The sequence below is a fragment of the Megasphaera elsdenii DSM 20460 genome (assembly GCF_003010495.1).
GTDB lineage: Bacteria > Bacillota > Negativicutes > Veillonellales > Megasphaeraceae > Megasphaera > Megasphaera elsdenii.
In genome coordinates this window covers 57,672-115,342 of sequence record NZ_CP027570.1, presented here as the reverse complement: position 1 = coordinate 115,342, position 57,671 = coordinate 57,672, and the positions used below count along the sequence as shown (strand labels likewise).

General features: G+C 53.9%; 50 protein-coding genes and 1 pseudogene (1 of these 51 only partly in view). 41 read left to right on the top strand and 10 right to left on the bottom strand.

The annotated features are described in order from the left end of the window. From infB to C6362_RS00500, 12 genes are all read left to right on the top strand, one after another. Positions 1-885: the final stretch of a translation initiation factor IF-2 gene (gene infB, locus C6362_RS00555; RefSeq protein WP_014016354.1), read on the top strand. Its footprint begins 1,536 nt before the window's first position; 885 of the gene's 2,421 nt are visible here — the last part of the coding sequence; its start codon lies off the left edge, out of view; its stop codon occupies positions 883-885. A gap of 15 nt (positions 886-900) precedes the next feature. Beyond that, complete coding sequence (rbfA, locus tag C6362_RS00550) at positions 901-1,248, top strand: 30S ribosome-binding factor RbfA (RefSeq protein ID WP_014016355.1); 348 nt, start codon at positions 901-903, stop codon at positions 1,246-1,248. 5 nt (positions 1,249-1,253) lie between these two features. After that, complete coding sequence (locus C6362_RS00545) at positions 1,254-2,198, top strand: DHH family phosphoesterase (protein WP_014016356.1); 945 nt, start codon at positions 1,254-1,256, stop codon at positions 2,196-2,198. After that, a complete protein-coding gene (gene truB / locus C6362_RS00540; protein WP_014016357.1) occupies positions 2,195-3,076 on the top strand; it encodes a tRNA pseudouridine(55) synthase TruB in 882 nt (293 codons plus the stop codon). Before C6362_RS00545 ends, truB begins: the two co-directional genes overlap by 4 nt. A gap of 11 nt (positions 3,077-3,087) precedes the next feature. Beyond that, a complete protein-coding gene (locus C6362_RS00535) occupies positions 3,088-4,017 on the top strand; it encodes a bifunctional riboflavin kinase/FAD synthetase (RefSeq protein ID WP_014016358.1) in 930 nt (309 codons plus the stop codon). Between the two features lie 185 nt (positions 4,018-4,202). Further along, positions 4,203-5,393, top strand: a complete 1,191-nt coding sequence (locus C6362_RS00530; protein ID WP_014016359.1) for an aminotransferase-like domain-containing protein — start codon at positions 4,203-4,205, stop codon at positions 5,391-5,393. A gap of 270 nt (positions 5,394-5,663) precedes the next feature. Continuing rightward, positions 5,664-6,851: an aminotransferase-like domain-containing protein gene (locus C6362_RS00525; RefSeq protein ID WP_014016360.1), complete on the top strand. Its 1,188-nt coding sequence runs from the start codon at positions 5,664-5,666 to the stop codon at positions 6,849-6,851. A 91-nt stretch (positions 6,852-6,942) separates the two neighbouring features. Then, on the top strand, positions 6,943-8,763 hold the full coding sequence (recQ, locus tag C6362_RS00520; protein WP_014016361.1) for a DNA helicase RecQ: 1,821 nt from the start codon (positions 6,943-6,945) through the stop codon (positions 8,761-8,763). Positions 8,764-8,779: 16 nt separating this feature from the next. Next, positions 8,780-9,571, top strand: a complete 792-nt coding sequence (locus C6362_RS00515) for a thymidylate synthase (RefSeq protein WP_014016362.1) — start codon at positions 8,780-8,782, stop codon at positions 9,569-9,571. After that, the gene (locus C6362_RS00510) at positions 9,571-10,068 is read left to right on the top strand and encodes a dihydrofolate reductase (RefSeq protein ID WP_014016363.1); all 498 of its coding nucleotides are present in this window, start codon (positions 9,571-9,573) and stop codon (positions 10,066-10,068) included. Before C6362_RS00515 ends, C6362_RS00510 begins: the two co-directional genes overlap by 1 nt. Positions 10,069-10,144: 76 nt before the next feature. Continuing rightward, complete coding sequence (locus C6362_RS00505) at positions 10,145-10,342, top strand: cold shock domain-containing protein (RefSeq protein WP_014016364.1); 198 nt, start codon at positions 10,145-10,147, stop codon at positions 10,340-10,342. 194 nt (positions 10,343-10,536) lie between these two features. Next, positions 10,537-11,478, top strand: coding sequence for a Rossmann-fold NAD(P)-binding domain-containing protein (locus C6362_RS00500; RefSeq protein WP_014016365.1), 942 nt, complete (start codon positions 10,537-10,539; stop codon positions 11,476-11,478). A gap of 90 nt (positions 11,479-11,568) precedes the next feature. Here the strand turns inward: C6362_RS00500 and C6362_RS00495 are convergent, their stop codons facing one another. Continuing rightward, positions 11,569-12,504: an AEC family transporter gene (locus C6362_RS00495; RefSeq protein ID WP_014016366.1), complete on the bottom strand. Its 936-nt coding sequence runs from the start codon at positions 12,502-12,504 to the stop codon at positions 11,569-11,571. Between the two features lie 109 nt (positions 12,505-12,613). Between C6362_RS00495 and C6362_RS00490 the strand changes: the two genes are divergently transcribed. Then, positions 12,614-13,549 (top strand): LysR family transcriptional regulator, encoded by a 936-nt coding sequence (locus C6362_RS00490; protein WP_014016367.1) that lies wholly within the window; start codon positions 12,614-12,616, stop codon positions 13,547-13,549. On the opposite strand, the gene C6362_RS00485 is transcribed toward C6362_RS00490, so the two are convergent. Continuing rightward, positions 13,439-14,305 (bottom strand): DMT family transporter, encoded by an 867-nt coding sequence (locus tag C6362_RS00485; protein WP_014016368.1) that lies wholly within the window; start codon positions 14,303-14,305, stop codon positions 13,439-13,441. The genes C6362_RS00490 and C6362_RS00485 overlap by 111 nt on opposite strands. 227 nt (positions 14,306-14,532) lie before the next feature. Between C6362_RS00485 and C6362_RS00480 the strand changes: the two genes are divergently transcribed. Genes C6362_RS00480 through C6362_RS00470 form a run of 3 tightly spaced genes read left to right on the top strand, consistent with a single transcriptional unit; the run spans position 14,533 to position 16,823 of the window. After that, a complete protein-coding gene (locus C6362_RS00480) occupies positions 14,533-15,204 on the top strand; it encodes a CpXC domain-containing protein (protein WP_255411301.1) in 672 nt (223 codons plus the stop codon). A gap of 13 nt (positions 15,205-15,217) precedes the next feature. Next, on the top strand, positions 15,218-15,619 hold the full coding sequence (locus tag C6362_RS00475) for a CGGC domain-containing protein (protein WP_014016370.1): 402 nt from the start codon (positions 15,218-15,220) through the stop codon (positions 15,617-15,619). Next, positions 15,609-16,823 carry a tetratricopeptide repeat protein gene (locus C6362_RS00470; RefSeq protein ID WP_014016371.1) on the top strand — a complete coding sequence of 405 codons (1,215 nt, stop codon included), beginning with the start codon at positions 15,609-15,611 and terminating at the stop codon, positions 16,821-16,823. Before C6362_RS00475 ends, C6362_RS00470 begins: the two co-directional genes overlap by 11 nt. Here the strand turns inward: C6362_RS00470 and C6362_RS00465 are convergent. From C6362_RS00465 to cbiM, 4 genes are all read right to left on the bottom strand, one after another. Then, complete coding sequence (locus C6362_RS00465) at positions 16,811-16,993, bottom strand: hypothetical protein (protein ID WP_014016372.1); 183 nt, start codon at positions 16,991-16,993, stop codon at positions 16,811-16,813. The two genes, C6362_RS00470 and C6362_RS00465, sit on opposite strands and share 13 nt — an antisense overlap. A 251-nt stretch (positions 16,994-17,244) precedes the next feature. Continuing rightward, a complete protein-coding gene (locus C6362_RS00460; RefSeq protein WP_014016373.1) occupies positions 17,245-17,895 on the bottom strand; it encodes an energy-coupling factor ABC transporter ATP-binding protein in 651 nt (216 codons plus the stop codon). Further along, the gene (locus C6362_RS00455; RefSeq protein ID WP_014016374.1) at positions 17,892-18,701 is read right to left on the bottom strand and encodes an energy-coupling factor transporter transmembrane component T family protein; all 810 of its coding nucleotides are present in this window, start codon (positions 18,699-18,701) and stop codon (positions 17,892-17,894) included. The genes C6362_RS00460 and C6362_RS00455 overlap by 4 nt, the downstream gene beginning before the upstream one ends. 12 nt (positions 18,702-18,713) lie before the next feature. After that, positions 18,714-19,718, bottom strand: coding sequence for a cobalt transporter CbiM (gene cbiM, locus C6362_RS00450; protein ID WP_014016375.1), 1,005 nt, complete (start codon positions 19,716-19,718; stop codon positions 18,714-18,716). Positions 19,719-19,899: 181 nt separating this feature from the next. Here cbiM and C6362_RS00445 point away from each other — a divergent pair, with 181 nt between their 5' ends. The 7 genes and pseudogenes from C6362_RS00445 to tnpB all read left to right on the top strand — a co-directional run bounded on the left by C6362_RS00445 (position 19,900) and on the right by tnpB (position 28,616). Beyond that, the gene (locus C6362_RS00445) at positions 19,900-20,619 is read left to right on the top strand and encodes an epoxyqueuosine reductase QueH (RefSeq protein ID WP_232501455.1); all 720 of its coding nucleotides are present in this window, start codon (positions 19,900-19,902) and stop codon (positions 20,617-20,619) included. 448 nt (positions 20,620-21,067) lie between these two features. Beyond that, on the top strand, positions 21,068-24,847 hold the full coding sequence (locus C6362_RS00440) for an ESPR-type extended signal peptide-containing protein (protein ID WP_014016377.1): 3,780 nt from the start codon (positions 21,068-21,070) through the stop codon (positions 24,845-24,847). A 135-nt stretch (positions 24,848-24,982) separates the two neighbouring features. Further along, on the top strand, positions 24,983-25,444 hold the full coding sequence (locus C6362_RS00435) for a YadA C-terminal domain-containing protein (protein WP_014016378.1): 462 nt from the start codon (positions 24,983-24,985) through the stop codon (positions 25,442-25,444). Positions 25,445-25,453: 9 nt separating this feature from the next. After that, entirely contained in the window at positions 25,454-25,633 is a 180-nt protein-coding gene (locus C6362_RS00430) for a type II toxin-antitoxin system RelB/DinJ family antitoxin (RefSeq protein ID WP_014016379.1), read from the top strand. 486 nt (positions 25,634-26,119) lie between these two features. Then, positions 26,120-27,103, top strand: coding sequence for a hypothetical protein (locus C6362_RS00425; RefSeq protein WP_014016380.1), 984 nt, complete (start codon positions 26,120-26,122; stop codon positions 27,101-27,103). A 127-nt stretch (positions 27,104-27,230) separates the two neighbouring features. After that, positions 27,231-27,498, top strand: a pseudogene (locus C6362_RS00420) (transposase). Then, complete coding sequence (gene tnpB / locus C6362_RS00415) at positions 27,495-28,616, top strand: IS200/IS605 family element RNA-guided endonuclease TnpB (protein WP_255411320.1); 1,122 nt, start codon at positions 27,495-27,497, stop codon at positions 28,614-28,616. The pseudogene C6362_RS00420 and the gene tnpB overlap by 4 nt, the downstream one beginning before the upstream one ends. 289 nt (positions 28,617-28,905) lie before the next feature. Here tnpB and C6362_RS00410 read toward each other — a convergent pair whose 3' ends face one another. Continuing rightward, positions 28,906-30,276 (bottom strand): amino acid permease, encoded by a 1,371-nt coding sequence (locus C6362_RS00410; RefSeq protein ID WP_014016382.1) that lies wholly within the window; start codon positions 30,274-30,276, stop codon positions 28,906-28,908. A gap of 323 nt (positions 30,277-30,599) precedes the next feature. Here C6362_RS00410 and C6362_RS11890 point away from each other — a divergent pair, with 323 nt between their 5' ends. Together C6362_RS11890 and C6362_RS00405 are read left to right on the top strand one after the other, a co-directional pair. Continuing rightward, entirely contained in the window at positions 30,600-30,764 is a 165-nt protein-coding gene (locus tag C6362_RS11890; RefSeq protein WP_014016383.1) for a hypothetical protein, read from the top strand. Between the two features lie 5 nt (positions 30,765-30,769). After that, on the top strand, positions 30,770-31,726 hold the full coding sequence (locus tag C6362_RS00405) for a D-2-hydroxyacid dehydrogenase (protein WP_014016384.1): 957 nt from the start codon (positions 30,770-30,772) through the stop codon (positions 31,724-31,726). Between the two features lie 102 nt (positions 31,727-31,828). Here C6362_RS00405 and C6362_RS00400 read toward each other — a convergent pair whose 3' ends face one another. From C6362_RS00400 to C6362_RS00390, 3 genes are all read right to left on the bottom strand, one after another. Then, positions 31,829-32,464 (bottom strand): YigZ family protein, encoded by a 636-nt coding sequence (locus tag C6362_RS00400; RefSeq protein WP_014016385.1) that lies wholly within the window; start codon positions 32,462-32,464, stop codon positions 31,829-31,831. Between the two features lie 165 nt (positions 32,465-32,629). Then, positions 32,630-32,983: a helix-turn-helix transcriptional regulator gene (locus tag C6362_RS00395; RefSeq protein WP_014016386.1), complete on the bottom strand. Its 354-nt coding sequence runs from the start codon at positions 32,981-32,983 to the stop codon at positions 32,630-32,632. Positions 32,984-33,169: 186 nt separating this feature from the next. Next, a complete protein-coding gene (locus tag C6362_RS00390; protein WP_014016387.1) occupies positions 33,170-34,456 on the bottom strand; it encodes a M18 family aminopeptidase in 1,287 nt (428 codons plus the stop codon). 154 nt (positions 34,457-34,610) lie between these two features. On the opposite strand from C6362_RS00390, the gene C6362_RS00385 reads away from it, so the two are divergent. From C6362_RS00385 to dnaK, 16 genes are all read left to right on the top strand, one after another. Continuing rightward, positions 34,611-36,062, top strand: coding sequence for a TrkH family potassium uptake protein (locus C6362_RS00385; protein ID WP_014016388.1), 1,452 nt, complete (start codon positions 34,611-34,613; stop codon positions 36,060-36,062). Positions 36,063-36,179: 117 nt separating this feature from the next. After that, positions 36,180-36,704, top strand: a complete 525-nt coding sequence (locus C6362_RS00380; protein ID WP_014016389.1) for a helix-hairpin-helix domain-containing protein — start codon at positions 36,180-36,182, stop codon at positions 36,702-36,704. Beyond that, entirely contained in the window at positions 36,701-38,812 is a 2,112-nt protein-coding gene (locus C6362_RS00375) for a ComEC/Rec2 family competence protein (RefSeq protein ID WP_014016390.1), read from the top strand. The genes C6362_RS00380 and C6362_RS00375 overlap by 4 nt, the downstream gene beginning before the upstream one ends. Then, positions 38,791-39,810 carry a DNA polymerase III subunit delta gene (gene holA, locus C6362_RS00370; protein WP_014016391.1) on the top strand — a complete coding sequence of 340 codons (1,020 nt, stop codon included), beginning with the start codon at positions 38,791-38,793 and terminating at the stop codon, positions 39,808-39,810. The genes C6362_RS00375 and holA overlap by 22 nt, the downstream gene beginning before the upstream one ends. Before the next feature lie 77 nt (positions 39,811-39,887). After that, a complete protein-coding gene (locus tag C6362_RS00365) occupies positions 39,888-41,432 on the top strand; it encodes a VanW family protein (RefSeq protein ID WP_014016392.1) in 1,545 nt (514 codons plus the stop codon). Between the two features lie 263 nt (positions 41,433-41,695). Then, complete coding sequence (locus C6362_RS00360; protein WP_106699276.1) at positions 41,696-42,922, top strand: RNA-guided endonuclease TnpB family protein; 1,227 nt, start codon at positions 41,696-41,698, stop codon at positions 42,920-42,922. A 146-nt stretch (positions 42,923-43,068) separates the two neighbouring features. Beyond that, complete coding sequence (locus C6362_RS00355; RefSeq protein WP_014016395.1) at positions 43,069-46,707, top strand: PolC-type DNA polymerase III; 3,639 nt, start codon at positions 43,069-43,071, stop codon at positions 46,705-46,707. Positions 46,708-46,911: 204 nt separating this feature from the next. After that, positions 46,912-47,235 carry a YerC/YecD family TrpR-related protein gene (locus C6362_RS00350; protein WP_014016396.1) on the top strand — a complete coding sequence of 108 codons (324 nt, stop codon included), beginning with the start codon at positions 46,912-46,914 and terminating at the stop codon, positions 47,233-47,235. Between the two features lie 16 nt (positions 47,236-47,251). Next, entirely contained in the window at positions 47,252-47,818 is a 567-nt protein-coding gene (locus C6362_RS00345) for a hypothetical protein (RefSeq protein ID WP_014016397.1), read from the top strand. 20 nt (positions 47,819-47,838) lie between these two features. Beyond that, positions 47,839-49,356 (top strand): FGGY-family carbohydrate kinase, encoded by a 1,518-nt coding sequence (locus C6362_RS00340; protein WP_014016398.1) that lies wholly within the window; start codon positions 47,839-47,841, stop codon positions 49,354-49,356. A gap of 911 nt (positions 49,357-50,267) precedes the next feature. After that, positions 50,268-51,122 (top strand): 3-hydroxybutyryl-CoA dehydrogenase, encoded by an 855-nt coding sequence (locus C6362_RS00335; protein ID WP_014016399.1) that lies wholly within the window; start codon positions 50,268-50,270, stop codon positions 51,120-51,122. A 192-nt stretch (positions 51,123-51,314) separates the two neighbouring features. Then, positions 51,315-52,097, top strand: a complete 783-nt coding sequence (locus C6362_RS00330; protein ID WP_014016400.1) for a short-chain-enoyl-CoA hydratase — start codon at positions 51,315-51,317, stop codon at positions 52,095-52,097. A 184-nt stretch (positions 52,098-52,281) separates the two neighbouring features. Further along, on the top strand, positions 52,282-53,895 hold the full coding sequence (locus tag C6362_RS00325; RefSeq protein ID WP_014016401.1) for a hypothetical protein: 1,614 nt from the start codon (positions 52,282-52,284) through the stop codon (positions 53,893-53,895). Positions 53,896-54,094: 199 nt separating this feature from the next. Further along, positions 54,095-55,129 carry a heat-inducible transcriptional repressor HrcA gene (gene hrcA, locus C6362_RS00320; RefSeq protein WP_014016402.1) on the top strand — a complete coding sequence of 345 codons (1,035 nt, stop codon included), beginning with the start codon at positions 54,095-54,097 and terminating at the stop codon, positions 55,127-55,129. A 16-nt stretch (positions 55,130-55,145) separates the two neighbouring features. Continuing rightward, complete coding sequence (gene grpE / locus C6362_RS00315) at positions 55,146-55,757, top strand: nucleotide exchange factor GrpE (RefSeq protein ID WP_014016403.1); 612 nt, start codon at positions 55,146-55,148, stop codon at positions 55,755-55,757. A gap of 33 nt (positions 55,758-55,790) precedes the next feature. Beyond that, positions 55,791-57,650, top strand: coding sequence for a molecular chaperone DnaK (gene dnaK / locus C6362_RS00310; protein WP_014016404.1), 1,860 nt, complete (start codon positions 55,791-55,793; stop codon positions 57,648-57,650). Positions 57,651-57,671: the final 21 nt, after the last annotated feature.

The following is a 57,671-nucleotide window of genomic DNA, read 5'->3' as shown; positions in this document are numbered from 1 at the left end:
GTCGGCGATACGATCATCGTCGGCACCTGCTTCGGCAAGGTCCGCGCCATGAACAACGAACGGGGCGAACGCGTCAAGAAAGCCGAACCGTCCATCCCGGTCGAAATCCTCGGCCTCAACGATGTACCGGAAGCCGGTGACATCCTCAACGTCACCGACGAAAAGACGGCCCGTTCCGTTGCCGAAAAACGTCTGGAAAAGAAACGTTCGTCTGAACTCCACGTCAATGCCAAAGTCACCCTGGATGACCTGTTCAACCAGATCCAGCAGGGCGAACTGAAGGAACTGCCCCTCATCATCAAGGGCGACGTCCAGGGTTCTGTCGAAGCTCTGAGCCAGTCCCTCATGGGCATCAAGAGCGACGAAGTCCGCATTGCCATCGTCCATTCCGGCGTCGGCGCCATCAACGAATCGGATATCATGCTGGCTTCGGCTTCGAACGCCCTCATCATCGGCTTCAACGTCCGCCCCGATGCGGCAGCCCGCAAGATGGCGGAACATGAAAAAGTCGACATGCGCATGTACCGCGTCATTTACGATGCCATCAACGACGTCGAAGCGGCTATCAAAGGGATGCTGGAAAAGAAATATGAAGAAAAGATCGTCGGCCGTGCCGAAGTCCGCAAAGTCATTACGACGCCGAAAGTCATCGTCGGCGGTTCCTATGTCAAGGAAGGCAAGATCACCAGCACGTCCAAGATCCGCCTCATCCGCAACGGTATCGTCGTCCATGAAGGTGAAATCGACGGCCTGCGCCGTTTCAAAGATGATGTCAAGGAAGTCGCAGCCGGTTACGAATGTGGCATTACCCTGGAAAAATATCGCGACATCAAGGAAGGCGACGAAATCGAAGCCTACGAAATGGTCGAAGTCGAACCGGAATAAAGGAGAGTACGTACTATGGGAGAATTACGAGTACGCAAGATACAGGAATTTATCAAACAGGAAGTATCGAAGATGCTCCTGAATGAATTGAAGGATCCGCGCATCGGTTTCGTCACCGTCACCGATGCCCGCATCACCGGCGACCTGCGCGATGCCACGGTCTACGTCAGCCTCTTCGGCAGCGACGAAGCCAAGCAGGAAACGCTGAAGGCCCTGAAGCGCGCCACCGGCTATATCCGCACAGAAGTCGGCAAGCGCCTGGGCATCCGTTATTCGCCGACCATTGTGTTTAAAGAAGATACGTCCCTCGATTACGGGATGAAAATCGATAAAATTCTTCGCGACATTGAAAAGAAGGACTGATATCCATGAATTGTTCGGCTCAGGAAATCTATACCTTACTGCGCCATTATGATAAGATCCTGCTGACGGCCCATGTCAGTCCCGATGGCGACGCCATCGGCAGCCTCCTGGCCTTATGGCACTGGCTGCAGCTGCAGGGGAAGAAGGCCGTCATGGTCATCGACGACGATATCGACGACCGCTATGACTTCCTCGACGGCCTGCAGTACATCAACAAGCCGGACCAGGTCGAAACGGATGATTCCTGGCTGACCGTCGTCCTCGATGCGACGGGCCTCGGCCGCATCGGCCAGGTGGAAAGCCTGGTCCGCGGCAAGGTCCTCAACATCGACCACCATATTTCCAATGAGCACTTCGCCCAGTGGGAATACGTCCGGACCGACTGCGCGGCGACGGGGGAAATCCTGACCTATCTCTTCGACCTCTGGCACAGTGAATGGAACACGGCCATGGCCGATGCCCTCTATACGGCCATCGCCACGGACTGCGGCTTCTTCAAGTTCAACAATACGACAGGCCATACGCTGCGCATGGCCGCTATCCTCGTCGACCACGGCGCCCGGCCCGATTTCATTTCGGAACACCTCGACGCCCGGTCCCTGGAAAAGCTGAAGGCCCTGTCCAAGGTCCTGGAACACCTGGAACTCTTTGACGACGGCCGCATTTCCTGTCTGTCCTATACGCCGGAAGTCCTCAAAATCACTGGTGAACACACGGGGATGTACATGGATTACGCCCGCAACGTCAAAGGGTCGGAAGTGGCCTTTACGGTCAAATACGTCAGCGACAAGGAAACGCGGGTCAGCCTGCGCTCGAAAGGCATGGACGTCAATGCCGTAGCCGCTGTCTTCGGTGGTGGCGGCCATGTCCGCGCTGCCGGCTGCACCCTGGATAAGCCGCTGGATGAAGCGAAGAAACTCATCGTAAAGGAAATCGAAAAGCGCTTATGATACACGGAATCATCAATGTACTGAAACCGACGGGCATGTCCAGCCACGACGTCATCGGCTGCCTGCGCCGCATCTACGGCATGAAGAAGATGGGCCATGCCGGTACGCTGGATCCCCTGGCGGCCGGCGTCCTGCCCGTCTATGCCGGACAGGCGACGCGCCTCATCGAATACGGCGACAGCGACGTCAAGTCGTATCACGCCGAATTTGCCCTGGGCCTGGCGACGGATACCGAAGACAGTACGGGGACCGTCGTCGAAATGGCTGCCGTGCCGGATTTGTCGGCTGATGACGTGCGCCGTATCTTGGCGTCTTTTACAGGCGACATCGAACAGGCGCCGTCTAAATATTCCGCCATCAACGTCAACGGCGTCAAAGCCTATAAACTGGCCCGGCAGGATGTCGACTTCACCCTGCCCGTGCGGCACGTGACCATCCACGACCTGCGCCTGCTGTCCTTCGACGGCCGGCGGGGGACCTTTGCCGTGACCTGTTCCAAAGGGACTTATGTGCGGTCCCTCATCCGCGACCTGGGCCAGGCCCTGGGGACCTGCGCCTGCATGACCTATCTGGTCCGCACCCAGGCCGGGCTGTTCACCATCGACGAGGCCGCGACGCTGGAAGAACTGGAACGGGACCCCATGGCCTATGTCCGGCCGGCCGATATGGCCATCCAGGACCTGAAGAAGGCCAGCTGTTCGGCCAAACAGTGTGCGTTCCTGCTCCAGGGCCGTCCCGTGCCGTTTGCCGGGCCGCACCTGGCAGACGGCGATGTCCTTCGCGTCTATGGACCGGACCAGCGGCTCATGGGCATTGCCCGCTACGACGGGGAACACCATATCCTGCGGCCTCATAAGATGTTCGCAGAGGGATTGTGAGGTAACTAACGATGGAAATATTCCACTCCTTTCAGGAAATCACCGGCTTTACCGGAGCCGTCGTGGCCCTTGGGACCTTTGACGGCGTCCACCGGGGCCACCAGATGGTCATGAAGACGGCTATCAAACGGGCCGCTGCCTGCGGTGTGAAGACCATGGTCGTCACCTTTACGGCCCATCCGCTGTCGGTACTGTGCCCGGATAAGGAACCGCTGCGCCTGGCCACGATCGGCCAGAAGGCGGAATATATCGAAGCCGTCGGCATCGACGGCCTGGTCCTGCTGCCCATGAGCGAACACCTCTTGCAGGAATCGCCGGAAGAGTTCTGCCAGAACCTGTTGACCTATATCCATCCGTCGGCTATCGTCGTCGGTTCGAATTTCACTTATGGTGCCAAGGCGGCTGGCAATACGGAGACCATGAAGTTCTTCATGAGCCAGTATGACATCCCCGTCGTCGCCCTGACCCTGCTGGAACGGCCGGGCCGGACGACGCCTATCAGCAGCACCGTCATCCGCCGGCTCATCCAGATGGGCCACATGGAAACAGCAGAGAACCTCTTAGGCCGGCCTTTCGCCCTGACCGGTACCATCGTGCCCGGCGACCGGCGGGGGAGGACCATCGGCTTCGCTACGGCCAACATGCTCATCCCCATCAACATGGCCATCCCTCCGGATGGCGTCTACATTACGGAATTGTGGTGGGACGGCGAAGGCCACCCGGCCATGACCAATATCGGCGATAACCCGACCTTCGAGAACCAGTACCGCCGCATCGAGACTCACGTCCTCGACTGGGATGCCGACCTCTACGGCAAAGAAGTGAGCCTGCGCTTCCGAAAGCGCCTCCGCGGTGAAGAAACCTTTGCCAGCGCCGACGACCTCGTCGCCCAGATGAAGAAAGACGAAGCCGCCACGCGCCGGTTCTTTGCAAAGGTTTAACGTTAAACTTAAAACTTCAAACTTAAAAAGGCGCTGTCTTCATGAGACAGCACCTTTTTTTGCTATTTCCATAAAATTTGTAGATTAATGGGCCGTATCGTGGTATAATAATCATTACTACGACGAATGTTTGCTACGCCGTATAAAAGCCATAAAAGAAAGAGAACAGATAGGAGTGAAGTTTTATGGTAAAGTTTTCTGAAGAAGCAAAGAGTTTACATGCATCGGATATCCGTGAAATTTTGAAAGTAACGGAAAATCCGGAAATTATTTCCTTCGCCGGTGGCCTTCCTGCACCGGAACTCTTCCCGATTGACGAAATGATGAAAGTCGACGTGGAAATCTTGAAAAAAGAAGGTCGTCAGGCCGTGCAGTACAGCACGACGGAAGGTTATGTGCCCTTGCGTAAACAGATTGCCAAACGCATGAAAACCTCTTTCCATACGGACTGCACTTATGAAGATATCATCATCACCGCCGGTTCCCAGCAGGGCCTGTCCCTCTTGGGCCAGCTCTTCCTCAACGAAGGCGACATTGTCCTCGTCGAAAGCCCGACCTACATGGGCGCTACGACGGCTTTCGCTGTCAATTTCCCGCAGTTCGTCGAAGTCGAAACGGACGACAAAGGCATGGTTCCGGAAGCCTTGGAAGCCGCTATCGAAAAATACGGTGACCGCGTCCGCCTGATGTATGTCATCCCGGAATTCCAGAACCCGACGGGCATCACCTGGCCCTTGGAACGGCGCCAGGCTATTATGGACATCATGAATAAACATGATATCCCTATCATCGAAGACGACCCGTATGGCGAACTCCGCTATGAAGGCGAAACGATGCCGACGTTGAAATCCCTCGATACCCAGGGCAATGTCATCTTCCTCGGCTCGTTCTCGAAAATCTTCATGCCGGGCCTCCGTATCGGCTGGATGGTCGCTGCCCATGACATCCTGGAAAAGGCCGTCATGCTCAAGCAGACCGTCGACTTGCAGACGTCGTCCTTTGCCCAGCGCCAGGCTTCGTACTACATCGATATGTACGACCTCGATGCCCATGTTAAACAGATCCGCGACCTCTATGGGAAACGCCGCACCCTCATGTACGACTCCATGAAGAAATACTTCCCCGAAGGCGTTTCCTTCACCTATCCGGAAGGCGGCCTGTTCACGTGGGTAACCTTGCCGGAAGGCCTCGATGCCAAGGCTATGATGCCGGAAGTCATCGAAAAGAAAGTTGCTTACGTACCGGGCGGTGCTTTCTACCCGAACGGCGGCAACGCCAACCATTTCCGCCTGAACTACTCCAACATGCCGGAAGACCGCATCGTCGAAGGTATTAAACGCCTGGCTGAAGTTTTGAAAGAAAAAATCGGCAAATAATTTAAAATAAAAGGAAATGAGACGCTCTCTCGCGAGGGCGTCTTTTCTTTTGCAAATTTTTTTAAAAAATTTTTACAGTCATTCTTTAATTTTTTTTAAGTTGGATATTTATCATTATCAGTTATTCTCGTTATTTACATTTGATTTATAAGCTTGTACGAAATGTAACATAATGATAACGCAAACGTTTAATTGCATAAAAGTAATTTTGATGATACTATATAGACATAGATAAACGCGTGATTCATATAACTTGAAGGAGTGATTGATATGCAATTTTCCGATTTAGCCATGAATTTGAAAGCTTCTGAAATCCGTGAACTCTTGAAACTGACGACCATGCCGGAAGTTATTTCCTTTGCTGGCGGCCTGCCGGCACCGGAACTCTTCCCGACGGAACAACTGAAAAAGGTCGACGATGCCATCTTGACCAAAGATGGCCGTGCAGCCTTGCAATACGGCACGACCGAAGGCTACGATCCCTTGCGCAAGCAGATTGCAGCCCGCATGAAACAGGCTTTCATGGTCGACTGCAATATCGATAACATCACCATTACGTCTGGGTCCCAGCAGGGCCTGTCCATGCTGGCCCAGATCTTCATTAACCCGGGCGACGTCGTCCTCGTCGAAAGCCCGACCTACCTCGGCGCCATCAACGCCTTCAAACTCTGCAAACCGGAATTTGTCGAAGTGCCGACGGACGAAAAGGGCGTCATCCCGGAAGAATTGGAAAAAATCCTGGCAAAATACGGCGACCGCGTCCGCATGATGTACGTCATCCCGGAATTTCAGAACCCGACAGGTATTACCTGGCCCGTCGAACGGCGCAAGGCTTTCATGGACATCGTCAACCGCTATGACTTCCCGGTCCTCGAAGATGACCCGTATGGCGAACTGCGCTATGACGGCGACAAGGTCCCGTCCCTGAAATCGATGGATACGAAAGGTAACATCATCTTCCTCGGCTCGTTCTCGAAGATTCTCATGCCGGGCCTGCGAATTGCCTGGATGGTAGCCGATCCGGTCATCATCGACAAAGTCGTCAAGCTGAAACAAGCCGTCGACCTCCAGGCTTCGTCCTTCGGCCAGCGCCAGACGTCGTACTATATCGACATGTTCGACCTCGATGAACACGTCGCTAAGATCAAGGCCCTCTACAAGAAACGCCGCGACCTCATGTGCGAATCGATGAAGCAATATTTCCCTGAAGGCATCACCTTTACATACCCTGAAGGCGGTCTGTTCACGTGGGTAACGCTGCCAGAAGGCATGGACGCCAAAGAGCTCATGCCGAAAGTCCTGGCCAAGAACGTTGCCTACGTGCCAGGCGGGCCTTTCTACCCCCACGGCGGCCATGCCAACCACTTCCGCCTGAACTACTCCAACATGCCGGAAGACCGCATCGTCGAAGGCATCAAACGCCTGGCCGACGTCTTGAAAGAAGAATTGGCAAAATAAGGTAAAGATGATATGATATAAAGGAGCTGTCGCTTACGACAGCTCCTTTTTGAGCATTAAGTTTGCTTTCGTAAATGGGTTGATGATTTTGATGGAACTTGAATCTCTTTTAAAACAATATTTTGGCTATACGTCGTTCCGGCCGGGCCAGCACGAGGTCATCCAGACCCTCCTCGAAGGACGGGACTGCCTGGCCATCATGCCGACCGGGGCCGGGAAGTCGATCTGCTTCCAGCTGCCGGCCTTGATGATGCCCGGCGTGACCCTGGTCATTTCGCCGCTCATTTCCCTCATGAAGGACCAGGTCGACAGCCTGGTCAACCAGGAGATACCGGCGACGTATATCAACAGCCAGTGTACTTTTGAAGAAGCCAAGGCCCGTTTTGCCGCCATCCGCGCCGGCCGGGTCAAGCTCGTCTATATTTCACCGGAACGTCTGGAGAATGAATTTTTTACGTCGTTCATGCAGAGCCTGCCCATTTCCATGTTCATCATTGATGAAGCCCACTGCGTATCCCAGTGGGGCCATGATTTCCGGCCCAGCTACTGCGCCATCAAGGACTGGATAGTTGCCCTGCCCAGGCGGCCTGTCGTCGGGGCCTTCACGGCGACGGCGACGGAAAAGGTCAAAGAGGACATGATGACCCTCCTGGGCCTGGAAAAGGAACGCATCTTCATCGGCGGCTTCGACCGGCCGAACCTGTATTTCCGCGTCGTCCGGACGAACCGAAAGCTCGACTTTGCCCTGGCCTACGTCCAGCAGCATCAAGAAGACAGCGGCATCATCTATGCGGCGACGCGCAAGGAAGTGGACCGCGTCTATGAAGAACTGACGCGGCGGGGCATCCGGGCCGGCCGCTACCATGCCGGCCTGAGCGACGACGTGCGCCGGACCATGCAGGACGCCTTCACCTACGACCGGCTCCAGGTCATCGTCGCCACCAACGCCTTCGGCATGGGCATCGACAAGAGCAACGTCCGCTACGTCATCCACTACCAGATGCCCAAGAACATCGAAAGCTATTACCAGGAAGCGGGCCGGGCCGGCCGCGACGGCGCGCCGGGGGAATGTATCCTCCTCTTCAGCCGCCAGGACATCATGATCCAGAAGTTCCTCATCGAGCAGTCCGTCCACGACCCGCAGCAGCAGGCCGTCGAATTTCGCTTGCTCAACGCCATGGTCCGCTACTGCGAAGGCAATCACTGCCTGCGCCATTATATCCTGACTTATTTCGGCGAGCATCCGTCGTGGCAGCGCTGCGAGAAATGCGGCAACTGTGACCAGGAGACGGTCGAAGAAGACATGACCGAACAGGTCCGCAGCATCTGCCTCTGCGTCGACGAATTGAAGGGCCGCTTCGGCATGACCATGGTCTGCGACATCCTCAAGGGCAGCCAGAACGCCAAGGTCCGCCGTTATGGCTTCGAGAACAACTCGGCCTTCGGCATGCTCGGCGACTTCACGCTGTCCGAAGTCCGCGACATGGTCCGCCAGTGCATCGACGACGGCTATCTCGACCAGTCCGATGGCAAATACCCCGTCGTCTCCCTGACGGCGGACGGGCGGCAGGCCCTCAGCGGCAGCCGGCGCATTGTCCAGCAGAAAGTCGTCGCCGCCGATCCCGTGCCGGAACTGCCCAAGCGCCAGCAGAAGCGCCGCGCCGGGGCCATCGACGAAGACGCCTTGCGGCCCCTTTTCGATACGCTGCGGGCGGTCCGCCTGGAACTGGCCAAGGACGAACACATCCCGCCGTTCGTCATCTTTTCCGATGCGACCTTATGGGACATGGCCGCCCTCAAGCCGGACAGCCTGGACGCCATGAGCCAGATCAAGGGCGTAGGCAGCTTCAAGCTCCACAAATATGGCCGCCAGTTCGTCGGCGCCATCCAGTCTTACATAGATAACCATTGATTTTGAGGTGACATACATGAGTATTGCCGATACACAGTATCTGAATATCGTCGAAAATATCCTCGACCACGGCTATTTCGACAACAACCGCACGGGCGTGCGGACGTATAAACTGCCCCACCAGATCATGCAGTTCGATCTGGAACAGGAATTTCCCATCTTGACGACGAAGTTCGTCGCCTTCAAGACGGCCGTCAAGGAAATCCTCTGGATCTGGCAGCTCCAGAGCAACGACGTGCGGGAACTGCAGAAGATGAACTGCCACGTCTGGGACGAATGGATGCGGCCCGACGGCACCATTGGCAAGGCCTATGGCTATCAGATCCGCAAGTATAAACAGGTCGACAAGCTCCTGGATATGCTGAAGACGGACCCCCAGAACCGGCGCATGATCGTTTCCCTGTGGAACATCGAAGACCTGCCGGACATGGCCCTCCAGCCCTGCGCCTACCAGACCTTGTGGGACGTCACCGACGGGCGCCTGAACTGCATGCTCATCCAGCGCAGCGGCGACATGGGCCTGGGCGTGCCCTTCAACATGACCCAGTACGCCGTCCTCATCCATCTCATCGCCCAGTCCGTCGGCCTGCGTCCGGGCCTGTTCACGCATGTCATCAACAACGCCCACGTCTATGAGAACCACGTCCAGGCCATGAAGACCCAGCTGGCCCGCCGCGATCAGGCTTTCCCGGCGCCGAAACTGGTCCTCGATCCCGATGTCCATGATTTCTATGATTTCACCATCGACGACATCGCCCTCGATAACTACCAGCACCTGGGAAAATTGCCCATGGAGGTGGCCGTCTGATGCTCCATCTCATTGCAGCCGTCGACAAGCGCGGCGGGATCGGTAAGGATAACGACCTCTTGTGCCATATTTCGGCTGACTTAAAACGTTTTAAATCTCTCACTATGGGCCATACGATGATCATGGGACGCAAGACCTTTGAAAGCCTGCCCGGCGTCTTGCCCGGCCGGCCGCACTGGGTCCTGACCCATCAAAAAGATTATGACGTCCGCCATGAAGCGGTCACTGTCTTCCATAGCGTCGAAGCCCTGCAGCAGGCCATGAACGATGGGGAAGACTACTTCGTCATCGGCGGCGCTGCCATGTACCGGGAATTTCTGCCCCTGGCGGACAGCCTCTACCTGACGGAAATCGACGAAGCCTTCGACGGCGCCGACACCTTTTTCCCGGACTGGGATAGAAGCGCCTGGACGGAACAAACGCGGGAATTGCACCGTGCCGATGGACAGTGTCCCCATACTTTTTCTTTCGTCCACTATGTCCGCCGTTTCGATTGACATTGTCAATCCGTTATGTTACACTAACGGAAGAGCTACAAGATAGCTGGAATTGTTTTTTTAGGAGGATTTTGTTATGCACGGTAAAGTAAAATGGTTTAGCGCAGAAAAAGGTTATGGCTTCATCGAAAGAGAAGATGGCGGCGACGTTTTCGTTCACTTCTCCGCTATCCAGGAAGATGGCTTCAAATCCTTGACCGAAGGTCAGGAAGTTGAATTCGACATCGTTGAAGGTGCGCGCGGACCGCAGGCAGCTAACGTAGTTAAATGCTAATCGGAAAGTAAAATAGACCTTTTAAGGGGCTCACGGGACGGCTTCGGCCAGCCTGTGCGGCCCTTTTTTTTGCCCTCTATAGCTGTATAAAAACACGAAAAAGTTTGCATAAATACTTGCAATATTCATACGGCTGTGCTATGATATATCCATCGAACAAGTTCTGGTCTTAACTTATTGGAGGATGGATATACATGAAACATGCAAATAGCTTCGTAGATTATACAACAGATGAATTGAAAGGCATTTTATTACTGGCCGAAAAGATCAAACAGCATCCGGATGACTACAGCCATATCCTGGACGGCAAGAAATTGTATACGCTCTTTGAAAAGACGTCGAACCGGACGTACCTGTCCTTTTCCATCGGCATGGAAGAATTAGGCGGCAAAGCCTATAATCAGCTGTGGAAGGACAGCAATTTCACCATCGGCGACCTCATGAGCGAAGTCAAATACGTCTGCCGCAACGTCGACTGCATCATGGGCCGGTTCAAGAAAGCCGAAACGACGGAAGGCTTCATGAAGAACGCCACCGTCCCGGTCATCAACGGCTGCGACAATACGTTCCACCCGACGCAGGCCCTGGCCGACATGCTGACGCTCTACGAAAAGACGGGCCATTTCGAAGCCAAGGTCCTCTACATCGGCGCTAAGAACAATACGTACAATTCGCTCAGCGAAATCGTCACCAAGATGGGCGGCATGATGTACGGCCTGACACCGTTCAGCCAGGTCACCAATGTACCGGCCGACTTCTACGACAAACTGACGGCGACGGGTCATTATAAGGAATTGCCGACGGATATCTCCAAAGAAGAGCTGAAGAAAGTCGTCGCCGATGTGGACTGCGTCTATACCGACACCTGGGTCGACATGGAATTTTTCACCAACCCGGACTATGCCGAAAAGAAGAACCAGATCATCAACATGATGATGCCCTATCAGATCGACGCTGCCCTCATGGAAGGCACGGATACCATGGTCTTCCACGATATGCCAATCCATCCGGGCTATGAAATCACGCAGGACGTCATGGAAAAACACTTGGAAACCATCCTCGACGAAGCCGAAAACAGACGGCACGCCGAAAAAGGATTGTTAGTCTACCTCATTACAGGGAAATTGGATTGGTAATGGCTCTCATGCGGGCCGCCCTTTGGGACGGCCCCTACGAATAAAGGATTACAAAAAAAGGGATTGTCGCATGTGCGGCAATCCCTTTTTTCATCCCAATCCCAGGCAGACCAGGGGGATGGTGATGATGGAGCAGAGTGTCGTGACCAGGAGCATGCCGGCGGCGTAATTGCTGTCTGAGTGCTGGTTCTGGGCCAGCATGACGATGACGGCCATACTGGGCAGGGCCGGCAGGATACTCATGGTGAGGGTTATGTCATGAGGGACCTGCAGGAATCGGCAGATTTCATAGAAGACGAGCGGGAAGAGGCACATCTTGACGGCGACGGCGCCATAGATTTCTTTCTTTCGGATGTACTGGGGGATGTCGATGTAGCAGAACAGGCCGCCCAGGTAAATCAGGGCCATGGGGGGTGTCAGGAGTCCGGCTTTGGTCAGGGCCGCATTGATGGGTTCCGGCAGGTGGAGTCCGATGAAGAGGCCCAGGATGGACAGGATGATGGCGATTGTCGCCGGATTGATCATCTTCATTAGGCGGCTGATGACGGACATGGTATTTTCCTGGTCCACCGGCGCCGTCAGATTGACACCCAGCGTCCACAGCAGGAGCTGGTCGATGACCGTGAACAAGGCGATGTAGAGCATACCCTGTTCCGGGAAGAGGGCTGCAATGATGGGAATACCCATGAAGCCGATGTTGCCGAACATGGAGCAGGCCCGGTAGACGTGATTTTCATTGCCTTTCAAGCCAAAGAGGCGTGCCAAAAAGCGGCAGAGCAGGTATAATAGGAAGTACATCAACAGGGAAATGGCCAGGATCGGCAGGGCGCTGATGAACTGCTGACGCGTTGCCCCGTTGAGGGTATTGGTGAACAAGAGCAGGGGCATGGAGACCTTGGTGATGAATTGCGAGAACACGCCAAGGGAACGGCTGTCCAGGACGTGCATACGCACGGCAACCATGCCGATGAGGAGATAGATGACGAAACCGATGATTTGCGATAAGACAATGGAAAAATAGCTCATTAGCCGGACTCCTTTCTAAAACGCCCTTATTTTATCATGCTTGTCAGGGTCTGACTAATGAAACCTTTGGCCATTGACATGAAAAAAAGTGATGGATAGGAGCGATATCATGGACCTTGCGAAGATACAATACTTCCTGGAAGCGGCACGGCTGAACAATTTCACCGAAGCCGCCCGGAAGTGTCACATCGCCCAGACGACGATGACGAAATATATTTCCCAGCTGGAAAAAGAACTGGGCTGCCGTCTCTTTTGCCGGGAACACCGCGGCGTCTCGCTGACGGCAGAAGGGCGGCGCTTCTATGAAGGCATGAAAAAAATCTGTCAGGAATACCAGGACCTGCGCGGCTCGCTGCGGCTGAAACAGCGGAAGGGCCTCTACCTGGGCATTGCCATGCAGGAATACATCGAAGCCCGATGGCTGCGCCGCTTTGAAGAAGATTTTCCCGAATGTAAGATGTATTTCAGTTTCCATGACATAGAGGCCTTGGGAGAAAGCCTGGGGAACGGGGCCCTGGATGGCTTCCTCTTTTCCGATGCCCAGGCCATGGACCTGCCTTTTACATGCCAGCGCCTGTTCGCCATCCGCCAGTCCTTCATCTGCTCCCAGGCTTTGCTGGACCAGTATCGGACGGTGGGGGCAGTCATCGCCCATCTGCCCTTCCTGACCAAGTCCAACAGCCAGGACTATGTCGTCAAGATGCGCCGGACGTGCGGCCAGGTCTTCGGCCAGCCCTTTGAGGAATCCCGCCTGTGCTATAGTTTGTCCGAACAGTTCCTGCTGCTCAGCCTGTCCCAGGGCTTTGCCATCCTGCCCATGCCCGAAGGCGATGTCTATCCCGGCCTGAGCGTCATCTCCTTGGACGATGACTTTACCGAATATGCCGTCCTGGCTTATCGGCCGGACAGCATGACCGAAGAATTGCAGAAGTTTTTATCCCTTTTTTCCGGGATGCCAGAGTTCGCTGAGAGCGACGCCACCGAGGATGCAGGCCGCTCCCAGCCATTGCAGGGACGTCAGGTTTTCCCTGAGGATGAGGGCTGACAGGGCCAGGGCCGTGAAGGGTTCCAGATAGCCGCAGATGGAGACGCTCTGGGCCGACAGGCGCTGGACGCCGGAGAAATAGAGGTAGTAGCCGAGGCCCGTGTTGACGACGCCCAGGCAGATCATGCAGGCGATGTGGCTCATATTCAGGCTGACCGGTGCCGACGGCATGGACAGGGTGACGGCCGAGACGACGACGGCTGCGACCAGGAGCTGGCACGCCGGGGACAGGATGCCGCCGATGCCGCTGACCTTTTTCATGGCGATGATGAGCAGGGCGAAGCAAAGGGCGCTCAGGAAACCGCAGACCAGGCCCCACGACAGGCCGTGAGCCTGGACGTCGGCGCCGTTGATACAGACGATGCCGATGGTGACGATGACCATGGCACTTACCTTGGGGACCGTGAAGGGTTCATGGAAGACGAAGTACGACAGGATCATGATCAGGATGGGACCGCAGTAGCACATGAGGGTGGCCAGGCTGACGCCAATCTGCTGATACGCTTCATAGAGGAAGAGCCAGTTCCCGGCCAGGAAGAGGCCCGACAGGACCAGCCAGCCCAGGGAGGCCCGGGTCACGTGGCGCAGGCTACCCCATTCATGGCGGGCCGTCGCCAGGAGAAGCAGGAATAACCCGCCCAGGACCGTACGGGTCAGGACGATTTCGTAACTCGACAGGGGAAGTTGGCTGGCAATGATGCCGTTCGTGCCGAAAATGACAGCAGCCAGGATGAATTTGATGTACGCGTTTTTCATGAGCATCCCTCCTTTGAATCGATGATTCTAATATATCATATTTGCAGAGAGATGTCAGCCGACAAGGGCTGTTGCATGAAGGCTTCTGCCATGATTGGGGAAACCTCTCAGTCAGCTGCGCTGACAGCTCTCCTATCAGGAGAGCCTTTGCGAGCCACGAGCCACTAGCCACGAGCCACGAAATCTATGGTATAATAGGAAAAAACGAAAGGGGCACTGCCATGAGTATGCATCATGAAGTAGGCATTACCTGTCCGAAATGCCAGAAGGCCGGTATCTTTACCGTATGGGACAGTATCAATACGAAATTGGATCCGGATATGAAGGACCGCGTCAAGTCGCAGGAGGTTTTCTGCTATCACTGCCCGCACTGCGGGACGGACGTCCACGTCGATTACGGCTTTTTATATCACGACATGGACCACCATTTCATGGTCTTCTACGCGCCGACCGCCAAGGACCAGGAAAACGCCGACCGCGATATGGCCGACGGCCAGGCCCAGTTCAAGGCCATGGTGGACACGGCGGGGTATGTCATGCGCCTGGTTCGGACGAAAGCCGATTTGCTGGAAAAAATCGCCATCTTTGAAGCCGGCCTCGACGACCGCCTGATGGAACTGACCAAGGCAGCGGCCCTGGCCCAGGTCGGGGAAAAGGAAAAGGACTTCACCGTCACGGAAAGCCATTTCGTCACGGCTAAAGACGGGTCCCTGCGCCTGTCCCTGGTCGATGAAAAAAGTGGCCAGCAGGCCTATGTGGACTTTAATAATGGCCTGGCCCAGCTCTACGGGCAGTTCCAGCAGCACTTTGCCGACGACCTGCCGGCAGAAGACGCCGTCCTGGCCCGCATCGACGCGGACTGGACGCAGCGGTTCTTGAATAAATACTTATATAATTAAAGGAGGGACCTTTATGTCGAAACTCGTCGTCGTCATCCAGTGCGACATCGTCACCAAGCGCTGCAGCGGCTATGCCTGCATGAATACCTTTGTCAACCGAAAGGACACCTTTGCCGATTATCCGCCGGATACGCGCTTCCTCATGATGACCTGCGGCTGCTGCTGCGGAGCCGGGCTGTCGGCCAAGCTGGAGAACCTGGCCAAGAAGTTGAAGAAATACGGCGATGCCAAGGAAAATGTGACCATCCATTTTGCGTCGTGCATCGTGTCCGACAGCTACCATCGGCCGCCGTGTCCCTTCCGCAACTATATGGCCCAGATCATCGAACGCAAAGGCTATCCCCTGGTCCACGGGACCTATATTTCCAGGATGACCGAAGAAAAGCGGAAGCAGGGGACGTACCATGCCTTATAAGAAGGGAAAAGGCCTCGTTGCGGCAGCCCTGGTGGCCAGCCTCTGCCTGCTGCCGGGCCTCGTGCCGGCTCCGGTCCAGGCCGCCGGAGAGGCCCTGCGCGCCGATACCCGGGCCCTGAAGCAGGCAGACTGGCAGCTGGCCCGGCCCTATGGCCGGCCCATGCTCGACGTCGCCCAAGGGGCCGATACTATCCTGGGACCGGCAACGATACCGGCCCGCCAGATGGTCCATTTCATCCGTCAGCGCAATCCTCACCCCAAACTGAACGCGCCCCTGGAAGACGTCGTCCAGGCCTATTATGACGAAGCCGGCCGCGAAGGCATCCGGCCCGACGTGGCCCTTTGCCAGGCCCTGAAGGAGACGGGCTACTTTGCCTATGGCGGCGACGTATCGCCGGACCAGAACAATTTCTGCGGCCTCGGCGCGACGGGGAACCGGGTGGCCGGCGCCCGCTTCGCTACGCCCCAGCTCGGCGTGCGGGCCCATATCCAGCACCTCCTGGCCTATGCCAGTACGGAGCGGCCTAAGACGGCCATCATCGATCCCCGCTACGAACTCTTGGCTGAAAAGCATCCCGAACTCTACGGTAAGGTCGATTCCTGGACGGGCCTCAACGGCCGCTGGGCCGTGCCGGGCAAGCATTATGGCCAGGAAATCCTCTGGATGTGGACCGAAGCCCAGACACCGGACGGAACCCACGATAACCTGGTCACGGGTTTCCAGGAGGTCTTCGCCCATCCCGACGACGCCCAGGCCTATCTCTACCGGGGTATCCTCTTCTTCGACCGCCACGATTACTGGCTGGCCGAACGGGACTTCCGCCGTGCCCTGGCCTTGGACAAGACGTCGCCCGCCGCCTGGTATGACCTGGCTTTGACGCAACAAAAAAGAGGGGAGCTCGAAGCTTCCCTCGCTAGTTACGACCAGGCTGTCGCCTGCCGTCCCGAATATTTGCAGGCCTGGTATAACCGCGGCCTCGTGGCCATGGAATTGAAGCAGGACGATAAGGCCCGGCAGTCCTTCCAGGAAATCCTGCGCTTTTCGCCCCAGTCGGCGGATGCGGCCAATGCCATGGCCGTCCTCTACCTCCGTAAGGGGAACGCAGACAAAGCCGGATCCTGGCTGGAACGGGCCGGCCAGATCAACTCCGCCAATCCCCGCATCCAGGCCAATCGCCAGCAGTTCCAGACCTATCTGCGATAGCTGTATTTGAATTTCATCAACTTATCCATCAAGTATTCCAAGTGACTTTTTTCCGTCTTCATCGGTCCATCGGTCGTCTGTACCAGGTGGGCCGTTTCTTTTTTCTGATTAAATTCCACTTCATATCCATGGGTCACCATCAGGGCTTGTTCCAGTCCGTAGATTAACATAAGCACTGCCCCCTTTTTTGAGTCTGAAAACAACAAAAGATGCAACGGCGAAATAAGTGCTGCGTTGCATCTTCTGTCTTACTGTTCTGCTTGTACTTATATTATATAACTTTATAAACTAAAAATCAATAAAATATTTTGAATAATTGTTAAAAATCTTAAATAATGCGTGACACAGGCTCTCCTAATAGGAGAGCTGTCAGCGCAGCTGACTGAGAGGTTGCATTTGAACGCGAACTGCGGGACGCCTTTTAGGCGTCCCCTACAATTATTTCCTTATCCACAAGGGAGGCCAGGCGGTCGGCGTGGTGTGTGGCGATGATGAGGGTCTTGCCGGCTGCTTTCAGGCTGGGCAGGAAATCTGAAAGCCAAGCCAGGCCGTCGGCGTCGAGGTAGCTTTCCGGTTCGTCCATGGTCCAGACCTGGGGGTTCATGGTCAGGATGGAGGCGATGGCCGTCCGTTTCTTTTCGCCGCCGGACAGGGTGTAAGGCGGGCGGGAGGCCAGCCGGGTCAGGCCCAGCAGTTCCAGGGCATCGTCGACGCGCTGGTGGATTTCTTCAGGCTTCAATCCCATCTGGACCGGGCCGAAGGCCAGTTCCTCGCGGACGCTGCTGCAGAAGAGCTGGGAATCGGGATTCTGCCAGACGTAGCCCAGGCGCTGGTGGAACCATTTGGAATAGGCGTGGTCCCGCATCTTGCCGGCCGTGATGACCGTGCCGTCAAAGGTATACGTCCCCTGCTGGGGGAAAATCAGGCCGTTCAGCAGGCGCAGGAGCGTCGATTTCCCAGAGCCGTTGGGACCGCTGAGGAGGACGGCCTGGCCCGGTTCGATGGTTTCCGTGAGATGAGAGAGGATGGGCCTGTCGTCATAGGCGAAACAGACGTCGTCGAGTTGTATCATGAGAGGACTCCTTCCAGGCGGATGAAGAGATAGACATAGGCCAGCAGGGCAAGGACGAGCAGCCCCGTGGCGGGAGAGAAACGGCGCTTCCGGCCGTCCTCATAGGGCCGGTAATCGCCAGTGAAGCAGCGGCAGCACATGGCTTCGTACAGGTCCTGGGACAGGCGCTGGGACTTTTGCAGCAAAATGCCGGAAACGCCGCTCATGGCGGCCTTCTTGTCGGGATTATGACCGACAGAGCGCAGCTTGAGGGCCGTCAGCAGGTCGGACGCTTCCTGGCCTAAGATGACGATGTAGCGCAGCGTCGTGTCGAGGATGAAGATGACCAGCGACGGGACGCGGAACGTCCGCAGGGCGCCGGTCAGTTCATGCCAGGCCAGGTTTTCCTGCAGGAGCATCAGGGCCGTCACGGTGAGAAAGGTCTTGCAGGGCAGGAGAAAGGCGTAGCGGCCATTGCCCAGGAAAAAAGACGGGGCGACGAGGACGGCACAGAACAGGGACCCTGCCAGGGCGGCGCCGAGGGCCCGGCGCAGGGGCCGTCCCGGTTGGAAGCAGAGGAGGACCAGTTCACCGGCCAGGACGGCCCAGAGAAAGGCCGTCGTCCGGGCCATGACGATGAGGGCGATGAGGACCAGGGCAGCCAATAAGGCCGGTGCCGCGCCGATGGGCCGGGCCGGCCGCAGTCCCTGGCCGCGCAGGGCCGTCAGGATAGAGACGATCTTGAGCAGGGAGCGGGAAATGAAATAATCCCGGTCGCTGCCGGGATTATATATTTCTTCGCGGACTGCCCATTCAGGGAGCTTCATGGACAAGCCCCCTTAATGCTGAGCCGGCGTATCGAAAGTCGGCCGGGACGGCAAGAGGGACGCGATGATCTTAAAGATGATGATGAGCAAGGCCGTGCCTACGATGGCCGAAATGATGTAGCCGGCGGCGTCGGGCAGGCCGGCAATGGCGTAGTCCGGCATGAGGGCATCGAAGGAAAAGCCGTTTTCCATGCCTGCCGGCGTATACCCTAGGGCGGAACCGAAGAAGTCCGTGTCTGCCAGTTCTTCCGCATCCCATTCACCCCAGGCCGTACCGGCAGCCAGTAAGCCGAGGGGCGTGGCGACGATGAGGGCGGCCAGGAGACCGAAGAGGGACTTATTGGACGAAGCCGGGGCGGCCAGCTGGAACAGGTCCGGCGACGTCTTGCGAAGATAAGCCAGGACGCCCGTCGTGAAGACGACTTCTGCCAGGCCGAACAAGGTGAGGTGGCCGATCATCATGGCCGGAAGGGAAATCCACAGGGGATACGGGCAGTACAGGGCCTGACCGGCAGCATCGGTGAACAGCAGGGGCTGGATGCCAAATTCCACGGCGGCACAGAAGGCAGCTGCGTTGATGCCAACATAAGCGCTGATGCCGGCGGCGACCGTATCCGATGAGATGACCTTCTTCAGGCCGTGATAGATGAAATATCCCGTAAAGGGCAGGACGAAAGCCATGTTGAAGCAGTTGGCGCCGAAAGCCAGGATGCCGCCGTCACCGAAGAACAGGGCCTGGATGAGCAGGGCCACGCTGACGGCCAGACAGGCCGCGTACGGCCCGAAGAGGATGGCAATGAGCGTACCGCCGACAGCGTGTCCCGTCGTACCGCCGGGCAGGGGGATATTGAACATCATGGCCAGGAAGGAAAAGGCCGCAGCAATGCCGAGGAGGGGCAGCTTTTCACGGGGCACCGTTTCCTTGACCTTGCGGATGGACAGCAGCCAGATAGGGACCATGACGGCGCCGAGGACACCGCACGTCGAAGGGCTCAGGTAATTTTCAGGTATATGCATAATGAAACCTCTTTTCCTTAGAAATTTAACTATATTACTATTTTACTAAAAAAGCCTGGCCAATATAAGCCCATGGGGGGATAAAAAATAGGCCTTTACCTGACGCTCTGGCAGATACTCGATGGCGCTATCCATGCTATGGTATAATATAAAATAAATCTATATTAGAAAGAGAGTATAAATGATGATTGATTTTCATGAAATTCTGGACCGCATGAATCAAAACCAGCGGATCAACTTCGATAAAGTATTCCAGCGCATGGCCCGCCGTTGGCAGCAGGAAGGCGTCAAGCCGCGGGTCCTGCTCCATTCCTGCTGTGGCCCGTGCAGTACGGCCGTCCTGGATAGGTTGACCGGCGTGGCTGATGTGACGGTTTACTATTTCAACCCCAATATCCATCCGGAAGCCGAATACCGGCGGCGGGAACTCGTCCAGAAACAGTTCATCGAAGCCTATAACAAAGAGACTGGCCACGACGTCCATTTCCTGGCCGCGCCCTATGAACCGGAGACGTACTTTGAAGCCGTCAAGGGCCTGGAAGACGAACCGGAAGGCGGCGCCCGCTGCCGCGTCTGCTTCGTCCAGCGCATGAAGGCGACAGCTGAAAAGATGCAGGAACTGGGCTATGACTATTTCACGACGACCCTGACCGTCAGCCCCCATAAGAACTCGCAGGTCATCAACGAAGTCGGCCGGGATATCGAAGACCAGTACGGCTACGCCTACTTGCCGACGGACTTCAAGAAAAACAACGGCTTCCTCACATCGACGAAAATGACCGAAGCCTACCACCTCTACCGCCAGCCCTACTGCGGCTGCATCTTCGGCGCCCGCGACCAGGGCCTGGACCTGGAAAAAATCCGCCAAGATGCGGAAGCCTTTCTGGAAGACAATAAGTAGGGGACCGCAGTTCGCAGGCCGCAAAAAAACACGGTCTACGGCCTTGTGCGTAGTATGCGTAGGGGCTCGCACGTGGCGAGCCCGCTGTGAGATTCGACCACAGTCCATCCGAGTATAATGGCAGGCTTTTACGAGCCACGAGCCACAAACCACGAGTCACTGCCTTTCCTCGGACTCAGATGCGGCGTTTCGCCGCGACAGACTCATCAAAAAAATCACAGAAAAATTTTCTTTATTTTGTATATATAATTGCAAATAATTATATTAAAAATATATTAAAAAAGTTAATATAAAGTACAAGACGACGACTTGGCAACAACTTACGAATGTCTATATACTGCTTTATTTTGCGACTTTATATGCTATAATAAAATAACAGTTTTGTTACAGATATGCTTTTTATTAGTTATATAAAATGCATATAATAACGGAAAAGGAGATGCTTTTTATGAATCGAACGTATAAGGTCATTTGGAGTAAAGCCAGACATTGCTATGTCGTCGTATCGGAATTAACGAAAAGCCAACACAAATCGTCCAGTAAGAGTGAACTTATAAGCACAAATATACACCAGAAGAGGTATTTTGGTAAGGCGGCCGTAGCTGCCATCGTCGCCGGACTGCTGACTTTCGGTGGAGTGGCTTATTCGCCGGTATTGGCTGCGGATAATACGGCAGGAAGTGGTGATGGCGTTGCTATTGGGACAAACAGCAACGCACCTAAAAAAGAAAATGTAGCCATTGGCAAAGGGGCGACTATCAAATATTCAAATGGCGAAAGCAAGTCAACTGGTGATGTAGCAGTCGGTAGCGGCGCTGTCATTGACAACTATGCCAGTCAGGGCGGCAGCATTGCCATTGGGAATAATGTGTCCATTGAGAATATGGCCGGACAACAGGAAAAAGCGTTTGGTTTTGGACAGACTACATATACTCCTAAATATGATCCCGACTATTGGTGGGGATTGGTTCCTGTGGCACAAATTCCCGATGACCCAACCAGAGTTCCTGGATCAATCGCTATTGGTCAGAACTCATATGCCCGCACAGGTGGTTTAACCATTGGCATTCATAATTATCAAGGTAAGTTAGGCGATGTAACGATTAATACATCTAACGAAAAGGATGTAAATGTAAAGTCAAAAAATGTTTTTGAAACGACTCTGGGAACTAACAGTTTTAATGCAGGTGCATTTTCCACAGTTATGGGGGCATATTCCATTGCTTCGGGAAATTATGAAGGCGGTAATGATACATCTGCTGCAACCAAGAACTTTGGTGCTACCATTACCGGATCTCTGAACAGTATTGAATCGGCTACTTTTTCCAGTCCATATTCTGGAATTGCTAACAGTATCGTAGGCACCGCCAACAGAGCTTCTAACTCCAATGGTTCTCTGATTTTTGGGGCGGGTAATGAAATTCAAAATTCTATCACTGATATTTCTTCTGCGCCTTCAAGTGGGGGAGACTCAGCACAGGCTTTGCAGAATAATTTGATGAAGGCAGTGCAGGACAGCGAAAGCGGTGGAGCTACGCTTGCCATTGGTGGTGGAAATAAAGCGAATTATACCCAAAAAACATCTATTATTGGTGTGAATAATACAGTAGTAGGAGAAAAGAGCAGTATTAGCTCCTATAATTCTATTAATGGTTTTAAAAATACGGTAACAAATGCCAGCCATGTAAAGGTGCTGGGACAGGGTGTCACGATCAATAAGGGGGCTGATTCCAATACGGTCATCGGCGATTATCGCGCCGTAGCAGAAGACCAGACCCATAACGTGATTATCGGCAATGCCGACGAAACGGCGCCCATCACAACAGAGAAAAAAGACACAGTCATCCTCGGTCATAATGCTAATGCCACTATCGATGGCGGTGTAGCCATCGGTGCCGGTTCCGTAGCTGTTATCGATAAGGGTGCAGATGGTTATGACCCGGCAAATGGTGACCATCAGACTGATACCACTGGCACCTGGAAATCAAAGGCGGCTGCTGTTTCCGTCGGTGATGCTTCTAAGAACCTTACTCGTCAGATTACTAACGTCGCAGCCGGTAAGGAAGATACCGATGCGGTTAACGTAGCTCAGCTGAAAAGTGCCCAGATTCATTATTATAGTATGAATCCAAAAAGTGGTGCTGTTACAGGTACTGATAGTAATTATAACAATAATGGAGCTACAGGGGATGATGCTATTGCTATCGGACCCTTTGCTTCAGCCCGGGGAACTCATTCATTAGCGTTAGGATATAGTGCTAAAACAACCCATTCCGATGTTTTAGATGAAAATCATAAAATGGATGATAACACGGCGGTTGGTTATAATAGCCAGTCTGGTTATCGTTCGACCGCCCTGGGCTATAATAGCAAGGCAACAGGGCGGTATGCTGTTGCACTAGGTACCGATGCCCTGGCCAATCAAGATAACAGTACGGCTATTGGCATGAATGCACAGGCTGAAGGAACGCAGGCAACCGCACTGGGTTCGCTCGCCAGGGCTAGTGGGGAATCGGCTACTGCCGTAGGTGAAGGTGCAGAAGCTTTGGCCAATTACTCGTCAGCTGTTGGATTAGGAGCTATCGTAGACACAGGTGCGTCTAAGGGAACGGCATTGGGATATCAGGCAAAGGTTTTGGCCGGTGCAGAAAATAGTATGGCCTTAGGTGCAAGCAGTCAGGTAAGTGGAGCAAACAGTATGGCTATAGGTATGAATGCACAGGTTTCCGGTGCAAAATCTGTTGCCATTGGGAAAGATGCAAAGGTTTCAGTAGAAAATTCCGTTGCCCTGGGCCAAGGTTCGGAAGCTTCGGGAAACTTGAATGATTACAATGTCATGTCTCTTACGATTCCGAATCTTAACAGCAACTATAGTGTAAGCGGCGGGTGGCCAAGCGGAATCGTTAGTGTAGGTAATGATAAAGTGGTACGGACTATTACGAACGTAGCCGCCGGACGTGTTACGCCTACGAGTACGGATGCCGTCAATGGGAGCGAACTTTATGCCGTAGCTATAGAGGCTGCCAAGCATGCGACTGTCAAAGCGGCTGCAAACAGTCGTATTACAGTAGATAACACAGGCGTTAACAAAGGAAAGGGTATCGAATATACGATTGGCTTAAATACGGACGGATTGGCTAAAAGTACGGATGGTTTAACATTTGCTGGTGATGACGGAAAGTCAGATAATAGCAAAGTCATATCGAGAAAGTTGAATGAGCAACTTAATATTGTCGGAGGAGCGACCGAAACTGTTGACGCTGCTAACATTGGTGTTGTAAGAAAAGATGATGATACCTTGAATATTCGTCTTGCAAAAGACATTACAGGTCTCAACAGTCTGCAAGCCACAACTGTTACTTCTGGTAATGTGACTGTAGACGGTCAGCATAATGTGATTACAGGTTTGTCTAATACGACCTGGGATAAAACGAAAGATTATTCTCAGTCTACAAAGGCTGCTACGGAAGCTCAGCTCCACGAAGCGATGACACAGGCCACAGCCGATGCCAATGATACACATATCACGGCTGGAGATTATGCCGTTGGTACTATTACAGACAAGGATGGCCAGTCAGTGCAGGGCGTATCGATAGACGTTGTAGATAAGACGGGAAAAGTTGGTACCGTCCGGATTACGGATGTAGCCAAAGCCAGTGATGTAGGCAATGTAACGGATTTGAATGCAGATATTAAAAATGCTGAAGGTAAAACGACCGTAGTAGATGCTGTCAATCATGTAGATAACAAAGTGGGGAATCTTGACTACAGCAGCACGAAGTACGTTAAAAAAGGTGAAGACGTCACGACTTCCATTGGAAAACTTGACGAAGCCATTAAATATGCGTCAGAAGCTGCAGGCAAGCATACTATTGTATCAACGGAAGATGCTAATCTTTCTGTTGAAAATATTGCCAAAGAGGGAGAAGCAGCGAATTATCAGATTTCCCTGAATAAAGATCTGAATGTCGATTCAGTTACAGCAGCTAATAAGATTACAACAAAAGACCTCGAAGTGACAGGTTCCGCTGCCATTGGCAAGGTCACCATCAACAAGGATGACAAAGGCACGATTGGTGGATTGACTAACAAGACCTGGGACGCCAAGAACATTACGTCCGGTCAGGCTGCTACGGAAGACCAGTTGCAAGCTGCGACCAAGAACGCCGTCAACTATGACGGTGACGACAGCAAGACCGTTACGCTGCGGGAAGACACGACCATCTAGAATGTAGCCAACACCACGATTGAGGAAGGCTCTAAGAACGCCGTCAATGCCGGGACCGTCTACAAGGAAACGAGAGTCGAAAAGGACGGAATCTTCATCAGACAGGCTAACACAGCTGGCCAAAACATAACGGCTTTGGATCATCAGGTCGCTGCCAACACGGAATCCATTTACCACATCAACAACCGCGTTTCTGACCTCGATAACCGCGTCAACAAGGTCGGTGCTGGTGCGGCTGCTTTGGCAGCGCTTCATCCATTGGACTTCGACCCTAATGATAAGTGGGATTTCGCCGTTGGTTACGGCAATTACCGCAATGCCAACAGTGTCGCTTTGGGTGCCTTCTATCGTCCCAATGAAGATACCATGTTCAGTCTGGGTACGAATTTCGGCAACGGGGAAAATATGTTTAACGCCGGCTTGAGCTTCAAGATTGGTCAAGGTGGCAGCGGCATCACGACGTCGAAGACGGCCATGGCTAAGAAGATTGAAAGCCTGGAAAATACGGTGGATCAGCAGGATAAGAAGATTGCCGAACTGGAAGCTCTGGTCAAGGAACAGGGAGAAATGATCCGTCAGTACGTCGGCAAGAAATAGAGGGGTATCATGGCACAGACAACGATTTGTATTCGCGTCGACGCGGATCTGAAAAAAGACTTTGAGAAATTTTGTGACTCCATCGGCATGAGCATGTCGACGGCAATCAACATTTTCATCAAGAAATCCGTCGGGGAACAACGGATCCCCTTCGAGATTACGGCTAGAAGCAATATAAAGAAAGCGTAAAGTAAAAACGGCGCTGTCGCTTAAAGCCATCCGCCAACAACTAACTGCTAGCCACTAACAACTTTAACGGGCTTGTCGTCGTGCGACAAGCCCGTTTTTTATTTTTGTATTACGACCGTGTACCACTCGTCATAAATTCCGGCTATGCCCAGGATTCACGCGGCCTTTTTGGCCCGTCAGGTGCCGAACAGCGGGAGGTGCAGGACGGCTGCCAAAACGGACAGCCGTGGCTGGACGCCCTTTGGCCGTCCCCTACGAATGCGGCCTGCGGGGCCCTCAACTCTAAAATTCGATGAACGACTTTTCGCCCGGCCGATAGGCACTAATCTACATTAACGGTTCCTTAAATATTCGGGAATTCGATTAAAGGACGATTAGAATTTCTGGCGGGCCCTGTTTGGTAGTGTATGATAGAATCAGAAGCCGTTCTATTGCGGAGCGGAAATGATTATTATACAATAAAAGTGAATCTGGAGGTGTGACATCATGTCCGATTCGGCACAACAGGCCAAAGCGCAAAAGAAAGCGTATGACGAGGCGTGCAAGCGGGTCCTTTCGGAACGGGAAATCATGGCCCATATCCTCAAGTCCTGCACGGAAGAATTTAAGGATTGTAGTTTGCTGGATATTGCGTGGCGCTATATCCAGGGCGAACCGAGTATCAGCCGCATTGCCGTGGAACCGGAAACCATTTCACCACGCATCGAAAGTGAGCAGACGGAAGACAAATCTGGAGCGGAAGGAACGGTGTATTACGACATCCGGTTCCATGCCGTAGCTCCCGTGGATGGGAAAATGATTCAACTCATCATTAATCTGGAAGCGCAGAACGATTTTAACCCGGGCTATCCGCTGCTAAAGCGGGCCGTCTACTATTGCGGTCGCATGATTTCCAGTCAGTATGGCACGGTTTTCGTAAAATCCCATTATGAAAAAATTCAGAAGGTCTATTCCATCTGGATCTGCACGATGCCAACGAAAAAATGGGAGTACCATATTTCACGTTACCAACTGACTGAGAAACATCTAATCGGGCATACCCAGGCCGAGCGGAGTCATTACGATTTGATCAGTATCGTCTTGGTCTGTCTGGGAAGCAAAAGCCATAGGCAGTTAAAAGGTATTTTGCGGTTGCTAAACATGCTGCTCTTGGATAACATCAGTCCTCAAGAAAAGCAGAAAGTATTGGCGAAAGAATTTAACGTAACAATGACACCGCACTTAGAGAAAGGAGTGGCGACAATGTGTAACTTGAGCGAAGGTATTGAACGGCGCGGGGAACGGCGAGGAGAAAAACGCGGACGTAAACTGGGGGAAGAAGTAGGAGAAAAACGTGGTTGGGATTTAGGAAAACAAGACGACGTACTGGAAATGCTGAAAGATGGCGTACCTTTTGAAAAGATTGCTCAGTATACTAAGTTATCCTTAGAAGCTATTGCTGACATTGCCAAGCAAAATAAATTAACCTAATCCGCCAGAAGTCCTCCACCTCTTAGGTGGGGGATGAAGGCGGGTATGGCGAATTTACGTAAGTAATTGAGCCATACCATTGCTCTGTAGATAGTTCTGTAGTATAATCAGTCGTAGATGAGAAAGAATTGATTATACTAAGAAATTGGATAGTAATAACTATTCAGTATTCTTATTCTATTACCAGCTGGTTCTAGTGGTAAAATACCGCCGCAAAGTGTTTTCTGATCAGATGAGCCAATATGCAAAAGGTATATTTGTCCACATAGAAAAAAGATTTTCCGGAAGTCAGATGTAAGCTTTGAAAGGAAATGTTTTGGTCAAAAAGCTATTGCCTGCTGACAACAGGCGGCGCTCCCATAATACGAAAATACATAGAAAATCAAGGCAGGTGATTATAGTGAATAAGGCATACCGATACAGGCTCTATCCAACAACTGAACAAAAAATTATGTTTGCCAAGACTTTCGGCTGTGTCCGATTCATCTATAACAAGATGCTTGGAGACCGCCTTGATTACTATAAGGAAACCGGTAAGAAACTGAATAATACTCCTGCACAGTACAAGGAAGAATTCCCTTGGCTGAAAGAAGTCGACAGCCTTGCTCTTGCCAATGCACAGATGAACCTGAACAAAGCATACAATAACTTTTTTAGAAATCGAAAGCATTTTGGCAAGCCACGCTTCAAATCGAAAAAGACAGGTCATGCTTCGTATTCTACGAACAACCAACACGGTTCTGTAAGAATCGAGGGGAACAAGGTCAGGCTGCCAAAAATAGGTTTGGTGAAATTGTGCCTGCATCGTCCATTGATGGAAAACAGCACGATAAAGACTGTAACCATAAGCAAAACATCATCAGGAAAATATTACATCAGTATTTTGGTGGAGTACGAAAACCAAATACTCCCTATAATGCCGAAGAAATTTCTTGGACTTGATTTTGCCATGCACGGACTATATGTGGCTTCCGATGAAGAGGATGCGGACTATCCCCATTTCTTGAGGAAAGCCGAGAAAAGATTAGCCAAGGCACAAAGAAAACTTTCTAAGCGGCAAAACGGAAGTCATAACCGAGATAAACAAAGGTTACGGGTAGCTAAACTCCACGAAAAAATTGCCAATCAACGCCGCGATTTCCTGCACAAAAAAGCCCGCTACTTGGTAGACCACTATGATGCCATAGGTATTGAGGATATCAGCGTCAAAGCTATGGCGAAGCACAAGAAAGGTGGTAAGTTCAGTTTTGGTAAATCTGTAGCCGACAATGGCTGGAATATGTTCACAAACATGTTGGAATATAAGCTGGCTTGGCAAGGTAAACAGTTTATCAAGATAGACAAATGGTATCCTAGTAGTCAGCTATGCCATGTTTGCGGTTACCAGAACAATGAAACGAAAGATTTGTCTATACGAGAATGGGATTGCCCGAAATGTGGCAGTCATCATGACAGAGATAAGAACGCTGCTATAAATATTAGAGAGGAAGCTAGGCGCATATCCGCCGCCTAATGTAACGCATAGAGTACCGTGGGTCGCACGGAAACTTACGCCTGTGGAGAGAGTGTAAGTCGCCATAACTCTTCAGAGTCAGTGGTGCTGTTCTCGCTGAAGCAGGAAGCCCCCGCCTCTGTAGGCGAGGGTACGTTCACTTTAAGTATGTTTAGCCAATAGAGAAGGGGCTGTTGCGTGAAAGCATAGGCTATCATGCACAGCCCCTTTATAGTAAAAATATTATACGGATGAAAAGGAGATTTATGGAATAAGGGCAACCATTTTCAACAGACTGGGCAGCGTTGTGCTAAGGCTTTTGCATGGTGTGTGTCATCATTGGCGCAGGGGTCAGGCGGCGCCAGCAACACCAGAGGATAGCCAGCCAGACGGGCATGATGAGGACGGCTGTGAGCATGTCCGGCATCTGGGTCATCATGAGGACGATAAAGCAGAGGAAGGCCAGGCAGAAATAGTCCGCTGCCGGGTACCAGAGGGACGGGAATTTCGTCGTCTTGCCCGCCTTCCGGCAGTAGGCCTTGAATTTTAAGTGCGTCACGATGATGGTGATCCAGTTGACGATGGTCGCGCCGACCGTGAGGGACAGGAAATACATAAAGATTTTTCCCGGGAAGAAATAGGTCACGGCGACGACGAACAAGGTCAGGCCCGAGCAGAGGCAGAGCGTGTGGACCGGTACGCCCCGGGACGACAGCTTCTTGAACCATTGCGGCGCGTTGCCTTCTTCTGCCAGGCCGAAGGCGATGCGGGAATTGCCGTAAATGGCCGAGTTATAGACGGAAATGGCCGCAGCCAGGACGACGAAGTTGAGGAGATTGGCCGCTGCCGGGAAGCCGACGTTGGTGAAAATCTGGACGAAAGGACTGTTCTGGGTGCCAATCTGGTTCCACGGCCACAAAGTCATGATGACGACCATCGTGCCGATGTAAAAGACGAGGATACGCCAGATAATCTGGTTGATGGCCTTGGGCAGGGACCGTTCGGGATTTTCCGCTTCGCCTGCCGTGATGCCGATGAGTTCGACGCCGCCGAAGGAAAAGATGACTGTCACCATGGCCAGGCAGAAGCCCCAGATGCCCTTGGGCAGGATGCCGTCGTAGGCCCAGAGGTTGCTGAAATTCTGCGGGAACGGCCGGCTGTCCTGCAAGATGAGCCAGGCGCCGAGGGCAATCATGCCCAGGATAGCCGCCACCTTGATGAAGGACATCCAGAACTCCGTTTCGCCGTAGGCCCGGACATTGACCAGGTTGAGACAGGTGATGGCTATGAGGCAGACCAGGGCCGTTACCCATTGCGGCAGGTCCGGCAGCCAGTAATGGACGTAGATGCCGACGGCTGTCAATTCAGCCATGCTGATAATGACGTAAGAGAACCAGTAATTCCATCCCAGCATGAACCCCGGGAAGGGGCCCCAATATTTGTCGGCATAATAGCTGAAGGAGCCGGACACCGGTTCTTCGACGGCCATTTCCCCTAACATGCGCATGATGAGGAAAATGACGATGCCACAGATGAAATAGGCTGCGATGACTGACGGCCCGCCCAGGGAAATGGTCGACGCCGACCCGTAAAACAGCCCGGTACCAATAGCGCCGCCCAGGGCAATCATCTGGAGATGACGGTTTTTCAGGCCGCGCTGCATTTGTGATGCTTCTTTCACGATTAAGACCTCCTGACAAAAAAGACCGCACGAAAGTTTACACCCAAGGTGGTGTACCCCTTCGTGCGGTCGTTTTGCGATTACACTCTGTCTATTAGTATAGAACAAAAACAGCGCTTGTCAATCCAAGAAGATATAGCCGCCGAATATGGCCGGGCTGGCACAGTTCTGTCACAGCTGTGGCGGGATGCTATCTTTTTCGGCAGGGAGAAGCTATAATAAAATGGAAATAAAGAGCTATTCTCAGGAAAGAAGGCTGATTCTGGTTGCAAGATGTATGCAGGACTCTCGATTGTGTTATAATGGCAGAGGAGGCGGGAAAAATGGGCCCATTCGTCGATGCGGACGGAAACCGGTGCAGTATCGAACAGGTTGTGCGGAACCTCTTGAAAGAGGACGTGACCTATGAATTCATCGCACACGTTGCCCAATGCCCGCTGAAAACGGTAAAGGAAATTGCCGCGAAAGAAAAAAGCAATAGGGAGTGATTCATTTGAAAATCTTAGTTGTCATGGATGTCGATGCAAAACAGACACAGTGGCTGGAAATGGCCGCTCCGGAGGCGGATTTTTGCTATTGTCCCGGTGATGGGAGTCAGGCCGGCAAGGCCTTGGAAGAAGCAGATGTCATCATTGGCAATATAGCTCCTGACCTGGTGAAAGAAGCGTCGCAGTTGAAGTGGCTCCAGCTCAACAGTGCCGGTGCCAATGAATACTGCCGGCCCGGTATCCTGCAGGCTGGCGTCACCTTGACCAATGCGACCGGTGCCTACGGCCTGGCGTTGTCGGAACACATGCTGGCCCAGACACTGGCGATGATGAAGAAACTCTATCGCTACTATGATAATCAGCATCAAGCCCTGTGGCGCGATGAAGGGCCGGTGACGTCTCTCTATGGCGCGACCGTCGTCGTCGTCGGATTCGGCAACATCGGCCGTAACTTCGGCCAGCGCGTCAAGGCCATGGGGGCCCACGTCATCGGCCTGCGCCGCCGTCAGGGAGCCGTACCGCCCGAAGCCGATGAAATGGGGGATATGGCCCATTTCAACGATTACCTGGCCCAGGCCGACATTGTCGCTTCGTGCCTGCCCGATACGCCGGAAACGTATCACCTCTATGATGCGGTGCGCTTTGGCGCTATGAAGAAAGGGGCGTACTTCGTCAACGTCGGCCGCGGGACCAACGTCGACCAGAAAGCCCTCCGCCATGCCGTCGTGTCCGGCCATCTGGCCGGCGCTGCTTTGGATGTGACCGACCCGGAACCGCTGCCGTCGTCAGATCCCTTGTGGAAGACGCCAGGCATCTACATTACGCCGCACATTTCCGGCGGCTATCACCTCCAGGCGACGCACGACTATATCGTCCGCATCGCCGCAGATAATCTCAAACGCTACCTGGCCGGTGATCCCTTGGAAAACATCGTCGACCTCATGACCGGGTATAAGGCGTAGGATAAACGGGGCCTCGCATGATGGAAAAAACATCGTGCGACAGCCCCATTTGTATATCGCCAACTGTTCGCGGCGGGCCATTAGGTCGCCCATACGAAACACTTAACCACTAACCACCGGCTTGACGAGGGTGCCGGTTTTCTGGCAGGTGACGCGGCCGCTGGTCGTGTCGGTCAGGGCGGCGGCGAAGGGGGCGGCTTCGTCCTGGGGGACTTCCATGGTGAAGGTCACGTCAGCGGCGAACTGGCGGTCCGTGATGGTGCCGCCGTGGTCGGGGACGAAGCGTTCCATCGTGCTGACCAGGGGGTAGGCGACAGTCGCCTTGAGGATCGTGAACGGCGTATAGACGGCGATATCCGCGACTTCCAGGCCCAGGGCGGCCGTATGGCTGTAAGCCCGGATGAGACCACTGGCACCGAGCTTGATGCCGCCAAAGTAACGGGTGACGACGATAGCCGTATTGGTCAGGCCCTGCTTCTTGAGGACTTCCAGGATGGGCCGTCCTGCCGTGCCGGCCGGTTCGCCGTCATCGCTGGACCGCTGGAAACGGCCGCCCGGTCCGACCTGGTAGGCCGAGCAGTTGTGGCGGGCATCCCAGTATTTCTTTTTCACTTCGTCGATGAAGGCAGATGCTTCATCTTCGGACTTCACTTCGCAGACCGTCGCGATGAAGCGGGACTTCTTGATGACATATTCAGCGTCAGCCCGGCCATAGACCGAGCGGATAAGAGATTCCATAACACATCGTCCTTTACTTTTTTTATCATCATACCATGGATTCGTGGCTCGTGGCTAGTGATTCGTGGCTCGTAGGGGCTGTCGCACGAAGGCTTCTGCATCCCCTAACCACTAACCCCTAAAAAAAGGGCTGTCGCATGTGCGACAGCCTCTTTTTGTGATGCTTTATTTTTTCTCATTGATATTCAATAAGGTTTTGATGGCTTCCTGCTTTTCCGGCGGTAAGGCGTGGATAGCCCGGATGATGAGGCTGTCGTCTTCGGTGATGGAAGCGCAGAAGTCACAGTTATTGCCGTGTTCTTCACTGCCTTTGCAGTACATACCCGGTCGGCCGACGAGGATACAGATGGGAATCTGGAAGAAGTCTGCCATCTTCAGCAATACGGAAATATCCGGCGAATAGAGGCCCGTTTCCCAAGAATAGACGGCCTGTTTGGACATGCCGAAGAGGGCACCGAAAGCCGTCTGGGTTAAGCCCTTTTTTTTGCGATAATACCTGATTTCTTGTCCTAAAGTCATGCGCGTTCACTCTTTCTGTATACAAAATCTCTGTTTTATGCAAGGTTTTTGGGATATAGTATCATGTACCGTGTACAACGTAATGTACTATACATTAGTCATTATAATATGGATAGCCAAAAGCGTCAACCGTATAAAACCGCATTTTTAAAACAAATAGATTTATGAAGCATGGGGGATGGAAACCTATTTATGGCCGAAAAAAGCGCGGATCAGGCGGACCAGGCTTTCCTCGTCAGCAGCGCCCATCAGTTCCCGGCAGGAATGCATCGCCGTAATGGGGATGCCGATATCCATGGTCCGCAGGGGGAGATTGGCCGAGAGCAGCGAGCCCAGGGTCGAGCCGCCGGGGATGTCCGACCGGTTCATGAATACCTGATAGGGAATTTCATTTTCCCGGCACAAGGCCTTGACGACGGCCACGGCTGTGGCATCGCCGGCATAGCGCTGGCTGCTGGCAATCTTCAGGGCGACGCCATGGCCCATGACGGGCTGGTTGGTGACGTCGCATTTTTCCGGCACGTTGGGATGGATGGCGTGGGCCACGTCGACGGAGAGCATGAAGGCCCGGCCCAGGTCGGCCGAGAAGTCGTCGTCGGTGAAGCCGAAGGCGTGGTAGATGCGGCGCAGGATGCCCGGCAGGATCTGGGAGTCCGCACCCTGTTTCGTCTGGCTGCCGACTTCTTCATTGTCGAAGAGGGCCGTCACGTTGAGGCCGTCGGCCCTATCTTCCTTGACCAGCCCCATCAGGCAGGCCAGGACCGACGTCAGGTTGTCCAGCCGCGGCGACGAGATAAATTCATCGTGCCAGCCCAGGGAGCAGCCCGTTTCACAGGGATAGACCGTCAGGTCATACGATAAGATGGCTTCCGGCAGGCAGTGACATTTTTCCGACAGGAAATCCAGGAAGAAGTGGTTCGTCAAGGCCTGGTCATCGAGGCCCATGACGGGCAGGAGGTCCTTCTGGGGATTGAGGGCGACGCCGTCGTTGGCCTGGCGGTTCATGTGGATGGCCAGGCGGGGGATGGTCAGGACGGGCCGGCCGATGTCGATGAGGCGGACTTCCGGCCGGAAGGCATCCTTACTTTGCAGGGCCACGGTACCTGCCAGGGACAAGGGGCGGTCGAGCCACGATTCGCGCAGCAGGCCGCCGTAGACTTCGGCGTTCAGCTTGAGATAGCCGTGCTGGCGCAGTTCCGGCCGGTATTTCAGGCGCAGACAGGGGAAATCCGTATGGGCCGCGCTGAGGCGCAGGTGACGGCGCACATCGGAACCCGTGCGGAAGGCGACCAGGCCCGAATCATAGAGGGGTACATAATAGGCGCTGTTCGGGGCCAGGTGCCAGGTTTTGGACAGGGCCAGGGCCTGGAAGCCGGCCTGATCGAGATAGGTCCGGCTGGCCTGGACCGTATGGTATGGCGACGGGCTGCGCTGGATAAATTTCAACAAATCTTGGGTATAGTCATAAGTCATGGGCGTCATCCTTTCTGACAGGATAAGTCTTTAATTTCAATAGTAGTTCTTATTATAACATATATACAAGAATCTATGGAATGATTGTTTTTTTGCGGTTCTCTCGCCAGCCATGGTATAATAAAAAGGATTTTATTTTTTTGAAGGGAAGCTTATGGATTTACACGTAATCTGTCAATTTTTAGGAAGAATCGCCTGGGCCCAGTCCGGCGTCATGACCCTGCCCCTGGTGATGGCCCTGGTCTTTGCCGAAGATAGCTGGCTGGCCTTTTTGGGCACGATGGGGACCTGTGCCCTGGCGGGCTGGGGATTTCTGCGTTACGGCCACGTGCGGACGAAAAAACTGACCATGCGCGAAGGCATCGCCATTACCGGCCTGGGCTGGCTCCTGGCGACCTTCTTGGGGATGCTGCCTTATTGCCTGGGCGGCTACCTGAACTATTTCGACGGCCTGTTCGAGAGCATCTCCGGCTTTACCGGGACCGGGGCGACGGTCATCCCCGATTTGGAGATCCTGCCGCAGAGCCTCCTTTTCTGGCGCAGCCTGACCCACTGGCTCGGCGGACTGGGTATCGTCGTCATCTTTATCGCCCTGCTACCGGAAGCGGGCCAGTCGACGGTCTACATGTACAATGCCGAATCGACAGGGCCTACGCGGGAACGGGTCCTGCCCAGGCTCCATGACATGACCCAGGTCCTGTTTCGCATGTACATGGCCTTTACGGCGACGGCCTTCGTCATCTTCTTCCTCTGCGGCATGGACTTCCTCGGGGCTCTGAACCACGCCTTGTCGACGGTCTCGGCCGGCGGTTTTTCCACGTATAATGCCAGTGCGGCTCACTTCGAGAGCCCGGCCGTCGAAGCCTGGATGACCTTTTTCATGATCCTCACCGGCGGCAACTACGGCCTCTATTACCAAGCCTGGCAGAAAGGCGCGCACGTCCTCTGGCGCAATACGGAATTTAAGGCCTATTTGCTGATCATCGCTGTGGCGGCCGCCCTCATCGGTATCAATCTCATGGATGGCTTTGACGTATCGGCTGCTACAGCCTTGCGCTATTCGTCGTTCCAATCGGCGTCCATCGCGACGACGGGCTTCGTCTCGGCCGACTACGACCGCTGGCCATCCTTCTCCAAAGGCATCCTGCTCTTGCTCATGATCTCCGGCGGCTGTGCCGGATCAACAGCGGCAGGCCTCAAAGTCTCGCGCGTCGTCATTATGGTGCGCTACATCTGGCAGGCTGCCAAGGCCAAACTCCATCCGCGCCAGGTCGTCGCCCTGAACATGAACGGCCACCGCATCGGTGACGACACGGTCGTCCGCGTCGCCCAATTCTGCTTCCTCTACCTCATGTTCATCGCCCTCTGGGCCCTGCTGCTGACCTTCGACGGCATCGGTGCCTTCGACGCCATCGGCATCAGCGTCTCCACCATGGGCTGCATCGGACCGGCCTTCGGCATCACCGGCGCGACCTGTACCTATGCCGAACTCTCGGTCTTCTCCAAATCCATCCTCTGCCTGTCCATGCTCCTGGGACGACTGGAAATCTTCACCCTCCTGGTCATGCTGCGCAAGAGTTTCTGGAAATCCAAGAGCAGCTGGTAAATGAGAGAATGATTAAATTTTGCCCAATTCGATTAAAGGACGATTAAATTTTCCAAGAAGACCTGAAAAATGGGGCATACTATACATATATAAATTATATGTATAGGAGTGATAAGCATGAAGAAAATGGTAGTCCTGGCTTTGGTCTTATTGGGGGTAGCCCTGTTCCAGTTTGCCCCTGTCTTTGAGTCCCTTGTTAGCGAGCCGCCGCCGGCTGTGGAAGAACCGCTGCCGGAAAAAGCCTTTGTCTATGTCACGGGGGCTGTCAAGAATCCCGGGCTCTACGCCTTGGAAACGGGAAAAACGGCCGGTGAAGCCGTAGAAGCAGCTGGCGGCATGATCGCCTATGCCAATACGAGAGCCGTCAATTTAGCGGACCGGGCTGACGACGGTGCCCATATCCACGTGCCCTATGATTTCCAGGGGATTCCCGAAAATCCGGCAGAAGCCGGCAAGGTATCTCTGAACCGGGCCGATGAAAAGGCCCTTACGGCGCTGCCTGGCATCGGACCGGCTATGGCGGCCAACATCATCGCTTATCGTCAGGAACATGGCTCTTTTGGCAGTATCGAAGAGCTGCAGAAAGTCAAAGGGATCGGCCCGGCGAAGTTTGCCAAGCTGAAAGACCAGGTGTGCTTATGATGGGACATAACATTAAACCTGAATGGGTCAGCTTGTCCCTGGTCCTGGCCTTGGCGACAGGGATGATCTTGGCCGATGCGTTCACTTTGCCCCTGATTCTTTGGCTTTTTATCTTTTGGCTGGCCCTGTTGGGAATCTTCTTTTTCCGGTCCCGAAGCCGTGTCGTCCTAGCCGTCTGTCTGTTTCTGGTTGCTTTGGTCTTGGGGGCGGGGCGTCTCCAGCTGGAAGCGAATCGTTATGAAGCCCTGCCGCATCAGGCTGTCGGGGCCAAGTTGACCGTAGAAGGGACGCTGCAAGAGCGGCGCAGTACTTATGCTACGGAGAAGGGCCTTGTCGGAAGGTATGTCATGCAAGTCCGGCGCTATGCCTATGCCGGAGAAGAGGACGTACAGCCGGGAAGTGGTTGTGCCTACGTGACTTTGCCTGAGCCGCAGATCCTGGGCAGTACAGTCGTCGTCACGGGCGACAGCCGGCCTTTGACATATTATAAGAACGACGGCATGTATGATGCATTCCATCGCGACCGGGAAAAGGCGATTTGGCTGCGTTTATTTGCCGATGATGGGAAAAAGGTGTCCGTGACGGCTCCACTGGGTCGCTGGGACTCTTTTTTGCAGGCCTTGCGCCAGGCACTGACCGGGCGGTATAAGGCTGTCCTCGGCGAATCCTATGCGCCTGTGCTTGCTAGTCTGCTCTTCGGCGGTCATTACGATGAATTACCGCCAGGCCTGCTGGAATCGTTCAGCACGACCGGACTGATTCACATCCTCTCCGTGTCCGGGTCCCATGTGGCATTGTTGCTGGCTGTCATCCAGCTCATGGGCCGCGCCCTGGGATTGCGCCCGCGCGGGTTGTGCCTGGTTTCTGTGAGTTTTTTGTTCCTGTACGGAGCGCTTTCGGATTTTTCGTCGCCTGTCGTCCGGGCTTCTCTCATGGGTGCCGCTAGTGCCTTGAGCCTGACTGTGCGGCGCGAGTATTTGGCCGGTCATGCCCTGGCTTTGGCCATGGCGGCTATGCTGATTTACAGTCCCTATCTGGTCTTTGATTTGAGTTTTCGCCTTTCCTGCGGGGCCTCGGCCGGCATCATCCTCTTTCAGCGTCCTGTCAGTGCCTGGCTTTCGGCACTGCCTGCTTTTTTGCGGGATTGCCTGACAGTCTGCGTGGCGGCGCAGATCTTAGTCGTGCCCCTCTTGTTTTCGGCTTTCTTTTCCTTTCCAGTCTATTCACTGGTTGCCAATATTCTGGTAGCCCCGGCCTTGGACCTGGTCATGGTCCTGGGGCTTTTGGCATCGGTCCTGTCCCTCTTGTGGGGCGTCGGTGCCGATATGGTGTTGTGGCTCATCAAGCCCTTGCTGGCTCTGGCTTTGAAGGGCAACGCCTTCATCGCAGCCCTGCCGGGGAGCCGCTTCTGGGGCGGGCAGCCGTCGGTCTTGGCTGTGCTGGCCTGGTATCTGGTCGTAGCTTTTGGCTTTTGTCCGGCTTTTCGCAGGCGCATCGGTTCCGGGCTGGCCCTTTGTCTGGCAGCGGCATGGTTCCTGCGGCTGTCTGGGCCCGAAGTCTTAGTCCTCGATGCCGGCCGGGATCAGGTGACGGCGGTCATTTATGAAGATAAATCGGCCGATATATGGTATAATAAATCGAGATTCGCCAACCCCGACCAGGCAGCTGTCGTCGTGACGCCGGCTTTGCGGGCTCAGGGTGTCTTTCGTCTTCGCCAATGTCGTGTCGATGGCGACGGGGCAGGCTATACGCTAGCCTTGCTGCGGCGCCATTTTGATTTCCTGCCGGAGCAAGGGGCGGAGGACGTGCCTTTTCGCTGTCTGCCGTCAGCGTCGTCGGCTTTTCCCGACGGGCCGTTGTGTCTGGAATTTCGGTCCCTGGCGGGCTGGAATGGCCGGGATTTCCCCGTATCGGCCATGGCGACCATTGTCTATGCTTCGCGCCGCGGCGATGAAGCCTTGACGGAATGGGGCGAAACGGCGGCATTTCATGGAAGGCCCTGTTATACTCCGGGCCGGGACGGTCAGATCCGGCTGTATCGCTGGCGGGGACAGTGGCAGGTAGCTACTTTTGATGAGGAACAATCATGGAATATAAGAAACATATAATGATTATTTATGGGACAGAACCTTATGTCATGGAAGACGGGCGCCGGCGTTTCCTGGCGGCTGCTAATAAGCGGGCCGGCGGCGAGGCCGAGGTCCAGTCTTTCCAGAAGGATGCGGTAGCGGCGACAGTCGTCGAATCCTTCCAGGGGGCGAGTCTCTTTAGCAGTGGGACAGTCACGATTTGGTATGACTGTCCCTTTCTGCCGCTCAAGCGCGGCGGCCGGTCGCGGAGTAAGCTCACCAAGGAAGAGCAGTGGTTCCTGGACGAAGCCCGGCGGCTCAGTGACGAGAACAGCCTTTTGTTTTATACTAAGGGCAAGATGGATACGGGCAGTGCTTTTTTTAAGGCCTTGAAGCCCATGGCCGATGTCGTAGCTGCTGAAGCGGTGACGGAAAAGACGGTCATGCCCTATGTGACGGACTACCTAAAAGGGAAAGGCAAGCGCCTGACCAGCCGGGCGGTAGCCTATTTGCGGGCTCTGTTCCAGACCTGGGGCGATATTTCCCTGCTCTATGTCTTTTCGGAGCTGGAGAAATTGTGTATTACCGTGCCCGATAGCCGGCAGACTGTTGATGTGCCCGATTTGCAGGACCTCTTTGCCGGGACGATGGAAAAGAATTTGTTCACTTTTATGGATGAATTTTTGCGGCGCAATGGGGACAAGACCCTGCCTTTTTTGGAAGGCCTCTTCAGCCGGCAAGATGCGTTTTTGAAGAATACCGGCTATATGTTGTCGCGCCTGCGCCTGCTCCTGGCCTATAAGGAGTTGCGCCGGGCCCACGCCGGACAGCACCAGTGTGAACAGATTTTGCAGACCATCAATAAGGGCCGCAGTGTAAAATATGTCTTATACCACTTGCAAAAAGTGGCATCTTATTGGAAAATAGAAGAGTTGGAAAGTTGTATTTGCCAAATTTTTACGCTCCAGCTCCATATCCGCCGCGGTATGGCATCGCCCGAGGATATAGGCCCTCTCATTTGCCTGTATTGCAGGTAGGGACGGCCCCTACGAAGCGGCATTTTAATGCCGCGTGAGCTATAAAATGAATATAATGAGTAAAGGCAGGTTAGAATGTGACTGACGAAGAACGAGCACGGAAAGAACGGATGAAGGAATATCGCCGGCGGTACCGGGAAAAGCACGGGCTGCCTCCGGAAAAGGAAAGGCCGTCCTGGAAGAAGCGGGCGGCTGTGATTGTCGCTTTGTGTGTGATTGGGTTCGGCGGCTTTTTTGCGGCCCAGAGCAAGGCGGAACAGATGGTGACCCTCAACGGCCAATCCATTGCCGATATGACGCCCGATGATATTACCAATTATCTGGATCTCCATGAGAAGGATGTAGAAGATAAGAAGCTGCGCCTGGCGACGGACGGTGTCGATGTGACGCTGGATCTCGATGAACTGGGGGCTAAATTGGATCGGGCCTATATCGACGATGAATTGCATCTCGTCGGCCGCCGGGGCCTGCCCTGGCAGCGCGTGGCCGATGTGGTGACGACGCTCCGCCATGGCAAGGATGTGCCTTTGGCCATTGCCGTCGACGACGATAAATTGGATAAGGTCTTGTCCGATGTCCACGACAAGTACGATAAGGACCCGCAGAATGCCTATGCCTATGTCAAGGATGACCAGAAGACTGTTGCTATCGAAGACGCCAAGGACCGCATCGTCATCAATACGGGTAAGCTGAAGGACGCCGTGACCGATGAACTGCATACGGGCAAGACGGATACCCTGGACGTTCCCGTAGACAGCCGGGAAGGGGCGGACATCAAGGCCGATGACCTCAAGGATATCGACACAGTCTTGTCGTACTATACGACGCATTTTGACGATACCAATCCCGACCGCAACGTCAACATCCGCCTGGCCCAGCAGCGCCTGAACCACGCCGTCGTCATGGCTCAGAAGGATTTCTCTTTCAATAAGTATGTCGGCACGCGGACGGCGGACAAGGGCTATAAGCCGGCGCCGTCGTATTTCGAGAATAAATTGGAACAGTCCACCGGCGGCGGTGTCTGCCAGGTCAGCACGACTTTGTTCAATGCCGCACTGCGGGCCGGTCTGTTCATTGCCAGCCGGGAACCGCATTTCGCTCCGGCCGCGTATGTGCCCGTCGGCATGGATGCGACCGTCGCCGATGACGGCCTGGACTTCTCCTTTACCAATCCTTTCCAGCACCCGGTCTGTGTCTATACGGTGGCCGGCAAGAATACGGTGACGACGTACATCCTGGGCAATCACGCCGATACGTGCAGTGTGTCCTTTGAAACGACGCATCTCCAGAACCTGCCCCATAAGGTCATCAAGAAGCACGATGATAGTGTGACCGAAGATAAGCGCAAGCAGGAAGGCTATGACGGCCACGACGTGACTATCCGCCGGACCGTGGCTTACAGCGACGGCGACCGCCATGTCGATACCATCGAGTCACATTACGACCCGAATGATGAAATTATCCTCACGCCCGGCGACGACAGCGAAGAAGTCGTCAGCACGGCCGACCTGGAACCGCAGGACCCGCTTCTCAACGCGCCCCACGACATGATGGACTTCAATGTCCCGGCGGCCGATACAGCCGATACAGCCGATACGGCCGATACGGCCGATGAGGAATAACTCATCGGTTAATGTAGGAGCCGTCCTTCGTAGGGACCGTCCTGCTAAGGCGGCCCGCAGACCGCTTCGTAGGGGCCGTCCCAAAGGGCGGCCCGCCTGAATCCCCTATTCATCTTCATGGTGCGGCGGAGACTCGTGACTTTAGTCATGAGAGGAGCCGCACCTCCCCTCCTTTCAATAATAAATAATAGACTTTTAGCAAAAAAATTATGATATAATAATTTTAATGAAGTAGTATAGATTTTAGAAAGGCAGGTGAAAAAATGTCTAGCCTAACTAAAACGATAAAACTTCGTATACACGTTACTCCCGAACAAGAGACGCTGTTCCGTCAGATGACGGAACAATACCGTCAGGCTTGTAACTTCGTGTCGCAGTACATCTTCGACCACCGATTTAACATGACCTACCAAAGTCTCAACAGAGAGCTGTACAGTGACCTGCGCAGCCAGTTCGGTCTGAAATCGCAGCTGGCCCAGTCTTCTATCAAGACGACGATTGCCAGATATAAGACGGTAAAACAACAGCTCTTCCAAAATCCTTACAGATATAAGGATGAGAATGGCAACTGGAAACGCATCGCCAAGACATGGGAATGGCTTTGGAAGCCTGTGTTCTTTAGCCGCCCACAAGCGGACTTGGTTCGCAATCGTGATTATAGCTTCGTTGATAGCGGACAGGTTCTGTCCATCAATACGCTCGGGAAAAGAACTAAATGCGCCTTTGAGGGCAAGCATTTTGCGGAATATCTTGATGGCGCTTATGACCTTGGAACAGCAAAACTGGTCGAACTCAAAGGTTTATGGTATCTCCATATTCCCGTAACCCAAGCTGTCGAAGATTTTCAGAAAGAAAACGTCCGTCACGTTGTCGGTATTGACCGTGGATTACGTTTTCTTACTGTTAGTTACGACGAACAGGGCAAAACTGAATTCGTCTCTGGTAAGAAGATGGCTACTAAACGCCATAAATTTCAGGAAGTCCGCCGCCAGCTCCAGTCTAAAGGCACAAAATCAGCAAAGCATAGACTCAAGGCCATTTCAGGACGAGAGAACCGTTGGATGTCTGATGTAAACCATCGGATTTCTAAGACACTCGTTGAAAAATACGGCAAAGATACGCTGTTTGTGCTTGAAGATTTGACCGGTGTTAGCTTCGAAGAGTCCCATCTTTCAAAAACGGCTAAACAAAATTACGACCTGCGCAGCTGGGCGTTCTATCAGTTGGAGCAATTCTTGACCTATAAGGCTCATGAAAATCGTTCCGAAGTTCTGATGGTATCTGCTCAGTATACCTCTCAACGTTGTCCCAAATGCGGTACTATCCACAAAGAAAACCGTGACCATCACAAACACTTATATCGTTGTCAGTGTGGTTACAGATCTAACGATGACCGTATCGGAGCTATGAATATCCAACTCCTCGGAACTATGTGGATTTCCGGAGATAACCATCCTCATTATGAAAGAATAACAACTGCTTCGGAGTAAACTCCTTAGCAAAGCGGGTGTTGTCAGCCACCCGATGATGTAGGCGGATTTAGGAAGACATCTTTTGATGCCGTTAGTACCTATGCAGTTCCGACCTACAAGCTCCCGACTTTAGTCGGGAGTAGTTGACATAGAAAGGAAAATATATGAAAGTCTGGCATATTGTTCCTAAAAATGATATTTTGATTCCCGCCGATGGCGGGCGTTCCGTGACCATCGCTTCGATTGCGGCGGATCTGGCCGGCCATGCCTGGCATGTCAAGACCGAGTCGCCTTATGCTATCGGCGACATGGACCTGCTCCGCGACCGGGTCTGCCGCAAATTGGGCCTGGATGGGACGGTATCTGTCGAACACCGCGTGACGTCTGTTTTCCACGGCGGCGACATGTCCCTGGCCGTACCCGACAACGACCCGCTGCGTCAGGTCGCCGATATTTCCACTGACGATATGGAAGGCTACGGGATTCCCCACGAAGACTGCTATGATGCCATTTACGACGTCGACGATGAATTGTACGACGATGCCGATTACAAGAAGGCCTGCCAGTCGGCGTCCCAGAGCGGCGACAGCAGCGCCAAGAAGGGCAGCAAGGGCAGCGGCACCAAGACTGGCAGTGACAGCCGGGTCTGGATGGGCCGGGCCTTTGGCGGCGATGCCGTCTCCATCAACGACGTCCTCGGCGAGGAACAGAACGACGTCATCCTCAAGGGCAAGGTCGTCAAGGTCGAGTTCCGCGAGCTCAAGTCGAAACGTACCCTCCTGACCTTCCAGATGGCCGACAGCACCAACGGTATTTCGGCCAAGAAGTTCCTCGACGTCAGCAATCAGGGCGGTGGCGGCAAGTACCGCCGCAAGAATACGCTGACGCCGGAAGAATACGACAACCTGGTCAAGAAGCTCAAGCCCGGCGTCTATGTCCGGGTCCACGGCAATATCCAGTATGATAATTACCAGAACGACTACGTCCTCATGGCCTACGACATGATGGAAGCCGACGGCGGCACGGTGGAACGGGAAGACCACAATCCGACGCCGCGCGTCGAACTCCACCTGCATACGGTCATGAGCGACATGGACGCCCTGATCACGGTCAAGCAGCTCATCAAGACTATCAAGAAGTGGGGCCATCCGGCCGTCGCCGTCACCGACCACGGCGTCGTCCAGTCGTTCCCGCTGCTCCAGGAAATTTCGACGGATAAGACCAACAACGTCAAGGTCATTTACGGCATGGAAGGCTATCTCTTTGACGATAAGATCGACCAGTCGTACCACATCATCATCCTGGCCAAGAACCAGATCGGCATCCGCAATCTCTATAAACTGGTCAGCATTTCCCATCTGAAATATATCTACCGCGGCCGGCCGCGCATCCCCCGGGCGGTCCTGTCGGAATACCGCGAAGGCCTCATCCTGGGTTCGGCTTGTGAAGCCGGCGAACTGGTGCGGTCCATGGTCCAGAAGAAGCTGCCTTATGAAGAGCTGAAGAAAATCGCGTCGTTCTACGATTATCTGGAAATCCAGCCCCTCACCAACAACGGCTTCCTCGTCCGCGAAGGCTTCGTCGCCGATGAAGAAGGCCTGCGCGACATCAACCGGACGATTCTCAAGCTCGGCGATGATTTGGGGAAATTGACTGTCGCCACGTGTGATGCTCATTTCATGAACCCGGAAGACAAGATTTACCGGGAAATCCTCATGACCGGCAAGGGCTTCAAGGATGCCGAATTTCAGCCGGATCTGTACCTGCGCACGACAGACGAGATGCTGGCGGAATTTGCCTATCTCGGCGAAGAACGGGCGCGGGAAGTGGTCATTACCAACCCCAATAAGATCAACGATATGATTGCCGACTGCCGGCCGGTACCGAAGGAAACGCTCTATTTCCCGCAAATCGCCGGGTCATCGGAAGCGCTGAAGAACATGTGTTATAAAAAGGCTCATGAAATTTACGGCGACCCGCTGCCGAAAATCGTCGAAGACCGGCTGGAAGAAGAATTTACGTCCATTTTAGGCCATGGTTTCGGCGTCCTCTATTACATTGCACACAAGCTGGTCAAGCACTCCAACGATGACGGCTACCTCGTCGGCTCCCGTGGGTCTGTCGGCTCGTCCTTCGTGGCGACCATGTCGGATATTACCGAAGTCAATCCTTTGCCGCCTCATTATGTCTGCCCGAAATGCCAGTGGAGCGAATTCTTTACGCACGGCGAAGTGGGCGGCGGTTTCGACTTGCCGGACAAGGTCTGCCCACAGTGCGGTACGCCACTTCATAAGAACGGCCATAATATTCCTTTCGCTATCTTCTTGGGCTTCGACGGCGACAAGGTCCCTGATATCGACCTCAATTTCTCTGGCGAATACCATCCGAAAGCCCATAAGTATACAGAAGAACTGTTCGGCAAGGACAACGTTTTCCGCGCCGGGACTATCGGTGCTGTGAAGGACAAGACGGCCTATGGCTATGTCATGAAGTGGGCCGAAGCCAAGGGCATCAAGGTCAATGACGCTTACGTCAACAGCCTCGTCGCCGGTTGCACGGGCATCAAGAATACGACAGGCCAGCATCCGGGCGGCGTCATGGTCATTCCCCGCGATATGGACGTCCATCATTTCACGCCCGTCCAGTACCCGGCCAACAAGAAGGACAGCGGCATCATTACGACCCATTTCGATTATCACTCCATCGAAGGCCGTCTGGTCAAGCTCGACATCCTCGGCCATGATGATCCGACGGTCATCCGTATGCTCGAAGATATGACCGGCATCAAGGCGACGACCATTCCCTTTGATGACCCGGCCACCTTGAGCCTGTTCAGTTCGACCAAGGCCCTGGGCGTGACGCCGGAAGAGCTGGGCTCGAAAGTCGGCAGCCTGGGCATCCCGGAATTTGGCACGTCTTTCGTCCGCCAGATGCTCGTCGACACCAAGCCCAAGACCTTTTCTGAATTGGTCCGCATTTCCGGTTTCTCCCACGGCACCGACGTCTGGCTGAACAATGCCCAGGACCTGATTACGTCGGGCACGGTTCCCCTGAAGGAAGCCGTCTCGACGCGTGACGACATCATGAACTATCTCATCCAGCACGGCATCAAGCCCAAGACGAGTTTCAAGGTCATGGAAAATGTCCGTAAGGGCAAGGGCATCGACAAGCTCAATAAATTGGGCCAGAAGACGACGGACTACGAAGGGGAGCTGAAAGCCGGCCATATCCCGCAGTGGTTCATCGACTCGTGCCATAAGATCGGCTACCTCTTCCCGAGGGCCCACGCCGTGGCCTACGTCATGATGGCTTTCCGCATCGCCTGGTATAAGATCAACCAGCCGTTGGCCTACTACTGCGCTTTCTTCACGATTCGCGCCAAGGCCTTCAAGCTGTCGGCTATGATCCACGGCCTGGAAGGGCAGGAACGGGCCATGAAGGAAATCGCCGCCAAGGGCAAGAGCGCATCGAAGATCGAGCAGGACCTCTATTCGGCGCTGGAACTGGCCAAGGAAATGAGCCTGCGCGGTTTTTCCTTCATGAACGTCGATATCAACCGCTCGGCGGCGACGAAGTTCACCATCTGCGACGGCAAGATCCTGCCGCCCTTTACGGCCATCGACGGCCTGGGCGCCAACGTAGCCGAACAGATCGTATCGGCCCGCGAGCAGGCGCCGTTCAGTTCCAAGGCCGACCTCAAGATGCGCGGCAAAGTGTCCCAGTCCCTGGTCGACGTCATGAGCCAGGAAGGCTGCCTGGGCGATCTTCCCGAAGATGAACAGATCGACCTCTTTGCCATGTAGACGCCTGCAGCGCCGCAGTTAGCCGCAGGCGGCTGTAGGGGCTCGCATGTGGCGAGCCCGCGCGAATCCTGTAGACATCCCGGTGGGTATTTGGATGATTTGGGATGAATGATAGAGACGCCCTCGACAGATTCCTGGTCATGCCGTATAATATTTTTAGTGTTTAACGAACTAAAGGAAATGGTCATAGAAAGAGGGATTGTCATGGCAGTGAATGAAAAATTGCGAGATCATTTGCACGATCAGCTGTTTCGTGCTATTTTGGAATTGAAAAGTGTCGACGAATGTTATGAATTTTTTGAAGACCTTTGTACCATTCAGGAAATGAAGGCCATTTCGGCCCGCCTGGAAGTGGCCCGCATGCTCAAGGCCGGCGATATCTATGAAGACATCGTCCGGAAGACCGGTGCCAGCACGGCGACGATCAGCCGCATCAAGCGCTGCCTGGTCTACGGCAGCGGCGGCTATGAGAAAATCCTCACGCGCATGGCCGAAAAGGACCCGGATTTCCTGAAGTTATCCAAGTAGGAGGGTAGCCGCTTTTATGAAGGCTAAGATTGATGTCACTATTTTCCATAATGGTGATATGGATATATTGCATGCTTCCATTTATGAAGAGTTGTGGAAGGATTATTGTACATTTAAGAAACGGGCTGCTATGCAGCAGGAGAAGGGAACCAAGAAAGGGACGTTCCTGGCCCGGCGCTATTACCGGGCGGCGCTCCTTTCCTTGTTCGCTTTCTTCGAAGGCGTCTTGAACAACTGGATCAAGACGATCATCCAGGAACGGCAGGAATTTGCCGGCGTCGAACGGCAGGATACGCTCAAGAAATGCGACGCCATGGTGGAATACTGCTTTTTCTGTTCCTACACCAAGCGGCCCGGTACGTTTTGTTCGCTCTACGGCTACATCAACCGCTATGAACAGCACGACCTGGCCCTCATCGAGCACATCGACGGCCAGACCCTGGGGCGGATCGAGACGGCCATGGAAGAGTTCTTCTGTTATGTCGAAGCCATGACCGCCCTGCGCCGTTTTCCCAAGCCGAATGAATCGACGACGGGCCTCGTGAGCCGCCTTGGCGGGATGGTAAAGGACTGCCGCGGGTGAACGGAAAGGATGTGTTACCCATGAGTGACAAGTATTATCTCGGTTTCGACGCCGGCACGCAGAGCGTCAAAGTCGCCGTCTATGACGAGGACCAGCACTGCCTGGCCATGGACACGGCCAAGACGCATCTGGCCTATCCCCATCCGGGCTGGGTCCAGATGGACGTCGATGAATATTACCGCCTCATCAAGCAGTGCATGGCTTCGTGCAGCCGCCAGATGGAGGAAAAGGGCTGGGACGTAAAGAAGGTCCGGGCCATTATGGGCGACGGGATCATCTGCGGCATCGCCGGCATCGACGCCGACGGCCATGCTATCACACCGTATGTCAATTACCTCGACAGCCGCACGGCCGACGACGTGGAAGCCCTGAAGGCGAAGAAACTCGCTATCTGGGGGAAAGAAACAGGCAATGCCGAACCGAACATCATGTTCCCGGCCATGTTCGCCCGCTGGTTCATGAAGAACATCCCGGCCTGGCAGGAAAAGGGCGTCAAGTTCGTCCACAACTGCCCGTATGTCCTCATGCACCTGGCCGGCCTCAAAGGGGAAGACGCCTTCATCGACTGGGGCGCCATGTCCGGCTGGGGCCTGGGCTACGACGTAGTCCAGAAGAAATGGTCGCCGGAGCAGTTGGAAATCCTGGGCATCCCGGAAACGTATATGCCCCGCATTGTCAAGCCCTGGGACATCATCGGCACGCTCTGTGAAGAAGATGCCATGGAAACGGGCTTCCCCGCAGGCATCCCCATCTGCGCCGGCGCCGGTGATACGATGGAATCCATGATGGGCAGCGGCATCCTGGAAGCGGGCCGCGCTGTCGACGTCGCCGGAACGTGTGCCATGTTCTGCGCCGCCACCGACGGCATCATCCCGGAACTGTCCGTGCCGGGGAGCAACCTCATTTTCAACTCCGGCACCCTGCCGGGGACGTATTTCTACTGGGGCATGGTCCGCACGGGCGGCCTGGCCCTGCGCTGGTTCAAGGACAGCATCGCCCGCGAAGAAGGCGATGATTACTACGGGACCCTGGACGAACTGGCCAAGCGCCATCAGCCCGGCTGCGACGGGGCCATGTTCATTCCCTACCTGACCGGCGGCAATGGGGACTATCCCAACGTCCGCGGGACCTTCACGGGCCTGACCCTCGATTCCGACCAGGGTGCTATGTGGCGCTGCGTCCTCGAAGGCATCGGCTACGACTACATGGAAATCACCGACCGCTACCGTAAGGCTGGCATCGACCTGACCCAGCTGACCATCACCGAAGGCGGCAGCCGCGACGAACTGTGGAACCAGATCAAGGCCGACATGCTGGATACGAAAGTCGTGACCCTGAAAGTCGCCGGCGGTGCCGTCCCGACCAACTGCATCGTCGCCGCTTATGCCGCAGGCGACATTCCGGATCTCAAACAGGCCCTCCAGCGCCAGCTGGAAGTCAAGGCCACCTACGTCCCGGACGAAAACAATACCGCCACCTACCGCAAGGCCTACGAAAAACGCGAAGGCCTGCTCAAAGCCCTGAACGGCGCGTTGTAATCCATTTTCGCAGGCTGCAGTTCGCAGGCCGCTGGCCGCTTCGGACTCAGATGCGGCGGCCCGCCGCGACAGACTCAAAATGAAAACGACGCTTCGGGATACCCTCAGCGCGTAGCGGGCCGCCCTCTGGGACGGCCCCTACGGATGCCGTTGCACGGCAGGTTCGTGGCTCGTGGTTCGTGGCTCGTGGTTCGTGGCTCGTAGGTCGTAGGTCGTAGGGGCCGTTGCACGGCAGAGCCTCAAAGGGACAAGATCGCCTTGGATGACCCTCGACTCGTAAAAATGGTCCCGATTGGGGGCTTTTCGTAGGGGCCGTCCTGATAAGGCGGCCCGCCTGAATCCCGTGAACAACGCAATCCGAAGGGCGGCGCCCGGCTCTCCTCATAGGAGAGCTGTCAGTGAAGCTGACTGAGAGGTTGCTCTTAACTTCAAACTTTAAACTCAAAAAGGGCTTGTCGCACGACGACAAGCCCTTTAAAGTTGTTAGTGGCTAGCAGTTAGTTGTTAGCGGATGGCTTTAAATTTGAAGGTTTTCTCTGCAAACCGCCCTTTGGGACGGCCCCTGCGGAGCGACATCTTTGATGTCGCGGTGACCTGTGATTCCCGGAGGGAATCGCTATCCATGCACTTTGTGAAAAATAGAAGTATCTCCTATGATGTAAGTTCATAACGTCACATACACCTATGAGGCAATTGTATTGAATAATGCGGAGAAGTAATTTGACTTCTTGATTATTGCATAAAATGCATGCCATAAATGTGAAAAATTGAAAAAAGTGCCGTTTTTTAGTGGATTTTTTTGGGAAGTGTGGTATACTATCAGTGTAAGCAGTGAATCTTATTTAGAACGTGCGTGATTTTTTTTAGAGAAATCTAGTGAAAAAAATCACGCGACGAAGGAGGAGTTAAACATGAGTAAAGTAATGGTTATTGGTGCAGGTACAATGGGTTCGGGCATTGCCCAGGTTTTCGCTACGCACGGCTGGGACGTCGTCTTGAACGATATTAAAGACGAATTCATCGCTGGCGGCAAAGCTAAAATCGAAAAACAGTTGACCAAACAGGTCTCCAAAGGCAAAATGACCCAGGAAGACAAAGACGCAACGATGGCTCGCATCTCTGGCTTCGTAACCCGTACCCCTGATAACATGAAAGACATCGACCTCGTCGTCGAAGCAGCTATCGAAGACTTGAAGATCAAATCGGCTATCTTCAAAGAACTCGACGAATTCTGCCCGGAACACACGATCCTCGCATCCAACACTTCGTCCCTGGCTATCACTCAGATCGGCGCAGCTACGAAACGCCCGGACAAAGTCATCGGCATGCACTTCTTCAACCCGGCTCCTGTCATGAAATTGATCGAAGTCATCAACGGCATCGCTACTTCCGAAGAAACGTACGACAAGATCGACAAACTCTCGAAAGACCTCGGCAAAACGCCGGTTAAAGTCAACGACTTCCCGGGCTTCGCTGGCAACCGTATCGTCATCCCGATGCTGAACGAAGCTATCCAGGCTTTGATGGAAGGTGTTGCTTCCAAAGAAGATATCGATAACGTCTGCAAACTCGGCTTCAACCATCCGATGGGACCTCTGGCTCTCTGCGACCTTATCGGTAACGACGTCGTTCTCCATGTCATGGAAGTCCTCTATGATGGCTTCGGCGATCCGAAATATCGTCCTTGCGCATTGCTCAAGAAATATGTCCAGGCAGGTTACCTCGGCCGTAAGACTGGCAAAGGCTTCTACGATTACACGAAATAAGTTAGCAATCTGCTAATCGAATACGGGGCGTGACTTTCACACCCCGTATTATTTTTAGAATCTCATACGCGTATCGGCAGTACGTCTGTCCCAGCCGACAGGGGCGGTCTGGAAGCTGGGTCCCCATAGGGGAGGGGCGTCCTGTTATACATATTATTACTATACTATTATATGTTTTAGGAGGTTTTTCTCATGGATTACCAGAACATTATTTTTGCTGTAGAAGACGGTATTGCAACGATTACGATCAATCGCCCGAAGGCTCTGAACGCTTTGAACCAGGCTACGGTCAGCGAATTGAAAGACGTCGTTGAAAAGATTGCAGCTGATAAAGCTATCAAAGTCGTCATCATCACCGGTGCAGGCGCTAAATCCTTCGTCGCTGGCGCTGACATCAAAGAAATGGCTTCCAAGAACGCTGCTGAAGGCCGCGAATGGGGCCAGTTCGGTCAGAACGTCTTCACGGAAATCGAAAACCTGCCGCAGCCTGTCATCGCAGCTATCAACGGCTTCGCTCTCGGCGGCGGCTGCGAACTCTCCTGCGCTTGCGATATCCGCTATGCAGCTGAAAACGCTAAATTCGGCCAGCCGGAAGTCGGCTTGGGCATCACTCCGGGCTTTGGCGGCACGCAGCGCCTGACCCGTGTCGTAGGCCGCGGCCACGCGAAAGAACTCATCTACACGGGCGGCATGATCGACGCTGAAAAAGCAAAAGCTATCGGCTTGGTCAATGAAGTCTTCCCGCAGGAAGAACTGATGCCGGCTGCTGTTAAATTGGCTAAGAAGATCGCTAAGAACGCTCCTATTGCAGTACAGCTCTCCAAAGCTGCCATCAACCGCGGCATCAACTGCGACGTCGTAACCGGTATCGCTTATGAAGCTGAAGTCTTCGGCCTCTGCTTCTCCACGGCTGACCAGAAGGAAGGCATGGCTGCTTTCTGCGAAAAACGCAAAGCAACGTTTGAAGGTAAATAATTCCATTGTTTGACTCCTAATAGAGAAAGGACCTGTCGCTGTGCGGCAGGTCCTTTTCCGTTGTCCGTGACTAGGAGAACCACGAGCCACGAGTCTCCATCAAATTGTGTCACAACGGCCACAAGAAGGCTAACCAGGCGTGGTATAATGAATTGCAAAAAATTCAATTCGAGGTGACCTCTTCATGAAAGGTAAACATATTACCGCGCTGGCTGTATTGTGCTGTGCCCTCAGCCTGACGGCCCCTGTCTGGGCGGCACCGGCAGTTGAAGGCTTGAGTCAATCTGCTGTGACGGCGACGACAGCCGTGCCGGCAGCGCAGTCTTCTATTCGCGATGTGACAGCTTTGAGCACGGTCTATGGCGATGGCGAAAGCGTCTCGGCTGTGGCCCTCCATTATCCCAAGCCGATAGATGCCAGCCGCCTGAAGACGTCGGACTTCACCGTCGCCGGCAAGACCATTGACAAGGTCTACACCAACGATGTACCGGAAACGGCGCAGACCGGGAAAACAGGGGATTACGTCATCGTCAGCCTGGTTCATCCGGCTACGTCGTTGCCGACGGCAGCTTCCCAGAACAAGCCCAAAGCGGACCAAGGCGATAAGAGTAAAGAAGGGGCTAATGCCCTGAACGGCGGCGATGCGCCTATGTATTCGGACCGTAAGGCACCGGATCTGAGCGTCTCCGTCAGCCAGACCGGGACGGTCTATGCCACAGACGGCACGGCATACGGCCCGACGACGGTTGCGCTGACAGCGGATAAGACGGTCGATGCCGTCAAGGATGCTTTTCAGACTTATCTATATAAGGACCCGGCTACGGGCTATAAAATGCCTTATAATCTGTACTTGCCGAAAGGTTACGACGCTGACAAGACCAAAACGTATCCTATGGTCGTCTTTATTGCCGATGCCAGTGCCAATATCAATGACCCTAAGGCGGTCCTTTATCAGGGCAACGGGGCTATCGTCTGGGCGACGCCGGAAGAACAGGCTAAGCATCCGGCCATCGTCTTGGCACCGCAGTATACGGAAGACCTTATCCGCTCGATCGGCATGATGACGACGGATACGCACCAGTGGACGAAAGGACTGACGCTGGTGACGGACCTTATCCTCGATGTATCCCATAAGTACCGTGTCGACAAGGACCGCATCTACGGGACCGGCCAGTCCCAGGGCGGCATGGCCAACATTGCCATTAGCGACGCGTATCCGGACCTCTTTGCTGGTCAGTATCTCGTCGTCTGCCAGTGGGATACGCAGGAAATGGAAAAACTGAAGGACAAGAATCTTTGGATTACGGTCTGCCAAGGCGATACGAAAGCCTTCCCCGGCATGAATGAAGCGACGGCCTTGTGGGAAAAGGATGGCGCTGTCGTCGCCCGCAGCCGTATGTGGGACAGTACTGGCGGGACGCCTGTCTTTGAACAGATGATGCGGGTCATGGAAGACCAGCAGGCACCGATTAACTATACGGTCTTCCAAGGCGGCAGCCATATGTACACGTGGTCCTTTGCCTACAATATCGAAGGCATCCGGGATTGGCTCTTTGCTCAGACAAAAGCCAAAGATGTCCTGAAACAGACGGCTCCGACCCAGGGGGCAGCCCAGCAGGGCGAAAAGGGCCATGGTCCTAAGGGGAACCCGGCCGGACGAGCCCTGCTCAATACGGGCATTGCCTACTTGTACGGCCTGGGTGTAGCTGCCGATACGGCCAAGGCCAAAGCCTGGTATCAAAAAGCCGCTGCCACAGGTAATCTCGACGCCATCGAAGCGCTGAAAGCGATGGGCTAATCCTTTTTAATTCCATACGACGAAGAATCGACGTAAAAGGGCGCTGTCTTTATGGGACAGCGTCTTTTTTTGCAATTAATTTGACTTTTTGACTTATATTCTCTTGACAAAACATATTCTCCATGCTATCTTATATATAGTCTTAGAGGTCAAATAGTCAGACTGCTAAGAATAGTCAAATGAGCAGAAGGTGAGTACGATGGATTTGGATGCACGAAAACAAAAAATACTGCAGGCCATTATTCAGGATTACATCTCCTCTGCCGAACCTGTCGGGTCGAGAACGATTGCCCGCAAGTATGACTTAGGCGTCAGTGCCGCGACGATCCGCAACGAAATGTTCGATTTGGAAATGATGGGCTACCTGGAACAGCCTCACACGTCGTCTGGCCGCATCCCGTCGCTGAAGGGATACCGCTTTTACGTCGACTGCCTGCTCAAGCCGACGAAGATCACGGACGCAGAAAAGCAATTCGTCCGGGCCTGGTTCCAGGATAAAGTGAGCAGCGTCGACCAGATCTTTCAGTCGACGGCCAAGTTACTGGCCAGGATCACCCACAACGTCACCCTGGTCATGGCGTCACAGCGGCTCAATTCCAAGCTGAAGTACATCCGCTTCTTACCGCTTGATGACCGCCGGGCCATCATGATTGTCGTCACCGATACGGGGCAGGTAGAGAACTGCCTTTACCCCAGACCGGCCGGTGCCAGCCTGGACGATTTGAACATCATCGCCCAGCGGCTGACCAATTACCTGGCCGGCATGGCCATAGACCATATCGATGAAAAGGCCATCGAAGCCTTTCACGAGACCATCGTCGATGACGTCGAATTATACCGCCTGGCATTCCGGTCCATGGGACGGGCCTTCCACAAGGGACAGCAGTTCTATAAAGGCGGGACCATGGAACTTTTGAACAAGCCGGAATTTAAAGATGTCGACAAGGCCAAGAGCCTCTTTACCATGCTGGAAGAACAGGATGTCGTCGCCAATCTTCTTCACGACGAAGGAGAAGGCGAGGCCGTTACGGTCCGCATCGGCGAAGAAGCGAAGTTATCGCCTATCAATGATTGCAGTATCATTGAAGCGACCTTTACCGACCATGATGTAGTCCTCGGCAAGCTGGCCGTCTTGGGACCAGCCCGTATGGAGTATGCTAAGATTATCGGTCTCTTGGATTTCATGAAACAGCATGTGACACATATGCTGGCGCATTACCACGACGATAAGTAGGGAGGGGTACACAGACATGAGTAATAAAGAAAATAAAGAAGAAAAAGACACAGTGTTGAAAGACGACGCAGAAAAAGTCGTCGAAGACGCTGCCAAAGAAAAGGCAGACGAAGCCAAGGAAGCTGCGGCAGATGAAAGTGCCGATCAAAAGGCACCGGATGCCAAAGACGAAGCTGCCAGCGCAGACGCCGAAAAGGCCGCCAAGCTCCAGCAGCAGTTCGTCCGTCTCCAGGCAGATTTTGCCAACTATAAAAAACGCACAGCTGCTGAAAAGCTCCAGATTTCAGAAGTCGTCAAGATGGACGTCATCAGTAGCATCCTGCCGGTCATCGATAATTTCGAACGGGCCTTGCAGGTCCCGCAGGACCAGGTGGCAGATGATGTGAAATCCTTCATCGACGGCTATGAAATGATTTATAAACAGCTCCTGGGCGTCCTGGAAAAGGAAGGGGTCACCAAGATCGATGCCGTCGGCAAACCTTTCGACCCCAATTATCATCAGGCCGTCATGCGCGTGCCCAGTGACGAATACGATGACGACGTCGTCGTAGAAGTCCTCCAGGAAGGTTATCTCCTGGGCGACAAGACACTGCGTCCGGCCATGGTAAAAGTTGCATTCAACGGTTAACCATCGTTTGAAATAAGATTGGAGGAATCTTTTATGAGTAAAGTTATTGGTATTGACTTAGGTACAACAAACTCCGTAGTAGCTGTTATGGAAGGCGGCGAACCTACGGTCATCACGAATACGGAAGGCTCTCGCCTCACACCGTCTGTCGTAGGCTTCTCCAAGACGGGCGAACGCCTCGTCGGCCAGCTGGCAAAACGCCAGGCCGTATCCAACCCGGAAAACACCATTTCGTCCATTAAACGCCACATGGGTGAAAGCTACACTGTAGACATCCAGGGCAAGAAATATACACCGCAGGAAATCTCCGCAATGATTCTTCAGAAATTGAAGGAAGATGCTGAAAGCTACCTCGGCGAAAAAGTCACGCAGGCTGTCATCACCGTTCCGGCATACTTCAACGACGGCCAGCGCCAGGCTACCAAAGATGCTGGCAAGATCGCCGGCCTCGACGTTCTCCGTATCGTCAACGAACCGACGGCAGCTGCCCTCGCTTACGGCCTTGATAAAGGCGGCGACGGCAAGATCCTCGTCTTCGACCTCGGCGGCGGCACTTTCGATGTTTCCATCCTCGAACTCGGCGATGGCGTCTTTGAAGTAAAGGCTACCAACGGCAACACCCACCTCGGCGGCGATGACTTCGATAACAAAGTCATGGAATGGATGATCAGCGAATTTAAGAAAGAAACGGGCATCGACCTCTCGCAGGATAAGATGGCTGAACAGCGCCTCAAAGAAGCTGCTGAAAAAGCCAAGATCGAATTGTCCACGGTCCTCTCGACCAACATCAACCTGCCGTTCATCACGGCCGATGCTACGGGCCCGAAACACCTCGATTTGACCTTGACCCGTGCTAAATTCAACGAATTGACGGAAGACCTCGTCCAGGCTACGATGGAACCGACCAAGAAAGCGATTGCTGACTCGGGCTTCACCATCGACGAAATCGACAAGATCATCCTCGTCGGCGGTTCCAGCCGTATCCCGGCTGTCCAGGAAGCTATCAAATCCATCCTCGGCAAAGAACCGAGCAAGGGCGTAAACCCCGATGAATGTGTTGCTATCGGCGCAGCTATCCAGGCCGGTGTCCTCGTCGGCGATGTCAAAGACGTCCTGCTCCTCGATGTCACTCCGCTTTCCCTGGGCATTGAAACCCTCGGCGGCGTCTTCACCAAGATCATCGACCGCAACACGACCATCCCGACATCCGGCAGCCAGGTCTTCTCGACGGCTGTCGATAACCAGCCGTCCGTTGACGTCCACGTCCTCCAGGGCGAACGTGAAATGGCTGCTGACAACAAGACCCTCGGCCGTTTCGAACTGACAGGTATCCCGGCTGCTCCCCGTGGAGTACCTCGTATCGAAGTCACCTTCAACATCGATGCCAACGGTATCGTAAACGTTTCGGCCAAAGACCTCGGTACGGGCAAGGAACAGAAGATCACCATCAAATCTTCGTCGGGCCTCGATAAGAGCGAAATCGACCGCATGGTCAAAGAAGCTGCAGCTCACGAAGCGGAAGACAAGAAACGTAAAGAAGCCATCGAAGCCAAGAACAACGCAGACTCCCTCATTTACCAGGCTGAAAAGACCATCAAGGATATGGGCGACAAAGCCGATGCTTCCAAAGTTTCGGAAATCAAGGATAAGATCGCTGCCTTGAAAGAAGCCATGAAGACCGACGATACGGATAAGATCAAAGCCGCTTCCGAAGCCTTGACCAAACCGCTCTATGACCTGACCAGCGAAATGTACAAGAACGCTGACGCTGCCCAGCAGGCTCAGCAGCAGGCAGGTGCCCAGGCCGGTGCACAGCAGGCTCAGAGCGATGGCCAGAAAGATGAAAAAGTAGTCGATGCCGATTACACCGTAGTCGACGACGACAAGAAGTAAGATAGATAAGAGGGGCTGCCC

Bases quoted from the DNA above. Each gene is read 5' to 3' on its own strand.
- C6362_RS00350 (WP_014016396.1), top strand. From the start codon at position 46,912: ATGGCAGTGAATGAAAAATTGCGAGATCATTTGCACGATCAGCTGTTT.
- C6362_RS00325 (WP_014016401.1), top strand. From the start codon at position 52,282: ATGAAAGGTAAACATATTACCGCGCTGGCTGTATTGTGCTGTGCCCTC.
- holA (WP_014016391.1), top strand. From the start codon at position 38,791: ATGGAATATAAGAAACATATAATGATTATTTATGGGACAGAACCTTAT.
- C6362_RS00355 (WP_014016395.1), top strand. From the start codon at position 43,069: ATGAAAGTCTGGCATATTGTTCCTAAAAATGATATTTTGATTCCCGCC.
- C6362_RS00335 (WP_014016399.1), top strand. From the start codon at position 50,268: ATGAGTAAAGTAATGGTTATTGGTGCAGGTACAATGGGTTCGGGCATT.
- C6362_RS00340 (WP_014016398.1), top strand. From the start codon at position 47,839: ATGAGTGACAAGTATTATCTCGGTTTCGACGCCGGCACGCAGAGCGTC.
- C6362_RS00490 (WP_014016367.1), top strand. From the start codon at position 12,614: ATGGACCTTGCGAAGATACAATACTTCCTGGAAGCGGCACGGCTGAAC.
- C6362_RS00485 (WP_014016368.1), bottom strand. From the start codon at position 14,305: ATGAAAAACGCGTACATCAAATTCATCCTGGCTGCTGTCATTTTCGGC.
- C6362_RS00480 (WP_255411301.1), top strand. From the start codon at position 14,533: ATGCATCATGAAGTAGGCATTACCTGTCCGAAATGCCAGAAGGCCGGT.
- C6362_RS00440 (WP_014016377.1), top strand. From the start codon at position 21,068: ATGAATCGAACGTATAAGGTCATTTGGAGTAAAGCCAGACATTGCTAT.
- C6362_RS00385 (WP_014016388.1), top strand. From the start codon at position 34,611: ATGGATTTACACGTAATCTGTCAATTTTTAGGAAGAATCGCCTGGGCC.
- truB (WP_014016357.1), top strand. From the start codon at position 2,195: ATGATACACGGAATCATCAATGTACTGAAACCGACGGGCATGTCCAGC.
- C6362_RS00470 (WP_014016371.1), top strand. From the start codon at position 15,609: ATGCCTTATAAGAAGGGAAAAGGCCTCGTTGCGGCAGCCCTGGTGGCC.
- dnaK (WP_014016404.1), top strand. From the start codon at position 55,791: ATGAGTAAAGTTATTGGTATTGACTTAGGTACAACAAACTCCGTAGTA.
- grpE (WP_014016403.1), top strand. From the start codon at position 55,146: ATGAGTAATAAAGAAAATAAAGAAGAAAAAGACACAGTGTTGAAAGAC.
- C6362_RS00545 (WP_014016356.1), top strand. From the start codon at position 1,254: ATGAATTGTTCGGCTCAGGAAATCTATACCTTACTGCGCCATTATGAT.
- C6362_RS00390 (WP_014016387.1), bottom strand. From the start codon at position 34,456: ATGACTTATGACTATACCCAAGATTTGTTGAAATTTATCCAGCGCAGC.
- C6362_RS00535 (WP_014016358.1), top strand. From the start codon at position 3,088: ATGGAAATATTCCACTCCTTTCAGGAAATCACCGGCTTTACCGGAGCC.
- C6362_RS00530 (WP_014016359.1), top strand. From the start codon at position 4,203: ATGGTAAAGTTTTCTGAAGAAGCAAAGAGTTTACATGCATCGGATATC.
- C6362_RS00460 (WP_014016373.1), bottom strand. From the start codon at position 17,895: ATGATACAACTCGACGACGTCTGTTTCGCCTATGACGACAGGCCCATC.
- rbfA (WP_014016355.1), top strand. From the start codon at position 901: ATGGGAGAATTACGAGTACGCAAGATACAGGAATTTATCAAACAGGAA.
- C6362_RS00515 (WP_014016362.1), top strand. From the start codon at position 8,780: ATGAGTATTGCCGATACACAGTATCTGAATATCGTCGAAAATATCCTC.
- C6362_RS00500 (WP_014016365.1), top strand. From the start codon at position 10,537: ATGAAACATGCAAATAGCTTCGTAGATTATACAACAGATGAATTGAAA.
- C6362_RS00430 (WP_014016379.1), top strand. From the start codon at position 25,454: ATGGCACAGACAACGATTTGTATTCGCGTCGACGCGGATCTGAAAAAA.
- C6362_RS00380 (WP_014016389.1), top strand. From the start codon at position 36,180: ATGAAGAAAATGGTAGTCCTGGCTTTGGTCTTATTGGGGGTAGCCCTG.
- C6362_RS00330 (WP_014016400.1), top strand. From the start codon at position 51,315: ATGGATTACCAGAACATTATTTTTGCTGTAGAAGACGGTATTGCAACG.
- C6362_RS00475 (WP_014016370.1), top strand. From the start codon at position 15,218: ATGTCGAAACTCGTCGTCGTCATCCAGTGCGACATCGTCACCAAGCGC.
- C6362_RS00525 (WP_014016360.1), top strand. From the start codon at position 5,664: ATGCAATTTTCCGATTTAGCCATGAATTTGAAAGCTTCTGAAATCCGT.
- C6362_RS00425 (WP_014016380.1), top strand. From the start codon at position 26,120: ATGTCCGATTCGGCACAACAGGCCAAAGCGCAAAAGAAAGCGTATGAC.
- C6362_RS00465 (WP_014016372.1), bottom strand. From the start codon at position 16,993: ATGTTAATCTACGGACTGGAACAAGCCCTGATGGTGACCCATGGATAT.
- C6362_RS00455 (WP_014016374.1), bottom strand. From the start codon at position 18,701: ATGAAGCTCCCTGAATGGGCAGTCCGCGAAGAAATATATAATCCCGGC.
- C6362_RS00495 (WP_014016366.1), bottom strand. From the start codon at position 12,504: ATGAGCTATTTTTCCATTGTCTTATCGCAAATCATCGGTTTCGTCATC.
- C6362_RS00400 (WP_014016385.1), bottom strand. From the start codon at position 32,464: ATGGAATCTCTTATCCGCTCGGTCTATGGCCGGGCTGACGCTGAATAT.
- recQ (WP_014016361.1), top strand. From the start codon at position 6,943: ATGGAACTTGAATCTCTTTTAAAACAATATTTTGGCTATACGTCGTTC.
- C6362_RS00360 (WP_106699276.1), top strand. From the start codon at position 41,696: ATGTCTAGCCTAACTAAAACGATAAAACTTCGTATACACGTTACTCCC.
- C6362_RS00445 (WP_232501455.1), top strand. From the start codon at position 19,900: ATGATGATTGATTTTCATGAAATTCTGGACCGCATGAATCAAAACCAG.
- C6362_RS00505 (WP_014016364.1), top strand. From the start codon at position 10,145: ATGCACGGTAAAGTAAAATGGTTTAGCGCAGAAAAAGGTTATGGCTTC.
- cbiM (WP_014016375.1), bottom strand. From the start codon at position 19,718: ATGCATATACCTGAAAATTACCTGAGCCCTTCGACGTGCGGTGTCCTC.
- C6362_RS11890 (WP_014016383.1), top strand. From the start codon at position 30,600: ATGGGCCCATTCGTCGATGCGGACGGAAACCGGTGCAGTATCGAACAG.
- C6362_RS00510 (WP_014016363.1), top strand. From the start codon at position 9,571: ATGCTCCATCTCATTGCAGCCGTCGACAAGCGCGGCGGGATCGGTAAG.
- C6362_RS00375 (WP_014016390.1), top strand. From the start codon at position 36,701: ATGATGGGACATAACATTAAACCTGAATGGGTCAGCTTGTCCCTGGTC.
- C6362_RS00395 (WP_014016386.1), bottom strand. From the start codon at position 32,983: ATGACTTTAGGACAAGAAATCAGGTATTATCGCAAAAAAAAGGGCTTA.
- hrcA (WP_014016402.1), top strand. From the start codon at position 54,095: ATGGATTTGGATGCACGAAAACAAAAAATACTGCAGGCCATTATTCAG.
- C6362_RS00345 (WP_014016397.1), top strand. From the start codon at position 47,252: ATGAAGGCTAAGATTGATGTCACTATTTTCCATAATGGTGATATGGAT.